Origin of the sequence: Streptomyces tailanensis, assembly GCF_008386495.1 — a bacterium.
Taxonomy (GTDB): Bacteria; Actinomycetota; Actinomycetes; order Streptomycetales; family Streptomycetaceae; genus Streptomyces; species Streptomyces tailanensis.
This window is the reverse complement of sequence record NZ_VTHJ01000021.1, coordinates 57,672-113,690: the sequence shown is the minus strand read 5'-3', so window position 1 is coordinate 113,690 and position 56,019 is coordinate 57,672. Positions and strand designations below refer to the sequence as shown.

Below are 56,019 nucleotides of genomic sequence, written 5' to 3'. Positions count from 1 at the left end.
GCATCCCAGCCGACATCGACGCGACCCTCGCCTACGTGGGCGCACCGGGTGAAGAGGAGAGCTTCGCCCATCCCACCGGCGGCGACGTCTGCACGTCCATCAGCGTGGCACCGAAGCTGTGGCGCTCCCTCGCCGGAGACGCCGAAGTACCGGCCGTCCAGGCCGTCTACGTCGATCCGCACCTCGACCTTGCCCACCGCCGCCTGCTCGCCGCCGCACGCTCCGGAGACGTCGACTACGCGCTCTCCGAGGAACTGCTGGCCCTCCTGTCGACCGCCATCGGCCGCACCGCGACCGGATCGACCCCGCTCGCTCCCACGCCCTCCGGGCGCGACCGGCCCCTCATCGCGGCCGCCCGCGAGGCGATCATCGAAGCCCACCCCTCGTCGGACACGCTGTTCTCGCTCGCCAAACTGCTCGGCGTCTCCCCCTACCGCCTGAGCCGGGCCTTCCCACGCGAACTCGGCGTGACAGTGACCCACTACCGCCAGCGCGTCCGCATCGGCAGGGCCCTCGACCGCCTGGAGGCCGGCGAGAACAGCCTCAGCACCCTCGCCGCCGACCTCGGCTACGCCGACCAGGCCCACCTCACCCGCACGATGCGCCAATACCTCGGCCGCACACCGACGGCCCTTCGCCGTCTGCTCACCCCTGCACAGTGACCCGCGTACCTGGAGCATGGTCCTTGCTGAAGGCCGAAGAGCTGGTGCAGGTCAGAGCAACGGCTTGTCCGGCGTCCCCCTCACCTGGCAGCAGGGGACGTTCACCCCGACCAGTACGACGGTCGCCAGCGTGTTCACCCAGTGGACCGACCCCAGCCCGGAACGCCAACTCGCCATCACGTTCCGCACGGTTCACGCCCCCGACGCCGACCTGATCCTCGGCCGCGGCCTGGAAGCCGCCCCCCGCGACCGTGCTCGCGCACCGACGCAGCTGATCGCGGTCGGTAGCCCGGACCACCCGGCCATCGCCACCCTCCGCGCGGCGCGTACGACGGCCGGTGTCGCGCAGGACGTCACCCTCAACACCGCCTTGGCGGAAGCCCTCACGTGGCACCGCGAGTACTGGACCGACAAGGACGCCCGCGCCCGAGGCAAGGCGTACGGGGGTCAGGACTGGGATGTCCGATGGAGCCGCACCTCGGAGTTCGAGGGTGTGTGGAGCGTGGACCTGACCGGCACCGCACGTGCCGAGGACAGGCCCGTCCGCCTCACCGAGACGATCACCTGGGAGGACGAGCACTGGGTGGTGGCCCCGCTGCCGGGTGTCGTACCGAAGCCGTCGAACGCGGCGGACACCGAACCACCCGGGTAGGCCTGGCGCCGGTGGATGACAGGAGGGTCGCGCGATCCCGGGAAGGGTTCACGCGGTGCTCCGCCACGTCGAGGCAGCGACAGCAGCACGAATCTCGCCCCAGGCCGCTCCGCGACGTCATCGCCTTCACCCCGAAGATGCCGGACACGCGCTCTCTGCTCGCTGGCCTCTTCGCCGGTGGGCCCGAGTTGGGGCTGACCGTCAGCGGCGAGGGTGCCGTCCTTCAGTTGTGCAGCCGCACCGGCCGCCCCCTGGTCTCCGTCGAGGCACCGGTCCTGGGTCCACACACCGTGCGTGTGGCCCTTCGCTTCGCCACCGCTGAAGCCCGCCGAATTTCCCGGCCGCCTTCGGAGTGTCAGTGGGGGTCCGTACGCTCGGGGGTGTGGAGGGGGACGAGCTGTACGAGGAACCGAGCGAAGGACTGCCTGATCGGGGGCGCGGTACCGAGGTCTGGCAGCGGCTGAGTGCGTACGCCTACCTCAGTGCGCCCGAGCGGCTGGAGTATGTGGCGGTGATGCGGGTGTTCTGCGGGACGCTGCTCGCGGATCTGGCCGTACCGGATGTGCTCGACAAGTTGGCGCGGAGGGGCGATCCGGGCAGCCCAGGGGCGGCGCTCGACGCTGAGACACTCACCGTGCGGCTCGAACAGCTTGTGCGGTGGGGCAATCTGCTGCGCAGCACGCACACCGTCACGGCGGCCAGCATCGCCGAGTACCAGCGTTCCCGGTCCCGTTACCAGCTGTCCAAGCTGGGGGAGCGGGTGCAGCGGGACGCGGACGAGGTGCTGGCCGGGGCGGACGCCGCGCGGGAGGTCAGCAGTGAGCTGCTCACTCTCGTCGACCGGGGGCTGAACGAGATCGCCGCCATGGTCGGCGCGCCCGGCGGGGCGGATCCTCAAGCGGCGCTGGAGCGGATCAGCACGCTCTTCGTGCAGTTCGCCGAATTCGCCGAGTCCGTACGGGACTTCTACGCGTACCTGGGCCAGGTGCTCGCGCGCTACGACCTCGACGGTGCCGAGTACCAGGGGTTCAAGGAACTGCTGCTCGACTATGTGGAGGCGATCACCGAGGACATCTCCTTCCGGGCCCCGCGTATCGCCGCGCACCTGGACGCCGTATGGCCGCACTTGCCCGCACTGCTCGCCCGGATCGACGCGCACACGGCGGGCATCGGGGTGCTCGCCGACGGACTGCCCGAGACACGGGTGCAGCGCAGCCGGGGGCGGGATCTCGCGGACTGGGAGGGGTTGCGCGACTGGTTCACCGACACCGGTGGACACCAGCACGGCAGCCAGGTGGACCAGCTCCGGGACGCCACCCTCCGCGCCCTGCAGTCGCTCCTCGCCAACGCCAAGCGGATGCTGCGCTCGGCCTCCGGGGAGATGTCCCGCCGCAAGGATCTGCTGCGGCTGGCGGCCTGGTTCGACGCGGCGGAACCGGAGGAGGCCCACGACATCGCGGTCGCCGCGTTCGGGCTCTACGGGGCACGGCACCTGGGCGTGGCACCGGATCCGGACCAGTCCGTACCGGCGTACGTGAGCTGGTGGAACGGACCTGTGGTGGATGTGCCGGTGGCGCTGCGCGAGCGCGGCAGCAGGGCTCCGCGCGGGCGCTCCGCGTCCGCCGAGGACCACTCCGAGCAGAAGCGCCGCCTCATGGAGCAGGCGCGGCGGCAGGCCGAGGCCCGGCAGGCGGCGGCCGACGAACTGCTCAGCGCATCGGGCAACTTCACGCAGGTGAGGCTCAGCGCTCCCGCGATGCGACTGCTGCTGGAACTCCTGACCACCGCCCTCGGCAACGCCCGGTTGCACAAGGACGCCGGCGACTTTCTGTTCGACGGCGCGCAGGTGAGTGACCCGGATCTGGGTGTGCGGCTGACGGCTCGGCGCACCCTCGGGCGTCACACAGTCCTGCGTTCCGAGGACGGGGACATGACGGTCGACGACCTTTCGTTCGAGGTGAAGAGCCTGGCCGGCCCGGTCGAGAGCCTGGCAGGTGAGAGCCTGGTCGGCCAGAACGCGTCCAGGCCGGTACCGGGGGAGGCGACCGCCTGATGGCCCTGCCCTCCGCGCACGACGTCGCGCTCGCGGCCGAGCGCCGCGCCGCCGCCCGGCTGCTGCTCGCCCACCCCCTGGTCACCAGCACCGGGCCGCACAGCGACACCTTCCCGCTGATCCGCCGCCACGCCGACTGGCTCGCCCCACGCTTCCAACAGGTGTTCGGCTACCGCCTCCTGGTGGAGGCCACATACGCCCGTCTGTTCAAGGCGGGCCTCGGCCCGGGTTCGGGACACCGCCTCGAACGGCCCTCCACCGGGACGCCGTTCACGCCACGTACGTACTCCTACCTCGCCCTCGCCCTCTCGGTCCTCGTCACCGCCCCGGAACAGCTCCTGCTCTCCCAGCTCGTCGCCGATCTGCGGGCCGCGGCCGTCGACGCCGGGATCGAGATCGCCGACACCGGGCGGCAGGCCGAGCGGCGCACGCTCGCCGCCGCGCTGCGGCAACTCGTCGACTGGGGCGTCCTGGTCGAGACCGAGGGCCAGGTCTCCGCCGTCGCCGAGGAGCGGGCCGGTGAGGCACTGCTGACCGTGGACCGCGAGATCGCGCGGGCCGTCGTCGCCGGCCCGCTCGCCCAGAGCCGCGACGGCGCCGACCTCGTACGCCGGGCCGCCGACCCCGGATTCGGCGGGCCACGTACGTACGTCCGCAGGCGCCTCGTCGAAACCCCCGTCGTCCACCTCGACGACCTCACGGACGCCGAACGCGAATGGCTGCGCACCCGGCAGCGGCGCGAGGCCCAGGCGTTCTCCGAACTGCTCGGTCTGGAGGCCGAGATCCGGGCCGAGGGCATCGCCCTCGTCGACCCGGACGGCGACCTCACCGACCTGCACCTGCCCGGCACCGGCACGGTCGCCCAGGCCGCGCTGCTCCTCGTGGAGCGGCTGGTCGTACGACTGCGCCCCGAGGACCCTGGCCATCCGGCGACCGGCGGGCGGCTCGTCATCGGCGTACCCGTCCCGGACGGGCTGCTGCCCGAACTGCTCGACGAACTCATCGAGGAGTACGGCAGGCGCAGCAACTGGCAGCGTGGCCATCTGGCGGACCGGGCCGGATTCCTCGCCGCCGTCCTCGACCTCCTCGTACGGATGCGTCTCGTGGCGCCGGCGGGAGGACCGGTACGCGCGGAGGGGTACGGGCTGCCGGAGGGGTACGAGGAGTCGACGGGCGACGGCCGCTCCGTCACCGATGTGTCGGGAGCGCGCGGTCAGGACCGTACGACCGGTGGGGCGCGCGGTCAGGACCGTACGACCGGAGCCGGCTGGGTTCTGCTTGCCGCGGCCGCCCGGTACGTCACCACCGTGGCGGTCAAGTCACGCCGTATCGACCAGTCCGCAGCGTCCCCAGCGTCCGTAGGGAACGACCTCTCCAAGGAGCCCCGGTGAACCGCCCGCCGTCCCCGCACCGCTACCGCCTGCACCGTGCCGGCATCCGCAATGTCTGGCAGTACGACGAGCAGGAGTTCGCCTTCGGCGACGGCCGGCTGCTGCTGCGAGGCAAGAACGGCGCGGGCAAGTCCAAGGCTCTGGAGATGCTGCTGCCCTACCTTCTCGACGGTGACGCCCGTGCGCTGGACGCCACGGGAACCGGGCGCACCACCCTCCTGTGGCTGATGCTCGACGGCTTCGAGCAGACCAACCGGCTGGGCTATCTGTGGGTGGAGTTCGCGCGCACCGACGAGGAGGGCACCGACCGGCACCTCACCCTCGGCGCGGCCATCCGCGCGTCCCAGTCGACCAAGACGGCCAAGCCGTTCTTCTTCACCACCCCGCTCCGGGTCGGCGAGGACCTGCACCTCGCCCCCGCCGGCCAGCCGCTCCCGGTCGACCAGCTCAAGTCGCTCGTCGGCCCGGAGAACGTCACCGACCGTGCCGTGGAACACCGGGCCCGGGTCGCCCGTGAACTGTTCGGCCTGACCGACCCCGCCCGCTACCGCAACCTGCTCCACCTCCTCCACCGGCTGCGCCGCCCCACGATCGGCGACCGCATCGACTCCGGCGGTCTGGTCTCGGTACTCGCCGAGACACTGCCCGCCCTCGATGACGAGATCGTCGACAAGGTGGCCCGTAACCTCGACGACCTCGACGCCGTACGGGCCGATCTCGGACGCCTGGAGCGGACGGACCAGGCGCTGCGCACCTTCCTCACCGGCTACCGCGGCTATCTGCACGGGGCGCTGCGTCACCGCGCGGCCGAGACGGGCGGTGAACTGGAGCAACTCGCGGAGTACCGCAGGTCCGCGGGTGACGCGGCACGGAGAGCGGAGGTACTTCGTGAGCGCGAGGCGGAACTCGACGGCCGTATCGAAGCACTTGAGGGCGAGAAGACCGCCGCCGAGACGGACCTGGCCGCACTGCACGCCAGCGCCGGATATCGCGGTCTGAAGGAGCTCGGCGAGAAACGCGCCACCGTCACCGCCCTGCACGGTGCGGCCACCACCGCCTTCAAGTCCCTGCGCCAGGCGCATACCCACCAGGAGGAGGCGGGACAGCGCCTCACCGCCGAGGCGGGGCGGCTCGGCGCTGAGCTGGTCGAACTGAGCACAGCGCACGGGGAGTTGGTACGGGAGGCGGAGCGCTCCCGGCTCGACCCCGTGCACCTGGGCGAGCCCGTGGCGACCCACGCCGGGCCGGTGGCGCCCGCGACGACGGCCGAACTGACCGCCCCGGAGGGCGACTTCCACCTCGTACGGCACAGCCAGGCGCTGGCGGTGGACACCGAGGCATGCGCGACCGCCCTGCACGCGTGGGACGCCCAGCTCGACGCCGCACAGCCGGTGATCAGGAACCGTTCCCGGTCCGTCACCGAACTCGGCGCGCTCATCGGCAAGTCCGACCGGGCCCAGCGGGAGGCGCGGGAGGCCGACGCCGCCCGTGAGCGGCTGGAGGAGCAGGCGGATCGGGCGCGTTCCCGGGTCGAGCGGCGACGGCAGGATGCCGCGCGCGAGGGGGTCGCATACGCCGACTCGGCCCGCGCCTGGACCGAGCGGCTGCGGAACCTCACCGGACTGCCCCTGGACGCCGTGGACGCCCTGGTCGCCCACGACCCCGCGGACGGTCCGCTACCCGCCCGTACCCCCGATGACGTGGCCGACGCGGCGCGGTCGGCCGTCGACCCGTGGCTCGCCGAGCTGGGCGAGCAACGCGACGCCCAGGCCGTGACCCTCCGCGAACTGAACGCCGAACGGGACCGCCTCCGGCGCGAGCGCGAGCAGTGGGAACGCCGTACCGACCCCGAACCGCCGCCCCCGCCCCACCGTGCGGCTCCCCGCACACCCGGCACCGGAGCACCCCTCTACCGCCTGGTGGACTTCGCCGATGGGCTTGAACCTGCGGTACGGGCCGGGCTGGAGGCCGCGCTGGAGGCGAGTGGTCTGCTCGACGCCTGGGTCCAGGCCGACGGCACGGTGCTGGACCCGGCCACCCTGGACACCCTCCTGGTCCCGGATCCGGGGGCATCAGCGGCCGAGCCGACGCTCGCGCGGGTGCTGCGGCCGGTTGACGCGCCGGACAGCGGGGTGGGGATCGAGCGGATCCAGCGCGTGCTGGAGGCGGTGGCTCTGGACGCGGTGGGGACGGCCGGTACGCCGGCGGCGGACGGACCGCACACCGCCATCGGCGCCGACGGCTCCTGGAAGCTCGGCATCGCGCGCGGGCGGCACACCAAGCCGGCCGCCGAGTACGTCGGCGCGGAGGTGCGCGCGGAGACCCGTCGCCGGATGCTGGCCGAACTGGACGGTCGACTGGCCGCGGTGGAGGACGAGTCGGCGCGGATCGGGCACAGTCTGCGGGTGCTGACCGAGCACCGGGACCAGGTCACCGACGCCCTGCGCCGACCGCCCACCGCACGGGGACTGACCGACGCGTGGGCCCGTACCGCCGAGGCGGAGCGCGCCGCCGAGTCCCTCGTCGGCCAGGCCGGGGCGGCTGCCCGGGACGCGGAACAGGCGCGAACCCGTGCCGTCGCCGCCAGACGGGAGACCGAGGCGACGGCCAGTGCTCACGGCCTTCCCGCCGACCCGACGGCGCTCGACACGGTCCGCCTCGCGCTCAGAGGGCTGGCCCAGGGCACGGAACAGCTGCGGCGACGGATCCGCGCGGTCGTGGCAGCCGCCGACGGCCACGGCGTCGGCCGTACGGACTACGAGCGTGCCGCGGCGGCCCGCCGGGACGCCGAGTCCGACTACGCCGAGGCACTCGACCGTCTGGACGCCGCCCGCCGTACCGTCCAGGCGTTGGAGGAGGCGCTGGGCGCCACGGAGCAGGAGATCCTCGCCCGCGAGGCCGAGGCGAAGCGCCGCCTGGACGCAGTGGGGCGCCAACTCCCGCGTATACGGCAGGACATGGCGGACCTGCACGACGAGCGGGTACGCGCGGAGGAGGACGAGAAGGGGCGGCGCGAGGCACTGGCCGTGCAGGAGGCGGAGGCGCTGGAGCGGGGCAGGCGCCTGCGTATGGCCTTGTCGCTGCCGGGGGTGTTGCAGGGAGCGGGCCTGGAGGCCGATGAGGACGATCACGATGCTCACGACGGAGAGGCGCCGATGTCCCCGGACCCGATCCACGGCGACGCCCGTGAGCGCATCCGGGCACTGCGCGTGCTGGTCGACGCCGTACGCCGCCGTCTGGACGCCGAACGCCGCGACATCTCGGACACCACCCTCCTCAACCGTCACACCGAGCTGCGCGACCAGCTTTCCGGCGGCTACGACGCGACGATCGAGGAACACGACGGCATCAAGCTCTGCCGACTCGTCGACGACCACGGCCCGCACGACATCGCCCAGGTCGGCATGCGCATCGCGGCCCAGGCGGCCGAGGCCCGGGACCGGCTGACGGAACGCGAGCGGGACGTCTTCCAGCGCTTCCTGACCGGAGAACTGGGCGACCACCTCTCCTCCCAGGTCCTGGCCGCGGGCGCCCTGGTGGCCGCCCTCAACGCCACGCTGTCCACGGTCCGTACGTCACACGGCCTGGGCGTCACCCTCGACTGGAAGCTGGCGGACGGCGTGGAGGCCGACGTCAAGGCGGCCGTGGACCTGCTGCGGAGCCCCTCCGGCCTGCGCACCCGTGAGCAGTCCGAACAGCTCCGCGACGTCCTCCAGCGCCGTATCGAGGACGCCCGCCGCGCCGACCCGGTCGCGGGCTACGCGTCCCACCTGCGTACGGCCCTCGACTACCGCGACTGGTTCACCTTCACGCCCTGGGTGGTCAGCGACGCGGCACCGGGAAGCCGCCGCAAACTCTCCGGCCGCACGGGAATGAGCCAGGGCGAGCAGCGCGTGCTCTCCTACCTGGTCCTCTTCGCCGCGTCGGCGGCCCACTTCACGAGCCTCGCCGAGTCCGCCCCGCACGCACCCCGCCTCATCCTCCTGGACGACGCCTTCGCCAAGGTCGACGAGCCCACCCACGCCCGCCTCGGCCGCATCCTGGTCGACCTGGACCTCGACTTCGTCCTCACCAGCGAACGCCTCATCGGCAACTGGCCCGACGTACCGTCCCTGCACATCTACGAGTGCCTGCGCGATCCCCACGTACGGGGTGTGGCGACGCTGCACTACACGTGGAACGGGCGGCAGCGGAGGCTGGTGTCGGTATGACGAGCGTGCGAGCGGGGGACGAGGGCGTGGGTGTGGCGAACGGGCGAGCGGCGTACGACCCGCCCGTCGACGCCGACCCGCCCGTCGACGCCGACCCGCCCCTCGACCCCGACCCGCCCCTCGACCCCGAGGCGTTGGCGTTCCTGTCCCGGCCCGGCCTGAGCCGTCTCTGGGCGGCGGCGCGCACCCGCCTCGAACGAAACGGCCTCCAACCCACCGGCACGATCCGCCTCCAGCACCTCGACCCACAGGAACGCGAAGCCCTGTCCCTCCTCCTGGCCAAGCCGGTCACCGGCCCCTCCACCACGATCCGCCTGCCCGACCTGGACACCCGCCTGCGCGCCAGCGCGGCCGACCGAGGGCTGGCCGCCACACTGACGGCACTGGGCCCACCCCTGACCGACCGGCGAGCGGCCCGCGACGCGGCGGCGGCCGAACGCACCCGTCTCTGGTCCACGGCGGAAGCGACCCTGACAGCCACGCCCCTGGCCGACCAGCCCTGGACCCACGACTGGCTGACGGACATACGACGGTCCGGCACACTCACCCGCCACCCACCCACCACCGCGCTCACCACCCTCACCCAGGCCATCCAGACCCTCGCGACCCTCCACCCCGGAACGGGCCCCACCCCCACCCCCTGGGGCCGAGGCGAACTGGCCACCCGCACCACGGGCTCGGCCCACGGCCTGGACGACGGCACCCTGCTGGCCCGCCTGGTCCTGAGGGGCATCGCGCTGGCCCAGGGCGTCGACTTCCCGACCGACGCACCGGCCCGCCGCGCCCTGTGGCGCCGGGCCTCGGTCACACCGGACGAGGTCTCCAGCACGGTCCTGACGTACGGCCTGCGCCCGACCGGCACCACCTGGCAGGAGACGGCCCTGCGCGAACGCGCGGACCACCACCAGGAGACCCACCTGACCCTGCGCGAACTGCGCACCCTCCACCTGAAGTTGCCCTCACACACCCGCATCCACGTCTGCGAGAACCCGCGCGTCGTGGAGGCCGCGGCGGACTCCGGCTGCACCACGCCGCTGATCTGCACCTCGGGCAGCGCGACGACGGTCGTCCTCACCCTCCTGGACACCCTGGCCGCGACCGACTGCACCTTCGCCTACCACGGCGACTTCGACTGGCCGGGCATCACCCTCGCCAACCGCGTCATGGGACGATACGCGGCGGAGCCGTGGCGCATGACTGCCCCGGACTACGAGTACCTGGCGGCACGCACCGAACTGCGAGGCATGCCACCGCTTCCACTCGTCGGCACACCGGTCGAGGCGACGTGGGACGCTGAACTGGCCCCGACCATGGAGGCGTTGGGGGTGGCGCTGCACGAGGAGGCGGCGCTGGACCTCCTCTTGGAAGACCTGGCGTGAGCCAGGGAGGAAGGACCATGGACAACCTCACCGAGGCGAACCTCAAGAAGCTGGCCGGCGCTCGCTCCTACGAACGTGCGCTCGGCTACCTCGATGCCGTATCCGGAGTCGAGGTCGGCGACGGTTGGGTGACCGCGAGCGTCCACGGCACGGAGCGATACGAGGTGGAGCTGACCCTGGACGGACCCGACGGGCCGGCCGGTGAGTGCGACTGCCCGTACGGAATGGAAGGCAACTTCTGCAAACACCTGGTGGCCCTCGGCCTGACCGTACTCGCCCAGCGGGAGAGCCTGCCGCGGCAGCGAAAGGCGGCCCGGGACCGAGCACAGGATCTCGACACATGGCTGTCGGCCCTGTCCAAGGACGAGTTGCTCGCCCTGCTGAGGGAACAGGTGGACGAGGACCGGCGGTTGAGGCGTCGCCTGGAGCTGCGGGCGGCGGGCGCCCGCGGAGACCTCTCCGGTGTCCGCGCGAGCGTCCGTGAGCTGCTCGACGTACGCCCGTTCGCGCGATACGGCTACGTCGAGTACGCCGACGCCCGCGCCTACGCCGACCAGGCCGGGCAGGCGGCGTCCGCGATCGGGGCGCTCACCGGCTCCGGTCGGCCCGCCGACGCGATCGAGCTGACACGCGAGGCCATGCGGTTGCTGGCCGAGGCCGTGGAGACCGTCGACGACTCCGACGGATGGCTCGGACAGGTGGGTGCCGATCTCGCCGCCGCCCACCTCGAAGCATGCCGTGCGGCACGTCCGGATCCGGAGGAGCTGGCGCGCTGGCTGATCGACCACGCGCTCGGCGATTACGACGACGGCCTCACCGACATCGACCCGCTCGACTACCAGGACGTCCTCGGCGATGCGGGCATGACCGCCCTGCGGAAGCTGGTGGTCGAGGCATGGCGGGGAAACCGCACAGGATGGGCCGAGAAGTACTTGATGGAACGCCTGGCCAAGACGGCAGGCGACATCGACACGGTGATCGCCGTGCACGCGGCCGACCTCACACCGAACGGCCACACACACCTGCTCATCGCCCGCGAACTGGACACCGCCCGACGCCCCGACGAGGCCCTGAGCTGGGCGGAGCGAGGCATCCGGGAAGCCGAGGACCTCTCCGCCGTAGACACCGCCCTCGTCGACCACCTCTGCGAACGCTACGCACAGGCGGCCAGACTCCCCGATGCCGTCGCCCTGCGCCGCGACCACTTCACCGCCCGCCGCTCCCTCCTCACATACCAGCAACTCCGCGCCGCCGCACGGGCCGCCGACTGCTGGCCGGCCGAGCGCGAGAGAGCGCTGACTCTGCTACGTGCCGACGCGGAGCGACGGCGACAGGACCGGTACGGGTACAGCGGCTGGGTCCTGGTCGACGCCTTGCTGGACGACAAGGACACAACAGCCGCCTGGCAGGCCGCCACCGAAACCGGCGCCCACGACAGCCAGTGGCTCACCCTCGCCGACCGGATCCGCGCCGACCGCCCCGCCGACGCACTCGACGTCTACCTTCGCCTGGCCGAGCCCCTCACCAAGGACACCGGAAACGAGATCTACGAGCAACTCGTCGCCCTCGTCCTGAGCATCCGCGACTGCCACCGCCGCCTGAACACCCCGGACGCGTTCACGGCGTACGTCACCACCCTGCGCACCTCCCAGAAACGCAAGCGGAACCTGATGCGCCTGATGGCCGAGCACGGTCTGTGAGCCGGGGCCGGGCGTGGTTCCGTCCATGAAGTCATCTCGGCTGTCATCTCGGCTGTCTGCTGCGGGCGTTCGCTTCGGCGACGAGGGCGCTGAGCAGCTCGGACGGGGTGAGGGGGCGGAGGCGTTTCGGGTCGGCGTCCCATTCGCGTCCGCCTGAGAGTGGACGGAGTTGGACGTACGGGCCTTCGTGTCCCATGACCTGCCCGATGCGGTCGCGGGCGGTGTCGTGGACGGTGTCGCCGACGGTGGGGGTGCCGTCGGCGTCGTCCGTCATCCGGCGGCTCCCTTCGTGATCACGTCCGCGAGCAGGAGGGCGACGGGGGCGGAGCAGACGCCGAGGTGGACGAGGGCGTACCGGGCTTCGCTGTTGTGGTCGTTCTCCTCGTGGTCGTCGGCCCAGGGAGTGCGGACGTCCATCGCGGGGAGTTGGATGCCGGCCCGGGAGAGGGCGGTGGCGAGGGCGTCCCGGGCGTCGAGGGCTTCCTGGATCTTGGGGGTGTGGGGGGCGTGGGAGGTGTGAGGCGTGGGGGTCATGTGGATCCTTGTCGGTGCGGTTTCGCTGATTCCATGACCCGGTTGCGCTGGCTGAATTACGCTGCGTAGTCCGGACGTTACCAGGATGCGTCCGGATATGGGCGACCTGGCTGTGGACGGGGCTGTGCTTCCCCGTCGCGCGGAGGTCGTTCCACACGTTCCACATCGGTCATGCGAACGTCCCGGAGGGAGCGGTATGCCGCAGCGACGCGTCATCACCGGCCGCAGCCAGGAACCCCGTCAGCGCTTTGCCGAGGAGCTGCGGACGTTGCGCGCCGCGAGCGGTACGAGCCTGCGGGCGCTCGGCGAACGGCTGGGCTGGGACTGGTCGTTGTTCGGAAAGATGGAGAAGGGCGAGACGCTGGGCAGCCCGGAGGTCGTCCAGGCCCTCGACCAGCACTACGGGACGCCGGGGCTGCTGCTGGCGTTGTGGGAGCTGGCCGCCGGGGACCATACGCAGTTCCGGGAGCGGTACCGGCGGTACATGGCGCTGGAGGCGGAGGCGGTGAGCCTGTGGCACTTCGCGGTGAGTGTGCTGCCGGGGTTGTTGCAGACGCCGGGGTATGCGCGGGAGGTGTTGGCGGCGGGAGGGCTCAAGGGGAAGGAACTTGAGCAGCAGGTCGAGGCTCGGATGGGGCGGCGGGAGTTGTTGGAGGGGGAGGATTCGCCCCGCTTCCGGACCATTGTTTCCGAGGCGGTCCTGCGTACGGCGCTGCTGAACACACGTGAGTGGCGGGGGCAGTTGGAGTATCTGTCCGATATGGCGGAGCGCCCCAACCTTGCCGTTCAGGTGCTGCCGTTCAGCGCTGGCCCGTATGGGCTTGATAGCACCGATGTGTGGTTCCTGCGTCTGCCGCAGGGACGTACGGTGGCATATACGGAGAACGCACACTGCGGCGACCTCATCGAAGACAGTGCGGCGGTTGAGAAGCTGCAAGGTGCTTACGATGCAGTTCGTGACCTGGCGCTGTCCCCGGCCGAGTCGCGGAAGTTCGTCCTGCGCATGTTGGAGGAAGTACCGTGCGATCCATCGACCTGAGCGTCGTGACGTGGCGCAAGAGTTCGTACAGCAACTCGGACGGTGGTGCCTGCGTCGAGGTCTCCGACGACTTCGCCGCCATCATCCCGGTACGCGACAGCAAGGTCCCGCACGGCCCGGTGCTCGTGTTCCCGACCACCGGCTGGGCCTCCTTCGTCTCGGCCGTCAGGGGCGGGCAGTTGGGCGACTGACCTCTACGTCCGCTCGGCGGCCTCGTGTTCGCCGGCGCTGACCAGCCCTGTCTCGTAGGCGACGATGACGGCCTGGACACGGTCACGGAGTCCGAGCTTGGCGAGGATGCGGGCGACGTGGGTCTTGACGGTCGCCTCGGCCAGGTGGAGTCGGGTGGCGAGTTCGGCGTTGCTCAGCCCTCGGGCCAGCAGGCCGAGGACCTCCAGTTCGCGCGGGGTGAGCGAGGCGAGGTCGCGGTGGAGGGCGGCGGTGTCGCTGCCGCGCTGGGTGAACCTCTGCACGAGGCGGCGGGTGATGGCGGGCGCGAGGAGAGCGTCGCCGGTACGGACCGTGCGGACGGCCGCGGTCAGTTGCTCGGGGGTGACGTCCTTGAGGAGGAAGCCACTGGCCCCGGCGGACAGCGCCGCGTAGACGTATCGGTCGAGGTCGAAGGTCGTCAGGATGATGACGCGGGGTTCGCCGGGGGCGCCGGCGAGGATGCGGCGGGTGGCCTCCAGGCCGTCCATCTCGGGCATCCGTACGTCCATCAGGACCACGTCGGGACGGGTGCGGCGGACCGCTTCGACCGCTTCGGTTCCGTTGGTCGCCTCGGCGACGACGTCGATGCCGTCCGCGCCGAGGATCAACCGGAATCCGGTGCGGACCAGGGTCTGGTCGTCGGCGAGGAGCACACGCAGCGGCTCGGTCACGGTGCCTCCAAGGGGATCAGGGCCTCCACACGGTAGCCGCCGGTCAGGCGTCGGCCGGTGTTCAGGGTTCCGTCGTAGACGGCGAGGCGCTCGCGCAGGCCGATCAGGCCCCGGCCGCTTCCGGCGGCCGCGCCCGGTTGCCCACCGGTGTCGGTGACCTCCACCCGGAGCCGTTCCGGGCCGTATTCGACGGTCACGGCGGCGGTGGCGCCGGACGCGTGCTTCACGGTGTTGGTCAGGGCTTCCTGGACCACGCGGTAGGCGGCGAGTTCCAGGCCGGGCGGGAGGGGACGCGGCGGGCCGGTCACGGTCAGGTCGACGGGCAGTCCGGTGTCCCGGACCCGTCCGACCAGCGTTTCCAGCTGGTCCAGGCCGGGCTGCGGGGCCAGCTCCGCCGCCGTATCGGCCAGGTCCGCACTCCCGTCCGTGCCCTCGCCCTCGTCGGACATGGTGAGCAGTCCCATGACGTGGCGCAGCTCGGTCATGGCCGCCCGCCCACCCGCCTCGACGGCGAGCAGCGCCTCGCCGGCCTGCTCGGGGGAGGTCTTCATGATCTTGCGGGCGGCACCCGCCTGGATGATCATCACGCTGACGTTGTGCGTGACGACGTCGTGCAGTTCGCGGGCGATCCTGGCCCGCTCGTGCTCGACGGCCCGGCGCAGCGCCTCGGCCTGTTCGCGTTCCAGGGCGGAGAGCCGGGCGCGGCCCTCGTCGGTCCGGAGTTTCCAGGTACGCAGGCCCACGGCGGCCACGGCCATCGGGACCAGGATCAGCAGGACGACGTATTCGTTGGGGATGATCGGTGTCACCGAGTTCCCCGAGGTGCCGACCAGGACGACCGACACCGGCAGCGCCGCCAGGGTCGCCACCCGGTACGGGCTGTACACGGCGGCGCTGTAGACGGCGATGACGAACGCGTAGAAGGTCAGCCGCAGGACGTTCTGCGGCGTCGCCAGTGTCGCGGCCGTCACGACGCACAGCACGGCGAGCGGGTAGCGGCGGCGCAGCGCCAGGGCACCCGAGGCGATGACCGCGAGGGTCACCATGAAGGCCAGGCCGCCGGGGCCGGACGGGCGTGGCATGACGTGCTGCACGCCGGGTGCGATCTCACGCACCACTACGACATCGACGTTGTCGATGCCGTAGTGGACGGTGGCGATTCCGAGCGCCAGTGCCACCAGCGCGTCGAACTGCCAGGCGCGCCGGGTGGGCCGCAGCGGTGGACCGCTCGGATGCCCGGCGTCGCGGAACGTCCGGCGGGCGGCTTCCCGCAGCCGCGCCGGCGTCGTACGTACGTCCGTCACCGGTTCATTGTCGCCGCCACGCGGGCCCACGGAGTCCGTCCCGGCGGTCATTCCCACCGCACCCCGTACATCCCCCGCCTACATCGCAGGGATGACGTTTCCGGGGCTCGTCCCAGCGCGGTACCGCAAGGGGTTCGGGCGGGCGACGCGTGCGGGACGGGCCCGCTCCTAGCGTTCACGCAGCCAACTGCCCGTAACCAAGGAGCTTTTCATGACCATGCCGGTGATCGAACTGCGCGACGTGAGCCGCCGATACGACGACGGCCCGCCCGCTCTGCACGAGGTGTCGCTGACCGTGCGGCCCGGCGAGGCCGTCGCGATCCTCGGCCCTTCCGGCAGCGGCAAGTCCACGCTGCTCAATCTGATCGCGGGCCTGGACCGGCCCGATACGGGGACCGTCACCGTGGACGGGGTACGGGTGGAGCGGCTGGGCGAAGCCGGATCGGCGCTCTACCGGCGGTCGAAGATCGGCATGGTGTTCCAGTTCTTCAACCTGCTCGACGATCTGACCGTCACCGACAATGTCGTCCTGCCCGCGCGCCTCGCGGGTATGGCACGCGGCGAGGCAGACCGCCGGACGGCCGAACTCCTGGAACTGCTGGGCATCGACCGGCACGCCCGCGCCTACCCGGGGCGGCTGTCCGGCGGCGAGCGGCAACGTGTCGCGGTGGCCCGGGCGTTGATGAACCGGCCGGCGCTGCTCCTGGCCGACGAGCCGACCGGGGCCCTGGACACGGCCGCCGGACAGGACGTCAGCAGGCTGCTCACCGGCCTCAATGCCGAAGGCCAGACCATCGTCGTGGTCACCCACGACCTGGCTTTGGCCCGGTCCTGCACGAACCGTACGGTGCGGATCGCCGACGGCCGGATCACCGAAGACGTCCGGTCGCAAGACGCCGGGTCGCAGGCCGCCTCGCAGGCCGCCGCCTCGCAGGCCGCCGCCTCGGAGGGCGTCGCCTCGGAGGGCGCCCGATGAGCGCGCTCGGCAAGGTGGTGCGCTCGGGGGTGGGACGACGCCGGGTGCAGACGCTGGTGATCGGGCTCGCCACGATGATGGCGGTGGCCGCCTCCGTCCTCGGCGGATCGCTGCTCGTGGTGTCCGGCGCGCCCTTCGACGACGCCTTCGCCAAGCAGCGCGGCGCGCATCTGTCCGTGCAGTTCGACGCGGGCAGGGTGAGTGCCGGGCAGCTGTCGAAGACCAAGGACGCCGAAGGGGTGAGCAGTGCGGCCGGGCCGTTCCGTACGGCGACGGTCACCCCGCGGTCGGACGGGGCGGGCCCCGGGTGGCCGGTGATCGTGGTCGGCCGGGGCGATCCCGGCCGTGACGTGGACGAGGTGGCACTGCTGGACGGGCGGTGGCCCACGCGCTCCGGCGAGATCGTGCTGTCCGCCGACTCCCCGCTCTTCCCGACCCTGGGCATGAAGATCACCTTCCCTGATCTGTCCGGCGGTCCGACGCTGACGGTGGTCGGTGTGGCCCGCTCGGTCACGCAGACCGCTGACGCCTGGGTGGTTCCGTCCCAGATGCCGACGCTCACCGCGCCCGGCAGCGGCGGCTACCAGATGCTCTACCGCTTCACCGACGCGGGCACCGCCGCGCAGATCACCGCGGGCGGCAAGGCCGTGACGGAATCCCTGCCGCCGGGAACGGCCGTCGGCGAACAGTCATGGCTCACCGTCAAGAAGACCGTCGAGCGTGACACCGCCCTCTACGTCCCGTTCCTCATCGCGTTCGGCTCCCTGGGCCTGGTCATGTCGGTGCTCATCGTCGGCAACGTCGTCGCGTCGGCCGTCGGCACGGGAACGCGCCGCATCGGCATCCTCAAGGCCGTCGGCTTCACCCCGGCCCAGGTCGTGCGGGCCTACGTGGGCCAGGCGCTGATCCCGGCCGCCGTCGGCACGGCCCTCGGTGTCCTCGCCGGCCACCTGCTCGCCGTCCCCGTACTGGCCGAGACCGAGGAGGTCTACGGCACCTCGTCCCTGGCCATCGCCCCCTGGGTCGACCTGGCGGTGATCGCCGGGGTGCTCGGCCTGGTGGCGGTGACCGCGTGGGCGAGTGCCTGGCGGGCCGGCCGGCTGCGTACGGTCGATGCGCTCGCCGTCGGGCGTACCGCCTCGGCGGGGCGCGGCCGGTGGGCGGCCCGCCTGGCCGGACGGCTGCCGTTGCCGCAGCCGGTCGCCCTGGGCCTGGCCCGGCCCTTCGCGCGGCCCGCCCGCGCGTTGGCCATGGGCACGGCGATCCTGTTCGGCGCCATCGCCGTCACGTTCACCGTGGGGATGGGCGCCTCGCTCGGCCAGGTGATGAAAGCCAGGGCCCACGACGCCGCCGATGCCGTCGTGCCCGCGCCCTTGCCGGACTTCGGACCCCAGGGCCCCGGCCCGGAGAACCCCGAGAGGCAGCCCAAGGCCGATCCCGCCGCGGTCACCGCGGCCATCGAGGCCGCCGCCGGAACCGGGAAGTACTACAGCGCCGCGACGGTACGGGCGACCGTGTCCGGCCTGACCGGCACCATCGACGTGATCGCCTTCACCGGTGACGCCTCCTGGGGCGGCTACACGATGGTCTCGGGCCGCTGGATCGACAAGCCCGGCGAGGCCGTGGTCCCGACCCCCTTCCTGGCCGCCACCGGCACCCGCACCGGCGACACCGTCACCCTGAACGGCCTGGCCGAGCCGGTCACGATCCGGATCGTCGGCGAGGTCCTCGACCCCCGCAACGACGGCATGCAGGTCTTCACCGACGCCTCGACCCTCACGGCCGCACATCCCGACCTGACGGAGACGAGCCATCACATCGCGGTCACGTCGGGCACCGACGTGACCAGCTACGTCGACGCGCTGAACAAGGACCTGGCCCCGCTGGGGGCCACTGCCCGGACCGGCGGACTCGACGGCGGCAGCGACATGGTCGTCACCCTCAACGCGCTGTCCGCGACCCTCACGCTGATGCTCGTCGCCGTGGCCGCGCTCGGCGTGCTGAACGGAGTGCTGCTCGACACCCGCGAGCGCGTCCGGGAGATCAGTGTCCACAAGGCGCTCGGCATGACGCCCCGGCAGACCGTCGCGATGGTCATCACCTCGGTCGTCGTGACCGGACTGGTCGCGGGCGCTCTGGGCGTGCCGCTCGGCGTGGCCCTGCACGGCTGGGTCATCCCCGCGATGGGCGACAGCGTGGGGCTCCGCCTCCCCGATTCCGTCATCGCCGTCTACCACGGGGCCGAACTGCTCCCGCTCGCACTCGGCGGCCTGCTCATCGCCACCCTGGGTGCGCTCCTGCCCGCCGGCTGGGCCGCCAGGGCCCGCACCGCCACCGCTCTGGGTACCGAATAGGAGGACGGTGAGGGGCGGTTGGCTGGTTCCCTCCAACCGCCCCTCACCCAACCACGCCCATCACCTCCGCCAAACGCCCCCACTCCCCCCGGGGCAGCACATCGCCCGCCCGGTCGTCGATGATCTGCAGGGCCACATGGTCCGCCCCCGCCGCGTGGAACTCGTCCACCCGCGAGCGGACGCGGTCGTCGGAGCCCCAGGCGTACACCGCGTCGATCAGGCGGTCGCTGCCGCCGTCCGTGAGGTCGGAGTCGGTGAAGCCGAGGCGGAGGAAGTTGTCGGTGTAGTTGGGGAGGCCGAGGTAGAAGGAGAGGTGGGCGCGGGCGAGGGAGCGGGCGCGGGCCGGGTCGGACTCCAGGATGACCGTCAGCTCCGGTGCCAGTAGCGGCCCTTCGCCCAGGAGCTCGCGGGCCTCGGCCGTGTGTTCCGGGGTCACGAGGTACGGGTGGGAGCCGGCCGCCCGGTCGCGGGACAGCCGGAGCATCTTCGGGCCGAGCGCGGCCAGGACCCGGCGGTCGGCGGGTACGCCGGCCGTGTCCAGGGCGTCCAGGTAGGCGACCATCGCCGAGTAGGGGCGCCGGTACTGATCCGCCAGCTTGGCGTGGCTCACGCCGAGACCGAGCAGGAAGCGGCCGGGGTGGGCGGCCTCCAACTCGGCGAAGCGTACGGCGGTGTCGGCCGCCTCGTGTTGCCAGATGCTCTGGATGCCCGTGGCCACGGTGATCCGTGCCGTCGCCTCGACGAGAGGGACGGCGTGGTGCACTCCGGTGCTACCGCCGAGCCAGATCGCTCCGAACCCCAGTTCCTCCAACTCGGCCGCCGCTTCGGCCAGTTCACCGGTCCGCGTCGGGTCTTCCGTACGCAGCCCGATGCTGAAGATGCCGTATCGTCCCAGGTTCTGTTTGCTCATGCAGGCGCCAACCCGGCGGCCCGCGCATGCTATTCCGCGGCCCTTCCGCGACATAAAACGTGTCGCATCCATTGACGTCCCTCCCGCCCCACGTTTACCTTCTGGCCGAAGTTACGCACAACGTTCGCAATTTCGAACATTGTCGTTTCGAGCCGCTCCCGGAAGGGACTATCCGTGTTCCCCACCCCCACTCGCGTCCGCCCGCGCGCCTGGTCGACGCCTCGCCAGCTGTTGACGCTGGGCGCAGCGCTGCTGGCCCTCTGCGCGTCGCTCCTGGTCGTTCAGCCCTCGCAGCCCGCCGCCGCTGCCGACGGCAAGCCGTACACCAACCCGGTCAAGTCCCAGAAGGGGGCCGACCCGTGGCTGGAGTACTACAACGGCAACTACTACCTGGTGACGACGTCGTTCACAGGTGAACTGACCATGCGGAAGTCGCCGACGCTGGCGGGGCTGAGCACCGCCCCCAGCGTGCAGGTGTGGTCGGACAGCACCAGCAGCCGCAACTGGAACATGTGGGCGCCGGAGATCCACTTCTTCGACGGCAAGTGGTACCTGTACTACTCCGCCGGGCCGCGCGGATCCGCCTGCTGTGACGACCAGCGCACCCATGTGCTGGAGAGCGCCGGGTCCGACCCCATGGGGCCGTACACCTACAAGAACATGCTCGCCGGGTCGAACCTGAACCCGGGCGGCTGGTTCATCGACGCCAGCGTGCTCAAGCACAACAACAAGCTGTACCTGGTGGGCAGCGGTTCCGCGAACGGCAGCAAGCAGAGCCTCGTCATCGCGCCGCTCAGCAACCCGTACACTCTGGCCTCCACCACCTTCACCGTGATCTCCAGCCCGACACTGAGCTGGGAGACCCAGAGCGGTGAGGTCAACGAAGGTCCCGAGCCGCTCTACCGCAACGGCCGTACGTTCCTCATCTACTCCGCCAGCGCCTGCTGGGGTCCGGACTACAAGCTCGGCCAGCTGGAACTGACCGGCTCCGACCCGCTCCTCGCCTCCTCCTGGACGAAGAAGCAGACCCCCGTGTTCCAGCGGAACGACGCCAACGGGGTCTACGCGCCCGGCCACAACGGGTTCTTCACCTCGCCGGATGGCACCGAGAACTGGATCGTCTACCACGCCAACGACGCGGCGAGCGACGGCTGTGACAACGGCCGTACGACCCGCGCCCAGAAGTTCACCTGGAACGCGGACGGCACCCCGAACTTCGGCACCCCGGTCGCCCTCGGTACGACACTGGCGGGTCCGTCGGGTGAGACCGCGACGACGCCCACCGCGTACACCATCGTCAACCGCAACAGCGGCAAGTGCCTCGACGTCAACGGCGGCAACACCGCCGACGGCACCAACATCTTCCAGTGGACCTGCAACGGCGGCGCCAACCAGAAGTGGCGCATCGAGGACCGGGCCGACGACACCAGCCGACTCGTCAACGTCGCCACCGGCAAGGTCGCCGACGTCGCCGAGTGCGCCACCGCCGACGGCACCGACATCCGGCAGTGGTCCTGGCTGAACAACAACTGCCAGAAGTTCCGCATGGTCTACCTCGGCGGCGACTACGTGCGGATCGTCAACGCCTCCACCGGCAAGGTCATGGACGTCGCCGACTGCGGCACGGCCGACGGCGCCGACGTACGCCAGTGGTCCTGGCTCAACAACAACTGCCAGCAGTGGCGCCTCGTCCCCACCACCGCCTGATCCCGAAGGACCGTAGAAGAACATGAGACGTCTCGTCAGACGTGCCCTGGTGGCAGCCGCGGCGGCGCTCGCCGTGCTCACCACCGTGACCACCCCCGCCCAGGCCGCCGCGCCCGCGTCCCCCGCCGTGACCTTCACCAACCCGATAGCCACCCAGCGGGCCGACCCGCACATCTTCAAGCACACCGACGGCTTCTACTACTTCACCGCCACCGTCCCCGCGTACGACAAGATCGTCATGCGCCGGGCCACCACCCTCCAGGGCCTCGCCACGGCCACGGAGACCACGATCTGGACCAAGCACGCCAGCGGTGACATGGGCGCCCACATCTGGGCCCCGGAGATCCACTTCATCGACGGCAAGTGGTACGTCTACTTCGCGGCCGGCGCCTCCAACGACATCTGGAAGATCCGCCCGTACGTCCTGGAGACCAGCGCGGCCAACCCGATCACCGGCACCTGGACCGAGAAGGGCCGGATAGCCCTGCCGCTGGACACCTTCTCGCTGGACGCCACCACCTTCACTCACAACGGCACCCGCTACCTGAGCTGGGCCCAGAACGACCCGGCGGTCGGCACCGGCACCAACCTCTACCTGGCGAAGATGTCCAACCCGTGGACCATCAGCGGCAGCCCGGTCATGATCTCCAAGCCCGAGTACTCCTGGGAGACCGTCGGCCACCGCGTCAACGAGGGCCCGGCCGTCATCCAGAAGAACGGCAAGGTCTTCATGGCCTACTCGGCCAGCGCCACCGACGCCAACTACTGCCTCGGCCTGCTGACCGCCTCCGCCACCGCGGACCTCATGAACCCGGCCTCGTGGGCGAAGACCTCGACGCCGGTCTTCAAGAGCAATGCCGCGACCGGCCAGTACGGCCCCGGCCACAACACCTTCACGGTCTCCGAGGACGGAAAGTCCGACATCCTCGTCTACCACGACCGCAACTACAAGGACATCAGCGGGGACCCGCTCAACGACCCCAACCGCCGCACCCGCTACCAGAAGCTGTACTGGAACGCCGACGGCACCCCCAACTTCGGCATCCCGGTGGCCGACGGCGTGACCCCGGTCCGTCTGTCCTCGTACAACTACCCGGGCAAGTTCATCCGGCACTGGGAGTACCGGGCGAAGCTGGAGGCCGACGTCACCAACCTCGCCGACTCGCAGTTCCGGATCGTCACCGGTCTCGCGGGCAGCGGCACGGTCTCGCTGGAGTCGGCGAACTTCCCCGGCTACTACCTCCGTCACAAGAACAACGAGCTGTGGGTGGAGAAGGACGACGGCACGGCACTGTTCGACGCCGACGCCTCGTTCCACCAGCGGGCCGGCCTCGCCGACTCCGCCGCCGGATTCTCGTACGAGTCGTACAACTTCCCCGGCCGCTACATCCGCCACTTCAACAACCTGCTCTACACCCAGCCGGTCAGCACGACCCTCGACCGGCAGGACGCGACCTTCTACAAGGAGTAAAGGAGCAGGGTCAGCGAAAACCGAGCAACGCCAGTGCACCGTGCCCTCGCAGGGCACGGTGCACTGCTCTCAGAGTCTCGGATACCCGGTCGGTCGTTCCGGATACCCGCCCAGGCTTCCGTTCCGGCCCCCGTCCCGTCGTCGTGCGGCTGCCGACAATCCCCGGTACTCAGAACGCAGTACGAGGCGACCTCGGGGTCACCCCGGGGTATGACCGGGGCCCGGCCTACATGGTGTGCAGGGTGTCGCGGGAGGCCTTGATGAAGTTCTGCAGCGCCTGCCAGAAGGGCTCGTAGCAGGCGTCGAAGCGGGCGACGGCGCCGGTGTCGTTGTCGATCATCGCCTCGATCGCCTTGTGGAACGGGCTCGTCGACCGCCGGGCGGTGTTGGCGAGTTCGGCGACCTCGTCGGGCCCCTCCAGCGAGACGATCCACGTACGGTGCCGCAGGGTGCTGTACTCGTCCCGCTGCCGGTCGCGCAACCGCCGCAACTCCTCGATGTGCTCAGGCCCGAGCCCGCCCTCGGCGCCCCGGACCACGTCGGACACCTTCCAGTGCACATCGTTCAGCCGCTGCGCCTGCTCGATGAACTCCGCGTACGCCGTGCGCCGCGCCTCCCGGAGCCGCTCCACCCTCTGGGCGCTGGTCGTGGTGTCCGCCTGTATTCGCGCCGCCCGCGCCGTCCCCCGACTGGTCACCCAGCTGGCGAGCACGGCGGTGCCGGCGGTCAGCGAGGCGATCCAGAACGCGTTGTCAGCCACGGCGGGACCCCAGCGAGCGTTCGGTCACCCCGGCCAGGTGGGTCGTGAAGACCGCGTGGGCGTCCGGGGTGAGGGTGCGCAGCGCCACGAGCGCCGTGATGACCACGTCGCACAGCTCCGACTGGACGTCGTCCCACGTGTGGGTCGTCCCCTTGCGCGGGTTCTGCCCGGTCGCGCCGATCACCGCCTGGGCGACTTCGCCGACCTCCTCCTGGAGCTTCAACGTCCGCAGGAGCAGGCCCTCTTGGCCGCCGTGCGGTTGGTCGGCCTCCAGCCAGGCGTGGAGAAGGGTGATGGACTGCCAGAGGTCGTCGGGGTCGGGGGAGTCGGAGGCGGCGGGTGCTGTGGGTTCGGCGAGTTCGGCGTGCTGATCACTCATGAGGCGCAGCCTGCCACGCCCCTATGACAATAGGCGATCACTCCTTGAAGCCCGTACGACAATGGGCACTTACTCCTCGAACAACGGGTCCTGCTCCCCCTCCTTCTCCTTCCGCATCCGCTTGATCCGCGCCCCCACGACCAGCGACGTGACCGCGGCCGTACCGGCGAGCGCCACGGGGACCATCCAGCCCCGGTCGACGACGTGGTGGAGCGCGTGGTCTAGGGAGAGCCGGCCGGGCCCGGCGATCGCGAGGCCGGCGGCGGCGAGGCCGAGGGTCGCGGCGTACTCGTAGCCGCCGCTCGCGTTGAAGAAGCCGTTGGGGGTGTGCACCGCGGCCGCGCCGGCCATGGCGCCCGCCGCGGCGGCACCGGCCCCGGGCGTCGCGAGCCCGAGGGCGAGCAGGGTGCCGCCGCCCGTCTCGGCCAGCCCGGCCGCGGTGGCGCTCGCCTTGCCGGGGGAGTACCCGACGGACTCCATGAAGGCGCCGGTCCCCTCGATCCCGCCCCCGCCGAACCAGCCGAACAGCTTCTGCGTCCCGTGCGCGGCGAGTACACCGCCCGCGCCCAGCCGGAGCAGCAGCAGTCCCAGATCGCGTCGATCGAATGAGGTCATGACCACTCCACTCCCGAACAGCCCGTGTGAATGTCCTCTCCCGCGTATCCACCGTCGCACCGATCACACCTGCCCGACCTGCCCGCGCGGCCGTTCGGGTGGCCGTGCGGTGGCGTACACCCGTGAACGGTGTGAGGCTGACCGGCATGACGATCGCACCAGCCAAACTCAGTGACCCGACCGTCCGGGCCTTCGTCAACGCCGTGAACGCCCACGACCGCGACGCCTTCATGGCTCTCCTCGCCGACGACGCGACCATGTCGGACGACGGCTCCGACCGCGACCTCGACGACTGGACCGACCGGGAGATCTTCTCCTCCCACGGCCACATGGAGGTCGAGAACGAGTCCAAGGGCGGCCGCGCCCTCATCGCCCGCTACAGCAACGACACCTGGGGCGAGATGCGCACCGCCTGGCGCTTCACGGTGTCGGAGGACGGCAGGATCAGCCGCTTCGAGACGGGCCAGGCCTGACCCTCGTCCCCGAGCTTGCTTTCGTGTGTACTCCAACCCTTAACGTCCAGGCATGGAGACGAACACATACACGAGGCCCCTCGGCCGCAGCGACATCCAGGTCAGCGCCCTCGGCTTCGGCTGCTGGGCGATCGGCGGCGAGTGGTGGTGGGTCGACGGGCAGCCCCTCGGGTGGGGCAAGGTCGACGACGACGAGTCCGTGCGCGCGATCCACCGCGCACTCGACCTCGGCGTCACGTTCTTCGACACCGCCGACGCCTACGGAACCGGCCACAGCGAGCGCGTGCTCGGCCGCGCCCTCGGCAAGCGTCGCGCTGATGTCGTCGTGGCCACCAAGTGGGGCAACCTCTTCGACGAGGCCACCCGCACCGCCCACGGCCACGACGACTCCCCGGCCCATGCCCGGCGTGCCCTCACCGCGTCCCTGGACCGCCTGGGCACGGACTACGTGGACCTCTACCAGCTGCACCTCTCCGACGCCGACCCCGAGCGCGCCGCCCAACTCCGCGACGTCTGCGAGGAGTTCGTACGGGAGGGCCTGATCCGGGCGTACGCGTGGAGCACCGACGACCCGGACCGCGCCGCCGTGTTCGCCGAGGGGCCGCACTGCACGGCCGTACAACACCGGCTGAACATCCTCCAGGACGCGCCCGAACTTCTCGCCCTCTGCGCGGAGTCGGACCTGGCCAGCATCAACCGCAGCCCCCTCGCCATGGGCCTGCTCACCGGCAGGCACTCCGCCGGACGCGCCCTGGAGACCGGCGACATCCGCAACGCTCCGCCCGCCTGGCTGCCGGGCTTCACCGCGGACGCCGGCGCCGACCCGGAGTGGCTCGGCCGGGTCGAGGCGCTGCGCGAGATCCTCACCAGCGACGGCCGTACGCTCGCGCAGGGCGCCCTCTCCTGGATCTGGGCCCGCAGCCCGCACACCGTCCCCATCCCCGGCTTCCGCTCGGTCGCCCAGGCCGAGGAGAACGCGGGCGCCCTCGCGAAGGGGCCGCTCACCGGGGACCAGATGGCCGAGGTCGACCGGATCCTGGGGCGGTGAACGGCCCTCGCTGAACCTGGGCCAGGAGGCGTACTCCTCCTGTTCCTGCTCCGTGAGCGTCAACTGCCCCGCCTTGATCGTGGCGAGCCGGGGCGCGCGCCTCGACCGTCTCCTTGCCCCGCTTGTAGCGCTTGGTGACGCCGGTGCTTGTACATGGGTTCGTCCTTAAGGAGGTTGGAGGTCCGGCGGGGCTACGACACACTGCGCAGCGCGTCCGCGGGCCGCATCCGGGAGTCCCGCCGGCCGCCCATGGCCCCGGCGATCAGACCGCCGGCGATGGCGAGGCCCGCCGCGAGCGCGATGGCGGACGGGGAGACGGGCGCGGACAGCGTGATCTCCAGGGCGTCGGAGCCTGATGACCGGGGGCGCCACCGCCCATACCCCCCGCCGGTGTTGCCCAGCTCAGCCTTGAGGGTCGGGCTGATCGCGGTCACGGTGTACGCGGCGGCGAGGCCCAGCGCGATACCGAGGGCACCGCCGATCAGACCGTTCACGATCGACTCGCCCACGACCTGCCGGGTGACCTTGCGGCTCGGCCGGCCCAGCGCCTTCAGCGTGCCGAACTCACGCACCCGGCGGCCAGGAAGTCCCGCTTGGATACCGTCCGGAGAAGAAGCAGTACGGCGGGCAGCCGTCCCGCGCCCGGTGCTTACCTCGCGGTCCCACGCGAGGTCCGCCCCCATCCGGATCGCGGAACGGCTGCCACCTCCCCCCTCGGGTTGGCCGCGGAAGCCGCCGCCTCCAAGTGTGAAGCTCTCGTGGAGGCGAGTCATGAGCATATGCCTGCCACGTGCTCGAATGGCCCGGAGCGACGACCTCCGTTTGTGCAAGTTGAGTAGCTGCCCCGCCGGACCGAGGCCACGGCGGCTGCCCAGTAACTGATGTGAGCGATTGGCGGATTCGTCCCACCGATACGCCGTGAACGCGCCGTAATGGGACGTCATGGTGAGACTCAGCTGCCAATTGATGCGCCCGCGACGGCCCGCACGTGTATCGCGCCCGCGACGGCCCGCCCTGAGCGACTCCCGCAGCCGCTCGGACTCGGGTCTCGGCATCACCGAGCGAAGACCGCCCGCGCGATCTCATCGGGGGCGGCGCTCGCCTCGGCGATCAGCTCCCCGTCGGCGGACCAGATCCCCGAACGGCCGGACGTGCGGTCGAAGCCGCCGCCGGTCGGACCCGCGAAAGCCGCCGTGGCGACCCACACGCCGTGGTCGGCGGCGACCCGGCGGGCGCGCTCACCGTGAAGCTCAGCCTCGTGATCGGCGTGGACAACGCCGGCCACGTAGCCGTCGATGCCCAGCGCGGCCGTCTTCGCGGCGTGCTCGGGGATACCTGTGTCGCGGCAGACGGCAAGCCCCAGCCGCCACCCGTCCACCTCGATCACGGCGGGCTCGCCGGGCACGAAGCGGGCGGCCTCGCTGCCGTGCAGGTAGACCTTTCCGTAGGCCACGCGCGCGCCGTCTCCGTCCACAGCCAGGACGCCGATGCGCGGACCCGGCACAGGTGCGCCGACCAGGGCCAGCGTCCCGGTCTCGGCGCATGCGGCGACGATCGGAGCCAGCCGCGCATCGTCCGGGGAGACCGGCGCCGCGTCCAGCTCGTATCCCGTCAGCGACATCTCGGGGAACACCACCACCCGCGCATCCGCCACCCGAACCGCCTCCGCGTGCGCCACCGCATTGGCCGTCACGTCGTATGCCGCGCACCTCGGCTGCGCCACCGCGATGCTCAACGGCTGCCCCACCCTGGACTCCCCTCACCGAATCGCACGATCACCCTATACAGCGGCCGCACGGCCGAGCCGTTGCGCCCACACGGTCTTGCCGGAGGACCAAGGACTCGGCCCGCCCCGCGCTGACCGTGAAACCCGGCGCCTGGGCCACGTTCCTCGCGTTCGCGGCGCTCTGACTCACCGGCCGTTCCGGTGCGTGCTGTCCCCTGGGTGTTCGCCGAGGGGAAGCCTGTAGGCCCGGTTCTTGGGGCAGCGCCAGGCAGGCCACGGCCGCCTGGTCGTGTACTTCTTGGACTCCTGGAGAGTGACCGTGCCGGCCACATGGCGGAACGTGCCGAGGCACTTGGGCAGCTTCGCCTTCGCCGTGGCCGCCGGGCCGGGCGCCGATGCCTGACGGGCGAGGTCGTCGATGGTGCGGGCCCCCTGCGCGATTCCCCGATCGACCAGGGAAGCCAGGATCGTGGCGATGTCCGAGGAAGGGCGGGGACTCGAAACGGAGCGTCAGCTACCGTGCTGGTCCTCGACCCCACTCAAGCGCCGATCACCGGGCTCCGGGGCCGTGCCTCAGCCCCGCCCCACGTACGGCATCGTCGTCGCCATGAGCGTCGCGAACTGCACGTTCGCCTCCAATGGCAGCTCCGCCATGTGCCGCACCGTACGGGCCACATCGGCGACGTCCATCACGGGCTCGGGCATCAGCTGCCCGTTCGCCTGGAGCACTCCCTTCCGCATCCGCTCGGTCATGTCGGTCGCCGCATTGCCGATGTCGATCTGGCCGACCGCGATGTTGTACGGCCGGCCGTCCAGGGAGAGTGACTTGGTCAGGCCCGTGAGGGCGTGCTTGGTGGCGGTGTAGGCGACGGAGTGCGGGCGGGGCGTGTGGGCGGAGATGGAGCCGTTGTTGATGATCCGGCCGCCCTGCGGGTCCTGCTCCTTCATCTGCCGGTACGCCGCCTGCGCGCACAGGAACGCTCCGTTGAGGTTGGTGTCCACGACATGACGCCAGGCGTCGTACGGCAACTCCTCGACCGGTACCCCGCCCGGGCCGAACGTGCCCGCGTTGTTGAACAGCAGGTCGAGCCGCCCGAACCGGTCCCGTACGGCGGCGAAGAGCGCCGCCACGTCGTCGGGCTGTGAGACGTCCGTACGGACGCACGGCGCCTCCGCCGCCCCGGTCCCCGCCTCGGCCACGGTCTCGGCGAGCTTGTCCTCCCGGCGTCCCGCCAACGCCACCGCCCAGCCGCTGCGCAGCAGCTCCACGGCCACGGCACGCCCGATACCGGAGCCCGCACCTGTCACGATCGCGATCTTCGTTCGCATGGTCGTCATGGGCTCGCAGCGTAGGGGAGGGGCTGCATCGGGCCGGGCAGACGAGGCCCGCCATCCGGAACTCATCCGACCGACACCCTGCTGTTGTGTACGCGACAGAAGATCGTCGACCCTGGCCACTCCAATGCAGGGGGCGTCTTGAAAGTCCTGTGCGGTGCCCGCGGTGTTCGGTGCGTGCCCTCGGCGTGCCGAGGGTGCGTGCCGGGCGCCGTGGCTGCTGTGCAGGACTTTCAAGACGCCCCCTACAACAACCGTAAGGGGAGGGCCAGATGACACCCGCAGCCCAGCACTCGCCCGAACTCCGCGCCGCAGCCCGGCACTTCGACCGCCGCCGCTTCCTCACCGTCACCGGTGCCGCGGCCGCGCTCGCGTTCGCCACGAACCTTCCGGCGGCGGGCGCCGCGGCCGCCGCTCCACTGGACGCCGCGCGGATCACCGAGAATCCCTTTACCCTCGGCGTGGCCTCCGGCGACCCGCTGCCCGCCTCCGTACTCCTGTGGACCCGGCTCGCGCCGAAACCGTACGAGCCCGACAGCGGCCTGCCCGCCGAACGCGTCGCCGTCCACTGGGAGCTCGCCCACGACGAGAGCTTCCGACGGATCGTCAGACGCGGCACCGCCACCGCCCACCCCGAGTTCCACCACACCGTCCACGTCGAGGTCGGCTATCTGGACCCCGGCCGCGTGTACTACTACCGCTTCCGCACCGGCACCTGGATCAGCGAGACGGGCCGTACGCGCACCGCCCCCGGACGCGGCGACAAGGGCGGGACGGCCTCCGGGCTCAGCTTCGCCGCCGTCTCCTGCCAGGCGTACTCCGACGGCTACTACACCCCGTACCGGCACCTCGCGCAGGACGACGTCGACATCGTTTTCCACCTCGGGGACTACCTCTACGAGTACGCGGTGAACTCGGTCGGCGGCAACCGCAAGTACACCGACCGCACCCTCCCCGACGTCTTCAACCGCGAGACGGTCACCCTGGAGGACTACCGCCTGCGGTACGCCCTCTTCAAGAGCGACCCCGACCTGCGGGCCGCCCACGCCGCGCACCCCTTCGTCGTCACCTGGGACGACCACGAGACCGAGAACAACTACGCGGACGACATCCCCGAGAACAGCGTCCCGCCGGAGGAGTTCCTGCTGCGCCGCGCCGCCGCCTACCGCGCGTACTGGGAGAACCAGCCGCTGCGCACCCCGCAGAAGCCGTCCGGCCCCGACATGAGGCTCTACCGCCGCTTCCACTGGGGCCGCCTCGCCCAGTTCGACATACTCGACACCCGCCAGTACCGCTCCAACCAGGCGTACGGCGACGGCTGGCAGGTCCCCGGCCCCGAGTCGGCGGACCCGTCGCGCACGATGACCGGCACCACGCAGGAGCGCTGGCTGCTGAACGGCTGGGCCAAGTCCGACGCCGTCTGGAACGTCGTCCCGCAGCAGGTCACCTTCTCCCAGCGCCGCAACTCCACCAGCGACACGTACAAGGTGTCGATGGACTCCTGGGACGGCTACTCGGCCTCCCGCGAACGCCTCCTCGCCGGCGCGGACGCCGCCGGTATCGAGAACCTGATGGTCCTCACGGGCGACGTCCACAACGGCTACGCGTACGACCTCAAGCGCGACTTCGACGACCGCTCGTCCCGGACGGTCGGCACGGAGCTCGTCGCCACCTCCGTCAGCAGCGGCGGCAACGGCTCCGACAAGCCCGCCAACTGGGACACCTACATGACCGCCAACCCGCACATGCGCTTCTACAACGGACGTCGGGGGTACGTCACGGTCGCCCTCGGCCGCACGTCCGCCCGGGTCGACTTCAAGACGGTCCCGTACGTGACGACCACGGGGGCCGGCATCTCCACGGCGGCGTCGTTCGCGGTGGAGGCGGGCAGGCCGGGGCTCACACCGGCGTAGTCATGTAGTCACAGTCATCAGGTCGTCGCCCCGACGGTCGTCCTCGTCGGGACGCTCGCCCGGATATTCGCCGGGGTAGCGGACGCCGATGCGGTCCCGGATCGCGTCGAGCGTCCGCATCACGGCGAGGGTGCCGTCGAGGGGGACGAGGGGGGACTCGGTCTCGCCGGCGCGCAGGGCCCGCATGACCTCGCCGGCCTCGTGGCGGAAGCTGTTGCGGGGACCGTCCGCCGGGTCCGCCGTGACGGTCTGCGGCTCGCGGCCGTCGCGGTGCAGGACGAACCGGTCCGGGAAGAAGAAGCCGTTCGGGATGTCGATACGGCCCTGGGAGCCGGTGACCGACGCGGAGGTCGCCGTACCGCCGACGATGGAGCAGTGCACCGAAGCGATGGCACCGCTCTCCCAAGAGAGCAGTGCTCCTGTCTGGAGATCAACGCCCTCGTCGGAGAGCACCGCTCTCCCCGTGACATCCGACGGCTCCCCGAGCAGCAACTGTGCGAACGAGACCGGGTACACACCAAGGTCCAGCAGCGCGCCCCCGCCCTGCGCCGGATCCCGCAGCCGGTGCGACGGCGGGAAGGGGCCGGCGAGCCCGAAGTCGGCCTGCACCGTCCGCACTTCACCGATCGCGCCGTCCCGCACCACCTCGACCAGCCGCCGGACCAGCGGATTGCAGTACATCCACATGGCCTCCATCAGGAACCGCCCACGCTCCCGCGCCAGCCCGACGAGTTCCTCCGCCTCCCGCACGTTCAGCGTGAACGGCTTCTCGCACAGCACACCCCGCCCCGCCTCCAGACACATCCCGGCGGCGGCCCGATGCGCCGAGTGCGGCGTGGCGACGTACACCACATCCACGTCCTCGTCCTCGGCGAGCGCCCGCCAGTCCCCGTACGCCCGGGGTATCCCGAACCGCTCCGCGAACGCCTTCGCCGACTCCTCGCTCCGCGAGGCCACGGCCACGACCTCGGCGTCCGGCAGATCGACGAGATCGGCCGTGAAGGCCGCGGCGATGCCCCCGGTCGCCAGAATCCCCCACCGCACACGCCCGTCGTTCGACATCGCCACCCCTGTACCCCTGCTCTCGGCCCACGGGGCGGAAGTGTGACCCCGCCCACGTCGTACGAGCTGAGAGCATAGGTGGCGGACCGAACTGAGAGGGAGGGGCACATGCCCGAGGGGCACATACCGGGCTCGGCGCCGGTCGAACCACAGCCGAAGGCCGCGCCCAACACCGAGACAACCGACCGTGGACACGTGCAACCGCCGTACGGGAAGCAGACCTCCACCCCCGAACCCCCCACCTCCGCCCGCCGTACCGGTCTCCTCGTCACCCTCATCCTCGGCGGGCTCACCGCCACCCCGCCCCTGGCGATGGACATGTACCTCCCGGCGCTGCCGGAGGTCACCGACGCGCTGCACGCCCCCGCCACCACGGTTCAGCTCACCCTCACCGCCTGCCTCGCCGGCATGGCGCTCGGCCAGCTGCTGATCGGCCCGATGAGCGACCGCTGGGGCCGCCGACGCCCCCTCCTCCTCGGCCTCGCCGTCTACATCCTGGCCACCGTGCTGTGCGCCCTCGCCCCGAACGCCGAGACCCTCATCGCCTTCCGCCTGGTTCAGGGCCTCGCCGGCTCGGCAGGCATCGTGATCGCGCGGGCCGTGGTCCGCGACCTGTACGACGGCGACGAGATGGCCCGCTTCTTCTCGACCCTGATGCTGATCTCCGGGGTGGCCCCGATCCTGGCGCCGCTGATCGGCGGTCAGATCCTCCGGGTCACCGACTGGCGGGGCGTGTTCGTCGTCCTGACCGTCATCGGCGTCGCGCTGATGGCGATCGTGTGGGTGCGGCTGCCCGAGACGCTCAGCCCCGCCGACCGGCACGGCGGCGGCATCCGCGAGACCCTGGGCGCGATGCGCGGCCTGCTCACCGACCGGGTCTTCATGGGGTACGTCCTCGCCGGCGGCTTCGCCTTCGCCGCCCTCTTCGCCTACATCAGCGCCTCCCCGTTCGTGATCCAGGAGATCTACGGCGCCTCCCCGCAGACGTTCAGCCTGCTCTTCGGCGTCAACTCCGTCGGCCTCGTCATCGCCGGCCAGATCAACGGCAAGGTCCTGGTCGGCCGGGTCAGCCTCGACAAGGTGTTCGCGGTGGGCCTCGCGATCGTCACCCTCTCCGCGACCGCCCTGCTGCTGATGTCCACGGGCGTCTTCGGCGAGGTGGGCCTGGTCCCGGTGTCGGTGGCCCTCTTCGTCCTGATGTCCGCGATGGGCATCGCCCTGCCCAACTCCCAGACGCTCGCCCTGATGCGGGTACGCCGCGCGGCGGGTTCCGCGTCGGCCCTGATGGGTACGTCGTCCTTCCTGATCGGAGCGATAGCGTCCCCCCTGGTCGGCATCGCGGGCGAGGACACAGCCGTCCCCATGGCCATCGTCCAACTGACCGCGACACTGGTGGCCGCGACCTGCTTCGTGGCACTGTGCCGTCCGTGGAACAGGCGTACGACGCTGGAGGGAGCGGAGAGCTGAGCGCGCCGAGACTGCGCACGGACACCCCGGAACGGGCCGGACTCGACCCCGAGGAACTGCGCCATCTCGTACGAGAGGTGCGCGCGCTGACGGAAGGCGAGTGCCCGCGCGCCCCCGCCGCCGTCGTACTCGCCGGCCGCGGCCCCTTCGTAGCCGTAGAGGAGGCGGCGGGCTGGGCCGTCCGCTACGAGTCCTACGACGAGCGCACGGACAAGGGCGTGGAGCTGCCGCCCGGGTCCTGGACCCCTGCGACGCCGGCCACGCCCTTCGACCTGGCCTCCCTCACCAAGCTCTTCACGGCGGTCGCGGCGGTTCAGCAATTGGAACGCGGCACGCTAGGCATCGACGCCAGGGTGGCGGCATACCTCCCCGACTTCACCGGCGCCGCCGCGTACGGCCTCACCATCCGCAACCTCCTCACCCATACCTCCGGGCTACGCCCCGAACTCCCGCTGTACGACTGCCCGACGCCGGACGCCCGCCTGGCGGTGCTGCGCGCGGAGACCCCGGTGGCGGCCCCGGGAACGGCGTACGCCTACTCCGACCTGAACCTCCTGCTCCTCCAGCACGTCCTGGAACGCCTGACGGGCCGGGGCCTGGACGTCCTCATCCGCGACGGCATCACCCATCCCCTGGGCATGACGGCCACGGGCTTCGGCCCCTACCCGGCCGCGGCGGCCACGGAGGACCAACGCCACCCCTGGGCCAAGGCCGACCGCGGCATGCTCCGGGGCGAGGTCCACGACGAGAACGCCTGGTCCCTCGGCGGCGTCGCCGGCCACGCGGGCCTCTTCTCCACGGCCCACGACCTGGCCGTCTTCTGCCGCGCCCTCCTGGCGGGCGGCTCCTACGGCCCCGCCCGCATCCTCGCCCCCGACTACGTCGACCTCCTCCTGACCCCACCGGCCCTAGGCTTCACCCTCGACCAGCCTTGGTTCATGGGCGAGTTGGCGGGAAGGGGCGCGGCGGGCCACACAGGCTTCACAGGCACATCCCTGGTCCTGGACCGCGCGACGGAAACCTTCCTGATCCTCCTGACGAACGCGGTCCACCCACGCCGCCGGGACCCGATCAACGCGGCCCGGGCGGCGGCGGGGACGCGGGTGGCTCGGGCAGTGCGGGGGACATGAAGGCGGGCCGGGCGGTTATGGCATTTTCGATGCCATACTGGGTTCATGGCTGACGACAGTGTCGACTTCCTTCCGGGTGAAGGCCCCACCAGCGGTGTCTCCGTCACCCTCACCGCCGGCACTCTTCAGGCGATCCGTGAGCGGGTCGGCAAGCGGGGTGTGTCCGCCTATCTGGAGCGGGCGGCGCAGCGGCAGATAGAGCGTGACAACCTGGATGAGCTGATCGCGGACTTCGACAAAGTGCACGGGCCGGCCGACCCGGAGGCCGTGGCGGCCAAGCGGGCCCGGCTCACGGGCGGTACGGCTCACGCGGGGGAGGCCGCGTGAGCGGCGCGTTGGTACTCGACAGCGAGGGACTCGCGAAAGCCGTACAAAGGGACCGCGAGGTGCACGAGTGGCTGACGGCGGCCCGTGCGGCGGACCTGCCCGTGCTCACCTCCGCCGCGGTGCTGGTCGAGGTCATCCATCCCCGGATCAATGACGCCGCGCTGAGGTGGACGCTGTCGAGGCTCCGGGTGGAGCCGGTCTCGCAGGCCGTCGCACAGTCCGCGGCCGCCCTTCTGCGAGGCGCGGGACTGCATGGCCACAAGTACGCCATCGACGCCATGCTGTGCGCGACCGCGGTGCAGCAACCGGGCCGGGTGACCATCCTGACCTCCGACGCGGAGGACATCGACATGCTCCTCGTCGACCATCCGCGCGTGGTGGCGGAGAAGGTCTGATTCCGGCGTCGCGGGTCGCCCATACAATCACCACGTGAACGCCCCCCTTCCCGCCGCCGACACCCTCCGTGCCGCCCTCGCCGCCCTCCTCGACGGGCTGCCGCCGAAGGCGGCCGTGCAGGCGGTGGAGCGGCTGATTGTGAACTATCGGGGGCGGACGCCGACGGATGCGCCGGTGTTGCGGGACCGGTCGGACGTGGTGGCGTACGCGGCGTATCGGATGCCGGCGACGTTCGGGGCGGTGTGCTCGGCGTTGGAGGCGTTCGCGGCGGCGGTGCCCGGGTGGGTGCCCAGTAGTCATGTGGATGTCGGGGGCGGTACGGGCGCGGCGACCTGGGCGGTGAACGCGACCTGGGCGGGCGGGCGGCCGGTGACGGTGCTCGACTGGGCGGAGCCGGCGCTGGCGCTGGGGCGGGAGATCGCCGCCGCGAACCCGGAGCTGAAGGCCGCCGAGTGGCAGCGCTCTCGTATCGGATCGGCGCTCACGATCGAGAGCACTGATCTCATCACCGTCTCGTACGTTCTCGGCGAGCTGACCGACGCCGACCGCGCCGCCGTGGTCGACGCCGCCGCGACCGCCGCCCAGGCCGTCGTGATCATCGAGCCCGGCACCCCCGACGGCTACACCCGCGTCATCGAGGCCCGCGACCGCCTCATCGCCGCCGGTTTCCACATCGCCGCCCCCTGCCCGCACAGCGCCGCCTGCCCCATAGTCCCCGGCGAGGACTGGTGCCACTTCTCCGCCCGGGTCAGCCGTTCCTCCCTGCACCGCCAGATCAAGGGCGGCTCCCTGGCGTACGAGGACGAGAAGTTCAGCTACGTCGCCGCCACCCGCTTCCCACCGACCCCGGCCCCCTCCCGCGTCGTACGCAAACCGCAGATCCGCAAGGGCCAGGTCCTGCTCGACCTCTGCGAGGGCATCGACGACACCGTGGGACCCGCGCTCGCCCGTACCACGGTCACCAAGCGTCATGGCCTCCTCTACAAGGCGGCCCGGGACGCGGACTGGGGCGATGCCTGGCCGCCGGCCGAGCACGCCTGAAAACCGGTTGCGCAGACCACCCCGGCACCCGATATGTGATCAGGTATGTCCACCACGCCGTACCTCGAAGAGATAACCCCCGCCAACCTCGACACCGCGCTCGACGTCCGCATCCGCCCCGACCAGGAACATCTGGTCGAACCGGTCGCGCAGTCCCTCGCCGAGGCGTACGTCCGCCCCGGCGTCGCCTGGCCCCGCCTCATCCGGGACGGCGACCGCGCCGTCGGCTTCCTCATGGCCTTCCTCGACATCGACTGGAAGGGCGACGGCAGCGGCACCGACATCCGTTCCGGGCTGTGGCGGCTCAGCATCGCCGCCGACGAACAGGGCCGGGGGTACGGCCGTTTCGCCGTGGAATCCGTCGCCGCCGAGATCCGCCGCCGCGGCGGCAACCGACTCTTCGTCACCTGGCACCCCGGCCCCGACGGCCCGGAACGCTTCTACCTCGGCCTCGGCTTCCGCCTGACGGGCGAGACCAGCGGCGGCCAGACGGTGGGCGTACTGGAACTGGACGAGTAGACCGGCAGGTCCGTTCAAGACGTCTCGCCGGTCGTGCCTCCCGTGGTCGTACGCCCTTGCTGTCGTTTCTCCTGGAGTTTGCGCAGTAGTTCGCGCTTCTGAGCCTGGGGGTCGAGGCCGCCGCCGACGCGGCCGTTCGGGTCGCCGCCGCGCAGGGCCTTGCGGCCGAGGTTCTTGCGGGCGCCGCCCACTCCCAGCATGTTTCCGGCTCCACCTCGGGACATGGGAAGTCTCCTCCCGTGACGATACGGTTCGTCTCGTAATTCGGCCTCCCCACTGTCAGGCGAGACGGACCGTCTTGTCAACTGATAAATTCGGGGCATGGCCAAAAAGACCGCCCCCGACTCCACCCGCCGCAGCGAGAAGTCCCGCCGCGCCATCTACGACGCCGCCCTCTCCCTCGTCAGCGAGGCCGGCTACCAGAAGGCGACCATCGAGGGCATCGCGGCCCGCGCGGGCGTCGGCAAGCAGACGATCTACCGGTGGTGGTCGTCCAAGGCGGACGTGCTGTTGGAGGCGTTCCTCGATCTGCAGGAGCAGGCGGCGGAGGCGGTCGCCGTACCGGGGCAGGAGCCCGAGGAGTACGCGATCCCGGACACCGGCGACCTCGCGGCCGACCTCAAGAACGTCCTGCGTGCCACCGTCGACGAGCTCCTCGATCCGAAGTTCGAGGCCCCCTCCCGCGCCCTCGCCGCCGCCGGCGTCGTCGACGCGCGGCTCACCGAGGAGTTCGTCGCCAAGCTCCTTGAACCCCAACTCCAGCTCTACGTCCAGCGGTTGAAGTCCGCGCAGGAAACGGGCGCCGTACGCCCGGACATCGACCCCCGCATCGCCCTCGAACTCTTCGTCTCACCCCTGGCCCAGCGCTGGCTCCAGCGGACCGGCCCCATCTCGTACGACTACACGGACACCCTCGTCGACTACGCCCTGCACGGCCTCGCGCCCCGATGAGCCCCGGAGTCGGTCCCAGCGGGCCCGCGCAAGTGTGACCAAAGCGACCAGAGGGTACTCGGCGGTGGACGGAAAATCCCGCCAAAGCATGCAATAGCCCACCATCCCTGTCCCGCTCCGGCATGGCCCCACCTACCCCGGATGGGCGCTCCGGCCACCCGGAGCGCAGGATGGTGGGACCATGAGGCATGCTGTCCGCACCACAGCGAGGCGAGGGGACAGATGAGCGCGACGTTCGGCGGCCGGACCGGTCGGCAGGGCAGGATCTCCGAATGGCTGCGTGCCCGCCGCACAGGCCGCCCGCTCCCGGAGACCGCCGACGACGCCGGCCGTGAGACGCTGCTGCTCGCCGCCGCCGCTGCCGGACTCCCGCTCGCGCCCGCCGCGTACCCCTCGGGCTACCGGTGTTCCTGTGACCGCGTCGGCTGTCCCACCCCCGCCCGGCACCCGGTGTCATTCGCGTGGCAGACCCAGTCCACCACCGACCGCGCCCAGATCGAGCGCTGGGCCCGGCATCAGCCGCAGGCCAACTTCATCACCGCGACCGGCATGGTCCACGACGTACTCGACGTTCCGCTCAGCGCGGGACGTCAGGCCCTGGAGCGGCTGCTCGCCTCCGGCATCGAGGTGGGCCCCGTAGCCGAGTCGGAGTCCGAGTCCGACGACGGACGGCTCCTCTTCTTCACCCTCACCCGCGGTACGCCCGAGGACGAGGACGAGTGGTGGCCCTGCGAGCTGGACTGCCACCCAGAGACCATGGACGAGCATCCGGGCCTGCGTTGGCACTGCCGCGGTTCGTACGTCCTCGTACCGCCGGCCCGGCTCCCCGGTGACCTCGCCGTCCACTGGGTACGGGGCCCCGAGCACCCGCTGCCGGACCCGCTGACCCTCCTGGAGATCCTCACCGACGAATGCGCCCGGCACGCGGGCGAGGAGCGGGACCGGGACCACACGAACACGGCCTGGCCCCTGCACGGTTGAGAGCTCCCTCCCAGGAGCTATTCGCCCTTCGCGCCCGTCAGCCCGCCCACCTGGCTCAGGAACTTCACCTGCTGGTCCGCCGCCGTACTCGCCGGATCGAGCACCGCCTGGTTGGAGACGAACTCCAGCGTCAGCGACTCCTTGGGCTCGCCCGCCATCAGCGCCTTGACGGCCACGTCGTTGACGGGGATGTCGACGCCCTGTGCGGCTGTCTGCTTCTGGTAGTGGCGGGTGGTGAAGAAGACCAGCGCCCCGCCGTCCTTGGTGCGCAGCCCGACCGGCGCGTAGTCGCCGTTGGTCAGGGGCTCGTCGATGTACTGGCGTACGATGCCCGGCCGTTCCGCGTTCTGCCGGCGCTCCGCGCGCTCCTCGGAGGTGTACGGCCCGTCCGCGAAGACGGCGCTGTCCTCCTTCAGATACGTCGCGTACCGGTCGGGCAGCTGAGCGGGCGCGACGGCGAGAGCGGGGTCGTCGGGTGCGACCACCTGGGCGAAGCCGTCCTCGTCCTTCTGGAACTCGGGCATCTGGTCCGCGGCGACGATCGTGAGGAACGACACCTCCCACAGATCGTCCAGCCCGTCCCGGGTGAACACGAACACCCAACGGTCCCCGGAATTGCCCTTGTTGGCGGCGGCGTCGGCCACGAACCAGCGCGGCCACGCCGCCTTCTCCGGGATCGTGTACTTGACGTCCGTCAACTCCAGCGGCACATGGTCGGGGTTGCCGCTCGGGTTGATCTTCGCGCCGGAGCGGAGCTTGCCGCCGTCGATGTCGGCGAGGGCACCGGTCACCCGGTCGGCGTCCAGGGACTGGTCGTACGCCTTGTCCGCCGCGTTGTACGCGGTGGTGAAGTCCTTCAGCGCACCGGCGGCCTCCGACTGCGTCGCCGTGGCGACGATCTCCAGGTCGCCACGGACCACCACGCACCCGCTCGCCGTCAACGACAGCGCCGTCACCGCCGTGACCAACAGCGCGCCACGGCCGTACGAACGCAGTCCGAGGAACCTCCCGCGCGTACGAACCGGCCGAACCTCACGAAGCCTTCGTGGGCTCCGAACCCCGCGAACCCTGCTCATCAGGAATCTTCACCTTCCCCTTCCCGGAGGCGAACCCTACCGGGGCGAGGAGCAGCGCGAGCGTCGGGATCAGATACAGGAGCCAGACCGTGACTTGGAGGACGGTCGGGTCGGGCAGGAAGTCGGCCCCAGTCAACCCCGCTTCGGTGTAATCAGGACATCGCCCGTCCTCGGATGCGGGAACACCTCGACCGGCTGCCGGTACACCTCTGACAGCAGCCCGCCCTCGAACACCTCGGCCGGCGGCCCGTCCGCCGCGATCAGCCCGTCGCGCAGGATCGCCACCCGGTCCGCGTACGCCGCCGCGAGTCCGAGGTCGTGCAGGACGACCACCACGGCGTCCCCGGCCCGCGCCCGCTCCCGGCACACCCGCAGTACCAGCTCCTGATGGCGCAGGTCCAGCGCGGCGGTCGGCTCGTCGAGCATCAGCAGCGGCGCCCGCTGGGCGAGCACCCGCGCCAGCGCCACCCGGGCGCGCTCGCCGCCGCTGAGCGCGGAGAAGGGCCGGGCGGCGAATCCGGTGACCTCCGTGACGGCCATCGCCTCCGCCACCGCGGCGTCGTCCGTGTCGCCGGGGTCCTCCGCCTCGTACGCCCCCGGCTGCCGCGCCCAGGGCGCCCGCCCCATCCGTACGACCTCCTCGACCGTGAACGGGAACGACAGGGCCGTCGACTGGGGCAACACCGCCCGCCGCAGGGCGAGTTCGGGAGCGGACCACTCGTCCACCGGGCGCCCGTGGACGCGTACGACCCCGCCGTCGGCCGGCAGATCGGCGGCCAGGGCGCCCAACAGGGTCGACTTTCCCGCCCCGTTGGGACCGACCAGGGCGAGCACCTCACCCGCACGGGCGACGACGTCGACACCGCGCAGGACCTCACGGGACCCGAGCCGGACCCGTAGCCCCTCCGCCTCGGCCAGTACGTCGCCGGGGGCGGACGGGGGCGGGGGAGTGGGCCCGGCCGCCCCGAACCGCCACCCTGTCAGTACATCCCTCAGACCAGTCTTCATGCCCAACCCCCTTGCTTGCGGCGGGTCCTGCGGAGCAGCCAGAAGAAGAACGGGCTGCCGATGAGCGCGGTGAGCACCCCGAGCGGCAACTCGGCCGGCTCGACGATCGTCCGGGCCGCGAGGTCCGCCGCCAGCAGCACCACCGCACCGCCGAGCGCGCTGCCCGGGATCAGGAACCGGTGCCCCGGCCCGGCCGCCATGCGCAACAGATGCGGAATGACGAGACCGATGAAGCCGATGACCCCCGACACGCTCACCGCGGCGGCGGTCAGCAGCGCGACGACCAGGATCAGCACGACCCGCAGCCGCTCCACGTCCACACCGAGATGCCGCGCCGGACGCTCACCCAGGGCCAGGAGGTCCAGTTTGCGGGCGTAGAAGGGTGCGATGGCCAGCCCCAGCAGGGCGCACGGCAGCACGGCCAGCACCTTCGGCCAGGTCGACTGGGCGAGCGAGCCCAACTGCCAGAAGGTGATCTGGTTGACGGCCGCGGTGTCCTCCGCCAGGAAGATGAACAGCCCGATCGTGGCACCCGCGAACGCGTTCACCGCGATACCGGTGAGGATCAGCGTCACGACCTCCGTACGGCCGCCCGACCGCGACATCCCGTACACGACGAACACGGTGATGAGACCCGCGACGAACGCGAACACCGAGACCGTCCAGTTCCCGAGGAACGTGAGCCCGAACGCGATCGCCGCGACCGCGCCCACCGCCGCGCCCAGCGAGACGCCGATGACGCTCGGCTCGGCCAGCGGGTTCCCGAAGATCCCCTGCATCAGCGCGCCCGCGCACCCGAGCGAGGCGCCGATCAGCAGCGCCAGCACGATCCGCGGGAACCGCACGTTCCACAACACCGACTCGGGAACGCGTTCGAGTTCCGCCCCGCCGAGCCCGATTCGGTGGGCGACGGAGGAGATCACGTCACCGGTGGGGATGGGGTAAGCCCCGAGTCCCCCGGCTACGGGGATCAGGAGGAGGAGGGCGACGACGAGACCGGTGGTGAGGAGGTAGGGGGCGCGGCGGCGTCGGGGGGTGGTGGGACGAGGGGCGTCGGCTCTCTCCGGCTCCATCGGCTCGGCCGACTTCTCCAGTACCGTCACGTCGTTCCTCTCCGGGGCGGGCACTCGCAAATGCTTAGGTTAGCCTTACTTGGGTGCGGCACTCCCGAGGGGAGCGGGGCTGTGCTGACGCCGTCGGCGTGATGCTTCAATGCGTGAGTGACTGACTTCGACGTGCTGCGGGTGTTCTGCGGGCCCGGTGGCGGATACGGCAACGAACTGGGCGTCGTACGCGAGGGATCCGTACTGCCCGACCGCGAGGACCGCCAGGCCTTCGCCGCCGAACTCGGCTTCAGCGAGACCGTGTTCGTGGACGACCCCGAGCGCGGTGTCATCGACATCTACACCCCCACCCTGCGCCTGCCCTTCGCCGGCCACCCCTGCGTCGGCGCCGCCTGGCTGCTCGACGTGCCCGAACTGGTCACCGAGGCCGGTGTGGCCGGGGCCCGGCTGGACGGGGAGTTCAGCTGGATCGAGGCCCTGCCGGAGTGGGCCCCGCCGCGCACGTTCCGCCAGTACGCCTCCTCCGCCGAGGTCGACGACCTGGAGGTGCCGCCGCCCGGCGAGCGAAGCGAGATGGGGGTGCCCCCGGACGGAGTCTGGGGGGGGATCTATGCCTGGGCCTGGGAGGACGAGGCGGCGGGTCGTATCCGCGCGCGGGCCTTTCCCGGCCGCGACGACGGCATCGACGAGGACGAGGCCACCGGCGCGGCCGCGCTGCAGCTGACCGCGCGACTGGGCCGTGCCCTGAACATCGTCCAGGGCACGGGCTCACAGATCCTCACGGCTCCGCAACCGCACGGGTGGGTGGAGGTCGGCGGCCGGGTGTTCCTGGAGCGCCAGCCGGAGCCCGGCCATGGGCTCATGCGGGAGCCCGGCCATGGGCTCACGGGACTCACGGGGCTCACGCGCTGAGGGGGAATTCCTCGCCCAGCGCCCGGAACACGGCCGTGTTCAGCGTGAACGCCCGCTTGCACTCGCTCACGATGCGCTGCTTCTCCAGGTCGTCGGCCCGCACCCGGTCCAGCAGTTCGCGGTAACCCCGCTTGAACGCGGCCGGGTTGGCGATGTCCTCGAAGACGTAGAAGCGGACCCCGTCGCCCTTCCTGGTGAAGCCCCAGGTCTTCTCGGCCCGGTCGCGGATGATCTGGCCGCCCGAGAGGTCGCCGAGGTAGCGCGTGTAGTGGTGGGCCACATAGCCGCCGGGCCAGGTGCGCGCGCACTCGGCGACCCGCGCCGCGTACGCCTCGGTCGCCGGCAGCGCGGAGAGCGTCGACCGCCAGTCCGGGCCGCGCAGATGCCTCAGGTCCCGCTCCAGCGCTGCCAGCCGCATCAGCTCGGGCTGGATGAACGGCCCGGCGACCGGGTCGTCGGCCAGCGCCCGCGCGCCGCTCTCCAGTGCCTCGTACACGAACCACAGCTGCTCGGTGTAGCGCGCGTAGGCGTCGACGCCGAGTTTGCCGCCCAGCATGTCGCCCATGAACGTCGTGGTCTCCGCCTCCGTGTGCTGCTCGTGGGACGCGGTGCGGATGATCGTGGAGAACGCCGTGACTGCCGTGTCTGACGTGCCCGACGCGTTCATGAAGGCCTCCGGTGCCGAAGAGGAATGACGAGAACCTGCCCATATTTTCTATGGTTAGGCTTACCTAAGTCGACAGGTTCCCGACCCCCTGTCGGTAAAACGGTACCCCGGACCCCGATCAAGCTCACCTGGAACGGCATGAAAAGGCCCGCCGTCCGGAGGGAACCGGAGGGCGGGCAAAGGGGGCAGGTGAGGCGGGGCTACGGCAGCGTGAGGATTTCCGTGCCCGTCTCCGTCACGACCAGCGTGTGCTCGAACTGGGCGGTGCGCTTGCGGTCCTTGGTCACGACCGTCCAGCCGTCGTCCCACATGTCGTAGTCGTGCGTCCCGAGCGTGAGCATCGGCTCGATCGTGAACGTCATCCCCGGCTGGATCACGGTCGTCGCGTGCGGGGAGTCGTAGTGCGGGATGATCAGCCCCGAGTGGAACGACGAGTTGATCCCGTGCCCCGTGAAGTCGCGCACGACCCCGTAGCCGAACCGTTTCGCGTACGACTCGATGACCCGCCCGATGATGTTGATCTGCCGACCGGGCTTGACGGCCTTGATGGCGCGGGCGAGGGACTCCCGGGTCCGTTCGACGAGAAGCGACGACTCCTCATCCACGTCCCCGACGAGGTAGGTGGCGTTGTTGTCGCCGTGGACGCCACCGATGTAAGCGGTGACATCCAGATTGACGATGTCGCCGTCGCGCAGCACGGTCGAGTCCGGGATGCCGTGGCAGATGACCTCGTTGATCGACGTGCACAGCGACTTGGGGAACCCGCGGTAGCCGAGGGTCGACGGATAGGCGCCGTGGTCGCACATGTATTCGTGGGCGACCCGGTCCAGCTCGTCCGTGGTGACCCCGGGCGCGATGTGCTTCGCGGCCTCGGCCATCGCCCGCGCCGCGATCCGGCCGGCGATCCGCATCGCCTCGATCGTTTCGGGCGTCTGCACCTCCGGTCCGGTGTACGGAGTCGGGGCGGGCTTGCCCACGTACTCGGGTCGGCGGATGTTTCCGGGGACGAAGCGGGTGGGGGAGAGCTTCCCCGGTGCGAGCAGTGACTGGCCAGACATGCCAGCGAGTTTAACCAGCGGCTGTGGGGGACCATGTCGGTGGCGATCGGATGCGAATCGGATGCGATCGGTCGGTGAGAGGAGCTCGAGTCATGCCCCTGTTCAAGCGGCGCACGGTCGGCAATCCCGGCGAGTGGTTCTACTGCCTGGAACACAAGAAGGTCGAGGAGGGCCCCGACTGTCCCGGCAAGGACCGCATGGGCCCCTATGCCACCCATGAGGAGGCCACCCACGCGATGGAAACGGCCCGCGAACGGAACGCCGAGTGGGAGACGGACCCCCGCTGGCACGACGCCCCGGCCGGAGGCCCGGACGACGCCTGACCGCGGCCCCGCCCCGGCCCACCCCCTCCATCGCTCCGCGGCGGAGATCCCCCGCGCCCGCCCTTCCGGGCGGGCGCCACCTCTCGGGCCGCTCAGTTCTCCGAGCGCAGATCCAGCACCATGGCGCACAGCTCCGGGGCACCGTCGAACGGCACAGTCTCACCGACTGCCCGGTACCCCCACCCCTCATACAGGGCACGCACCTTGCCGTGCTCCTTGTGCACCAGCAGCGTCACCCTCTGCTCCGGCCTGCCTTCCAGCAGCGCATCATGGATCTGGCGGGAGGCTCCCGTGCCGCGCCACGGAACCCGCACCATCAGCTCCGACAAGGCGAAGGTCCGCGCCCCGGTCTCGGCGGTGAACGCCTCCGGCAGGCTTGGGGACACCTTGGCCCACCAGGTCGTGCTCGGGCCCAGGGGTGCCCCGTACGCGTACCCGACGGGTTGACCCTCGTCGTACGCGACGACACAGGCGAAGCCGGGGTGCGCGGACCAGTGGTTGACGAACTTGGCGAAGGCGTCCCGCCCGGCGAGCGGGTCGTCCACACCCTCGTACACCTCGTCATGAACGTCGAGGAGGAGTTCCCGGATGCCGGGGGCGTCCGTGTGTCCGTAGGGCCGGAGGTCGAGTCGGGCGGGCGTGGTCACTGGCTTCCTTCCTGCTGTCGGGCCGCCTTGGCCACGTGGTCGAGTCGGGCGGTGATACGGCTGCTCACCACTCCGGTCACAGGCACCTCCGCGACGGTCGCCGCCGCCCGTTCCGCGTTGCCTTGCGCGAGCTGGAGTTCGGCGAGCAGCACCGTGTAGTAGGCCCGGTTCCGGGTGAAGCGGTTGTCGAGGAGTTCGAGGGCCTGCGCCGTCTGCTGCTCGCCGCGCGCGTACTGTCCCGCGCTTTGATGAGCGATGGCCCCGAGCCCGGACTTGCAGCGCCTCGTTGCGTAACTGCGCCGCCCTGGCGTAGTCCCCGCAGTCGTGGGCTGACCATCCGGCGCAGGCCGCCACGTCGGCCACGGCCCGCATCAGGGCGCGCTCGACGCGTGCCAGCTCCCCGTCATCACCGAGGTGTTCACCCCGACGCATGAGGAAGTCGCCGCCGCCCGTGCCATCGTGGCCGCCGCCGATGAAGCCGGGGGCCGCATCGTCCGCGTGGCTGAGCAGATGGTCGGCCCGCCCATGGTCCAAGCCGCCCGAGCCCTGCTGTCCCGCGTGGACGGCCGCACGCCACGCGGGGCGACCGCGTGACCGTCGACATGCCCATGCCCATGGGGTACCGGCGGATCACCGAAGGCCGCTACCGGGAAGTGGTCGGGCTCGGCTACCACGAGCTGCCGGAGGGCATGGTCATTGAGCACCGACCCGGGCGCACCGTCACCGAGGCCGACAACGTCCTGATGACCACGCTCGGCGGCAACGACGCCCCGATCCATACCGACGCCCAGTACAGCAGCCTGACCGAGTGGGGCCGCCCTCTGGTGTGCAGCAGCATCACCCTCCACATCGTCGGTGGGATGACCGTACGCAGCACCAGCGGCCTCACCATTGACAACCTCTGATTCGAGGAGATCCGGTTCACCGCCCCGGTCTTCGTGGGCGACACGCTCTACGCGGAGACGGAGATCACCGGCCACCGCCTGTCCCAGAGCCGCCCGGGTACCGGCATAGTCACTTGCCGCACGACCGGCCACAACCAGGACGGCAACGCCGTCGTGACCTCCACCCGCAGCTTCTTCGTCCCAGTCGACGCCGACGCCGTCCGCGACCACACCAGCTACTAGAACGGGGGACACCATGCCTGATCCGATCCAGATCATGAAGGCCGACGACGAGCTCTGGCAGCAGTACGACGCCCTCGCCACCCGCAGCTACGGCCATCCCGTGGGAGACATCACGCGCCTGCGCCCGCACGCGGACATCCGCGTGGCGGTCCGGGACGGGAAGGTCATCGCCGGTGGACTCGGCCTCCTCGTGGACCAGAGTTTCGGCGGGGCCCCCGTACCCTCCGCGGCTCTCAGCGCCGGGTGCGTCGCCCCTGAGGAACGCGGCGCCCGCCTCTCCGTCAACATGCTCGCCGACCGGCTCCGTCACCTGCGCGACCAAGGCGCGGTGATCTCCACGCTCTGGACGACATCGGGCGGGTACGTCCGCCGCCTCGGCTGGGAGGCACCGGTCCCCGTATTCGCGTGGTCCATCGCCACCGACGACCTCAAACGGGGCTTCACCCGCTCGGGGCTGCGTATCGAGCACGGCCGGACGAAGGAAGCCGATGAGCTGCAACGCCGTCTGGCCCGGCAGTGGAACGGGCCCGTGATACGCCCGGACTGGTGGTCGGCCTGGATGGACGACAAGCGGCAGTTGACCACCTACGAGTTCGGATCGGCGCAGACCACCGGCGTGCTGTCTTTCTCCACGACGCGGAGCGAGCGGCACGGGATGGACCTGACCGTGCACGACTTCTGGGCCGGGGACGAGGAGACCGTCGGCGAGATGATGGCGTTCCTCGCCGACCATCACACCCGTGCCGCGGTCATCCACTTCCGGCGGTCCGTCCTTCCCCCGTACCCCGCACTGCTGCACAACCTCCACCGGTACCGGCTGACGGCGCAGGCGTGGCACCCGTGGATGCTCCGCGTCCTCGACCTCCGGGAAGCGGTGCGGCTGCGTGGCTGGCCCGCCGACGTCGACCTCACCGTGCCCGTGGAAATCGAAAGCGAGAACGGCGAGAACTGGGACCAGCATCTGCTGGAGGTGAAGGACGGCGTCGGACAGATCACCACGACGCACACCGCCGGCGGCGTGCGACTCACCCGGCGGCAACTGGCCGTCTGGTACGCAGGCGGCTACCGGACAGCGGCCGCAGCACGCCTCGCGGGAGTCGCAGCCAGGTCCGACGAAACCCTCACCAGGCTGGTACGTAGCACCGCGGACCTCGAACCCTGGTTGCCCGAACACTTCTAACCGCCACCCGCGGCTGCTGTATCCGCCAGCACCAGCTCACCGTCCTGCATTTCCTGCCCGGGGCCAACCTGACGGATCGCCAGCGGCACCACTGCGGCGAGGATGGAAGGCATTTTCCTCCACAGCGGCGGCGAGCGATGACGAGGGCGGGAGCAGCCGAGCCGACCGGGAGGCCACGCGGATGGCAGCAGTGTGGGGCGGGACGACGACCGTCCCCCACCGCTGTACCCCGCAGGCGCCAACGGCGATCAGCCCCCACAGGAGACCGTCACTCATCACTCGGCAGTGACGGGCGGTGCGGGTGGGAAGGGCTGTGACCCGCAGGCGCCGACGGTGAGCGGCCCCCACAGGAGGCCCGGACTTGTCAGCCGGGAGTCACGGGCGGGCGGGTGGGCGAGGACCGGCTTTCGCGGAGCCGGACCGCATGCTCGTTCGTCCGCACGTCGTACGTCATCAACTTCGGCAGACACACCGCCAGCAACCCCACCGCCCCCACACACAACACCCCACCCGCCCACACAGACGCCCGCACGGACGTCCACGCCGCCATGCCCCCCGCCCGCACCTGCCCCAACTGCGGCCCTACGGAATACGACAGCAATTCGATCCCCGCAAGCCGCCCCCGCAACTCATCGGGAATGGTCTGATTCCACATCGCCGCCCGAAAGATCCCGCTGATCATGTCGAACGCACCGCCCAGCACCAGGAAGCCCAGCACCAGCCACACATCCCGCACCAGCCCCGCCGCCACCACGGAGAGCCCCCACAACGCCGCCGCCAGCACCACCATCCGCCCATGCCGATGCACCCGTGACGTCCACCCACTCGTCAACGTCACCAGCAACGACCCGGCCGGCAACGCCGCGTACTCCCCCACTGCCTTAAGGGCGTGGGGGGACCCCCATGCCCCAGCGACCACTCCGCGTCCAACTCGTCCGCGAGGAACGGCAGTACGGCCAACGGCATCGCCAGAAACATCGCGGCGAGATCGACGGCGTACGTACCGAGAAGCTCCTTACGGCTCCACGCGTACCGCGCACCCTCCGCGATGGACCGCAACGAGGGTTTCGCGGCCTCGTGGGACGCGGGGGAGGGCGCCAGCCCCACCGCCAGCGCGACGGACACGACAAACGTCGCCAGATCCGCCGCGTACGCCCAGCCGAGCCCGGCGTACGCCACGACGACCCCGGCCAGCGCCGGCGCCGCTACCCCGCCCACCGTCCAGCGCAGCGAGTTCAGCGAGGCGGCGGCCGGCAGGTGCTCGTGCGGGACGATACGGGGAACGATGGAGTCCAGAGCGGGCCGCTGCACCGCGACGAGCGCGGAAGACAACGCGGCGACCACGTACAACGGCCAGACCATCGGCTCCGGCAGCAACGCGTTCACGAGCAGCCCCGCGCACAACACCCCCAGCCCGACCTCGCTCCGCAGGATCAGCGCCCGCTTGTCCAGGGCATCCGCGAGCGCCCCGCCGTACAGCCCGAACACGACCAGCGGCACGAGTTCGACGGCCCCGATGGCCCCGACCGCCACCACCGACCCCGTCAACTCCTTCATCTGCACCGGCAGCGCGACAAAGGTCAGAAAACTCCCGAAGTTCGTGATCAGCCCCGCCACCCACAGCCGCCGGAAGTCCACGGACACCCGCCACGGCCCAAGGTCGGGCAACAGCGCCGACAGCCGGGAAGCCGAGGGGGACGGGGAGGGCGCGGCAGAGTCCGGTGGGCAGGACGGAGCGGCATCGTCGGAAGCGGTCACGACGGGCCATGCTCAGCCGTGGCCACCCCCGGAGCAACCGGTTTTCCCCGCCCCGGGTGCTCACCAGCCCGCCGGCGGCGGCGCCGTCAGCTGCTCGGCCAGCCGGGAGAGACGGTCCCGTAGCCGCCGGCGGCCCCTCCGCCGCGGCAGCCCCGGCTCCCCCGCCGCCGCGCTCACCAGATGCTGGACCGTGTCGAGGTCGACGTCCGGTTCGGGCGGCGCCGTCAGGGACTCGTGGGCGAGGACGGCCAGGTCCCGGTCCCCGGTGTCCAGTGCGAGCACCCTCGCCCCGGCGCGGCGCGCGTCGTGCACCCGTTCCAACAGGACGGCACCCGGCGCGGCCGGGGCCACGACCAGCAGGGTCTCGCCGCGTCGGGCCGCCGAGACCCGGCCCAGCCCGACCGCCAGATGCGAAGGGTCCGAGGGGCGCGAGGCATGGCGTACGAGCGTGGGGGAGAGTTCCGGCGTGCCGGACCACGCGGCCTCGTCCACCAGGTGCGCCGCGAAATGCCACGGCTCGTACTCGGCGGTGCCCACGAGCAGCAGCCCACCGCCGTACGACACCACGGACCCCCGCAGCGCCCCCGCGAACCGCCGGGTGGCCCCCAGCCACTCGGTCCCGGCGAGCATCTCCCGCAACAACGCGACTCGTACGGTGTCCATGCGCCCGCATCCTGCCGCAACCGGCCACTCGTGACCCGGAGTTCACCGCGAATTCGCCCGAGCGGGGCACGCACGGCCCACCGGGACGACCCGCAACCACCGAAGGAGCCCCTCGTGCCCCCCACCCACGAGCCCGCCACCCCCACGCAAACGCCCGCCCCCGACACCAGCATCCCCTTCCGCGCAGGCACCGACGGCTACGCCAGCTTCCGTATCCCGGCCGTCGTCGCCGCCCCCTCCGGCACCCTGCTCGCCTTCTGCGAGGGCCGGGTCGGCGGCCGGGAGGACTTCGGGAACATCGACATCGTGGTGAAGCGGTCGACGGACGGCGGCCGGACCTGGGGCCCGCTCCAGGTCGCGGCCAAGAACGGCGACGCCCTCGCCGGCAACCCGGCTCCGGTCGTCCTCGACACCGGCCGGATCCTCCTCGTACACGTCCGCAATGCGGCCCTGGCCACCGAGGACGCCATCCGCCGAGGCGTGGTGAGCGCGGCCGACGGCCGACGGGTCTGGGTGCAGCACAGCGACGACGAGGGCGCGACCTGGTCGAGTCCCAAGGAGATCAGCGAGCAGACGAAGAAGGCCGAGTGGCGGTGGTACGCCACCACCCCGGGCCACGCCCTCCAGCTCTCCACCGGCCGCGTCGTCGTCCCCGCCAACCACTCCCTCCCACCAGCCGGGAAGGACAACGGCACGGAGGGCAAGTACAACGGCGGTCACTGCCTGCTCAGCGACGACCGGGGCGCCACCTGGCGCATCGGCTACGTCGACGACAACACCGACGGCTACATCAACGTCAACGAGACCACCGCCACCGAACTCCCCGACGGACGCGTCTACTTCAACACCCGTAACGACTCCCCGGCCCCCGGCACCCGCGCCGACGCGTACTCGCGGGACGGCGGTGAGAGCCTGGCCAAACCGTTCCGGCCGCAGGCGGGCATCACCGGCCCGGTCGTCGAGGGCAGCGTCCTCCAGCTCCGCGACCCCGACCTGCTCCTCCACTCCGGCCCCGCCGACCCCGGCTTCCGCGCCCTGATGACCGTCCGCGCCAGCACGGACCACGGCGTCACCTGGCGCCCCGCCCACACCGTCGACGGCCTGCCCGCCGCGTACTCCGATCTCGTACGCGTCGACGAGGACACCGTCGGACTGCTCTACGAGACGGGCGACTTCAGCGCGTACGAGACGATCACCTTCCGCCGGATTCCCGTGACCTCCCTCACCTGATCCGGCCGCTCCCGGCCTCCGTCCGCGCACGTAAAGTCAGCCCATGACCTCTACTGACAGTCCACAGACGACCGACGGTGCACAGACGGCCGTCCCCGCCAAGACTCCGGCCAAGGACCCCTTCGACCTGCCCGACGTCTCCGGGCTGGTCGTCGGCGTGCTCGGCGGCACCGGGCCGCAGGGCAAGGGGCTCGCCTTCCGTCTCGCCAAGGCCGGGCAGAAGGTGATCATCGGCTCGCGGGCCGCCGACCGCGCGCAGGCCGCCGCCGAGGAACTCGGGCACGGGGTCGAGGGCGCCGACAACGCCGAGACCGCGCGCCGCAGCGACATCGTGATCGTCGCGGTGCCGTGGGACGGCCACGGCAAGACCCTCGAATCCCTGCGCGAGGAACTGGCCGGCAAGCTCGTCGTCGACTGCGTCAACCCGCTCGGCTTCGACAAGAAGGGCGCCTACGCGCTGAAGCCGGAGGAGGGCAGCGCCGCCGAGCAGGCCGCCGCCCTGCTGCCGGACTCCCGGGTCACCGCCGCCTTTCACCACCTGTCGGCGGTGCTGTTGCAGGACCCGGAGATCGAGGAGATCGACACGGACGTGATGGTCCTCGGCGAGGAGCGCGCCGACGTCGAGATCGTGCAGGCGCTGGCCAACCGCATCCCCGGCATGCGCGGCATCTTCTCCGGCCGGCTCCGCAACGCCCACCAGGTCGAGTCCCTGGTCGCCAACCTGATCTCCGTGAACCGCCGCTACAAGGCCCACGCGGGGCTCCGCCTGACCGACGTGTAGCCGATACACGTACGCGTACGGGCATGGGGGACACTGGGCGGCGTACAACCTTGTACCACCCCGTCCGACTGTCCTGTCAGGAGCCGACCCCCATGCCCCGCCTCGCCGTGTACGCCCTCGCCGTCTGTCTGCTCGCGGTCGCCGCCGCCGTGGTCTCCTTCGCCCGGGGCAGCTGGCTGGGTGTGGTGTGGGTGCTGATGGCCGGACTGTCGTCCAACATGACCTGGTACTACGTCCGGCGGGCGAGGCTGGAGCGCGAGGCCGCCTCCGCCGCCTCCGCCCCCTCGGTCACAGACTGAGGCGTCACAGACTGAGGCACACGTCGCTGCCCTCGGTCCAGAAGCGGTACAGCCGGAAGCCGCAGTCGGCCAGCACGTCCTGCACACCCAGCGCGCGCATGAACGCGTCGATCGCGTCCCAGAACGCCTCGTTCACGGTGGGAATGAACAGCACCGCGAACACCAGCAGCAGCCCGAACGGCGCCAGCGGCTCCACCTGGCGACGGATCTTGTACGACAGCCAGGGCTCGATCACCCCGTAGCCGTCCAGGCCGGGCACCGGCAGGAAGTTCAGGATCGCCGCCGTGACCTGGAGCAGCGCCAGGAAGGCGAGGGCGAACTGAAACGCCGCCGGCACCCCGTCCGTCACGCCCAGCCAGAACGGGGCCGTGCAGACCGCCGCGAACAGGACGTTCGTCAGCGGGCCCGCCGCCGAGATCAGGCTGTGCTTCCAGCGGCCCTGGATCCGGCCCCGCTCGATGAAGACCGCGCCACCCGGCAGACCGATACCGCCCATGATCACGAAGACGACCGGCAGCACGATGCTGAGCAGGGCGTGGGTATAAGCGAGAGGATTGAGCGTGAGATAGCCCTTCGCGCCGATGGAGATGTCGCCGCTGTGCAGGGCGGTACGGGCGTGTGCGTACTCGTGCAGACACAGCGAGACGATCCACGCCGACGTCACGAACAGGAAGACGGCCAGCCCGGGTTGCTCGGCGAACCCGGTCCAGGTGGCCCATCCGGTGACCGCCATGACGGCCACGATCCCCACGAAGACGGGACTGATCCTCCGGTCGCTCCGGCGGGACACGGCGGTGGTCATGGGGCTCCTAGGACTCTGGATCAGGCTGCTGGACGGACTGGACTGCCCGACGGTACCGGGCGCAAGCCGAAAACGTCTCGCGGGTATCTCCGAGTTCCTAGCAAGGTGGGCATACGAACTCGATGTACCGGACATCGGCACCCGACCCCGACAGAGACAATGGACCCCGTGCGCTATCGCATCCTCGGCACCACCCAGGCCCTGTACGCCGACGGCACTCCTGTCCCGGTCGGCGGCGCCCGGCTGCGCGCCCTGCTGACCGTGCTCGCGCTGCGGCCCGGGCGTACGGTGCCCGTGGCCGCGCTGGTCGAGGAGGTGTGGGCGGCCGGTGACCCACCCGCCGACGCGAGCGGCGCGTTGCAGGCGCTGGTCGGGCGGTTGCGCAGGGCGCTCGGTCCGGACGCGGTGGAGTCGGTGAACGGCGGCTACCGCCTGGCGGCCCGCCCCGACGACGTAGACCTGCACCGTTTCGAACGCCTGGCGTCGGAGGGCGCCCTCGCCCTGGCCGACGGCGACGCCGCCCACGCCGCGGTCGTCCTCGACGACGCCCTCGCCCTGTGGCAGGACCCGCCCCTCGCCGACCTCCCCGACCGCACCGCCGAAGCAGCCCGCTGGGAAACCCGCCGCCTGGACGTCCACCGCACCCGCCTCACCGCCGCCCTGGCCCTCGGCCAAGCCGAGACCGCCCTCCCCGAACTGACCGCCCTCTGCGACACCCACCCCTTGGACGAGCCCCTCCACTCCCTCCGCCTACAAGCCCTACACGCCACAGGCCGCACCGCAGAGGCCCTGGCCGCATACGCCCGAATACGCCAAGTCCTGGCAGACACCCTGGGCACAGACCCGGGCCCGGACCTACGAGCCCTCCACGCCGAGCTCCTGACACCCGGGCCAGGGGCAGCGCCCCGTAAGGGGCGCGGGGAACCGCGCGATCAACCCCCACAAACCCGCACCCGCCACACAACCCCGCCCCCCGAGCCAATGGGCGGCGGGGTCAAAGGGGCGGCAGCCCCTGGATGGGGGTCCCCCCGCTCGAGCGGAGCCGAGAGTGGGGGAGGGACGGGCAGGGGCGGCGGGGGCGAAAAACCCCGCCCAGGAAACCTCCGCGCCCGCCTGACCTCCTTCGTAGGCCGAGACACCGACATCCACACCATCCGACACGACCTCACCACCACCCGCCTGGTAACCCTCCTGGGCCCAGGCGGCGCCGGGAAAACCCGCCTTTCCCAGGAGGCCGGGGAAACCGTCGCCCACTCCATGCCGGACGGCATCTGGCTGGCAGAACTCGCCCCGGTGGACGACCCGGCCACCGTCCCCGAGGCCGTCCTCACAGCCCTGGGCGCCCGCGAGACAGTCCTCCGCGGCGCCGGCGCCGAGGAGATGCGCGTCGTCGCCGACCGCCACGACGACCCCCTCGCCCGCCTCACCGAACACTGCGCCAGACGCCGCATGCTGATCGTCCTGGACAACTGTGAACACGTAGTGGAAGCCGCCGCCCACCTGGTCGAGCACCTGCTTCAACACTGCCCGGCCCTGACCGTACTCGCCACCAGCCGCGAACCCCTCGGCGTACCGGGCGAGTTGGTACGCCCGGTGGAACCCCTGACGGAACCCCACGCGCTACGCCTGCTCGCCGACCGGGGCGCCGCCGCCCACCCCGGATTCACCGTCGCCGACGACCCAGAGGCCGCCGCCGAGATCTGCCGCCGCCTCGACGGCCTCCCGCTCGCGATCGAACTGGCGGCGGCCCGCCTGCGCATGCTGACGACCCGACAGATCGCCGACCGCCTCGACGACCGCTTCCGGCTCCTCACCTCCGGCAGCCGGACCGTCCTCCCCAGGCAGCAGACACTGCGTGCCGTCGTCGACTGGTCCTGGGAGCTGCTCGACGAGGACGAACGGGACGTCCTGCGGCGGCTGTCGGTCTTCGCCGGCGGCTGCGACCTCCCCGCCGCCGAGGCCGTCTGCGGCCCCGCCGCACTGGACGCGCTCGGCTCGCTCGTCGACAAGTCCCTCGTCGTCGCGGCCCCTTCCCCGGTCTCCTCCCCGATCTCCTCCCCTGTCTCCTCCCCTGTCT

Annotated in this window: 54 protein-coding genes and 5 pseudogenes (2 of these 59 running past the window's edge); 35 read left to right on the top strand and 24 right to left on the bottom strand. The window is 71.2% G+C overall.

The window, feature by feature from the left end; genetic code table 11:
- From F3T56_RS19315 to F3T56_RS19280, 8 genes and pseudogenes are all read left to right on the top strand, one after another.
- Positions 1-662: the 3' portion of a helix-turn-helix domain-containing protein gene (locus F3T56_RS19315; RefSeq protein ID WP_246203699.1), read on the top strand. The gene continues 103 nt to the left of window position 1, outside the view; only the last 662 of its 765 coding nucleotides appear in the window; its start codon lies off the left edge, out of view; its stop codon occupies positions 660-662.
- 16 nt (positions 663-678) lie between these two features.
- Positions 679-1,314, top strand: coding sequence for a DUF6177 family protein (locus tag F3T56_RS19310; RefSeq protein ID WP_425473590.1), 636 nt, complete (start codon positions 679-681; stop codon positions 1,312-1,314).
- 137 nt (positions 1,315-1,451) lie between these two features.
- Positions 1,452-1,592: pseudogene (locus F3T56_RS50105) on the top strand (DUF6177 family protein); the annotation flags it as partial.
- A gap of 104 nt (positions 1,593-1,696) precedes the next feature.
- Entirely contained in the window at positions 1,697-3,367 is a 1,671-nt protein-coding gene (locus F3T56_RS19300) for a TIGR02677 family protein (RefSeq protein WP_246203698.1), read from the top strand.
- Positions 3,367-4,758, top strand: coding sequence for a TIGR02678 family protein (locus F3T56_RS19295; protein WP_149826420.1), 1,392 nt, complete (start codon positions 3,367-3,369; stop codon positions 4,756-4,758). The genes F3T56_RS19300 and F3T56_RS19295 overlap by 1 nt, the downstream gene beginning before the upstream one ends.
- Positions 4,755-8,969, top strand: a complete 4,215-nt coding sequence (locus F3T56_RS19290) for a TIGR02680 family protein (protein WP_149826419.1) — start codon at positions 4,755-4,757, stop codon at positions 8,967-8,969. The genes F3T56_RS19295 and F3T56_RS19290 overlap by 4 nt, the downstream gene beginning before the upstream one ends.
- The gene (locus F3T56_RS19285; RefSeq protein WP_149826418.1) at positions 8,966-10,348 is read left to right on the top strand and encodes a TIGR02679 family protein; all 1,383 of its coding nucleotides are present in this window, start codon (positions 8,966-8,968) and stop codon (positions 10,346-10,348) included. Before F3T56_RS19290 ends, F3T56_RS19285 begins: the two co-directional genes overlap by 4 nt.
- A gap of 17 nt (positions 10,349-10,365) precedes the next feature.
- Entirely contained in the window at positions 10,366-12,048 is a 1,683-nt protein-coding gene (locus F3T56_RS19280; protein WP_149826417.1) for an SWIM zinc finger family protein, read from the top strand.
- Positions 12,049-12,091: 43 nt separating this feature from the next.
- Here F3T56_RS19280 and F3T56_RS19275 read toward each other — a convergent pair whose 3' ends face one another.
- Together F3T56_RS19275 and F3T56_RS19270 are read right to left on the bottom strand one after the other, a co-directional pair.
- Positions 12,092-12,322: a hypothetical protein gene (locus F3T56_RS19275; RefSeq protein WP_149826416.1), complete on the bottom strand. Its 231-nt coding sequence runs from the start codon at positions 12,320-12,322 to the stop codon at positions 12,092-12,094.
- Positions 12,319-12,582 carry a hypothetical protein gene (locus F3T56_RS19270; protein WP_149826415.1) on the bottom strand — a complete coding sequence of 88 codons (264 nt, stop codon included), beginning with the start codon at positions 12,580-12,582 and terminating at the stop codon, positions 12,319-12,321. The genes F3T56_RS19275 and F3T56_RS19270 overlap by 4 nt, the downstream gene beginning before the upstream one ends.
- A gap of 196 nt (positions 12,583-12,778) precedes the next feature.
- Between F3T56_RS19270 and F3T56_RS19265 the strand changes: the two genes are divergently transcribed.
- Positions 12,779-13,621 (top strand): helix-turn-helix domain-containing protein, encoded by an 843-nt coding sequence (locus F3T56_RS19265; RefSeq protein WP_149826414.1) that lies wholly within the window; start codon positions 12,779-12,781, stop codon positions 13,619-13,621.
- The gene (locus F3T56_RS19260) at positions 13,603-13,812 is read left to right on the top strand and encodes a DUF397 domain-containing protein (protein WP_149826413.1); all 210 of its coding nucleotides are present in this window, start codon (positions 13,603-13,605) and stop codon (positions 13,810-13,812) included. The genes F3T56_RS19265 and F3T56_RS19260 overlap by 19 nt, the downstream gene beginning before the upstream one ends.
- Positions 13,813-13,815: 3 nt before the next feature.
- On the opposite strand, the gene F3T56_RS19255 is transcribed toward F3T56_RS19260, so the two are convergent.
- The gene (locus tag F3T56_RS19255; protein ID WP_149826412.1) at positions 13,816-14,502 is read right to left on the bottom strand and encodes a response regulator; all 687 of its coding nucleotides are present in this window, start codon (positions 14,500-14,502) and stop codon (positions 13,816-13,818) included.
- Entirely contained in the window at positions 14,499-15,857 is a 1,359-nt protein-coding gene (locus F3T56_RS19250; RefSeq protein WP_149826411.1) for a sensor histidine kinase, read from the bottom strand. The genes F3T56_RS19255 and F3T56_RS19250 overlap by 4 nt, the downstream gene beginning before the upstream one ends.
- A 160-nt stretch (positions 15,858-16,017) precedes the next feature.
- Here F3T56_RS19250 and F3T56_RS19245 point away from each other — a divergent pair, with 160 nt between their 5' ends.
- A complete protein-coding gene (locus F3T56_RS19245) occupies positions 16,018-16,782 on the top strand; it encodes an ABC transporter ATP-binding protein (protein ID WP_149826410.1) in 765 nt (254 codons plus the stop codon).
- Positions 16,779-19,136, top strand: a complete 2,358-nt coding sequence (locus F3T56_RS19240; RefSeq protein WP_149826409.1) for an ABC transporter permease — start codon at positions 16,779-16,781, stop codon at positions 19,134-19,136. Before F3T56_RS19245 ends, F3T56_RS19240 begins: the two co-directional genes overlap by 4 nt.
- 43 nt (positions 19,137-19,179) lie before the next feature.
- Here the strand turns inward: F3T56_RS19240 and F3T56_RS19235 are convergent, their stop codons facing one another.
- Entirely contained in the window at positions 19,180-20,046 is an 867-nt protein-coding gene (locus F3T56_RS19235; protein WP_149826408.1) for an LLM class F420-dependent oxidoreductase, read from the bottom strand.
- 174 nt (positions 20,047-20,220) lie between these two features.
- Here F3T56_RS19235 and F3T56_RS19230 point away from each other — a divergent pair, with 174 nt between their 5' ends.
- A complete protein-coding gene (locus tag F3T56_RS19230; RefSeq protein ID WP_246203697.1) occupies positions 20,221-21,753 on the top strand; it encodes a family 43 glycosylhydrolase in 1,533 nt (510 codons plus the stop codon).
- A gap of 22 nt (positions 21,754-21,775) precedes the next feature.
- Positions 21,776-23,224: a family 43 glycosylhydrolase gene (locus F3T56_RS19225; RefSeq protein WP_172639020.1), complete on the top strand. Its 1,449-nt coding sequence runs from the start codon at positions 21,776-21,778 to the stop codon at positions 23,222-23,224.
- A gap of 226 nt (positions 23,225-23,450) precedes the next feature.
- Here F3T56_RS19225 and F3T56_RS19220 read toward each other — a convergent pair whose 3' ends face one another.
- The 3 genes from F3T56_RS19220 to F3T56_RS19210 all read right to left on the bottom strand — a co-directional run bounded on the left by F3T56_RS19220 (position 23,451) and on the right by F3T56_RS19210 (position 24,978).
- Entirely contained in the window at positions 23,451-23,984 is a 534-nt protein-coding gene (locus tag F3T56_RS19220; RefSeq protein WP_149826407.1) for a hypothetical protein, read from the bottom strand.
- Positions 23,977-24,363, bottom strand: a complete 387-nt coding sequence (locus F3T56_RS19215; protein WP_149826406.1) for a MazG-like family protein — start codon at positions 24,361-24,363, stop codon at positions 23,977-23,979. The genes F3T56_RS19220 and F3T56_RS19215 overlap by 8 nt, the downstream gene beginning before the upstream one ends.
- Before the next feature lie 69 nt (positions 24,364-24,432).
- The gene (locus F3T56_RS19210; RefSeq protein WP_149826405.1) at positions 24,433-24,978 is read right to left on the bottom strand and encodes a DoxX family membrane protein; all 546 of its coding nucleotides are present in this window, start codon (positions 24,976-24,978) and stop codon (positions 24,433-24,435) included.
- 146 nt (positions 24,979-25,124) lie between these two features.
- Between F3T56_RS19210 and F3T56_RS19205 the strand changes: the two genes are divergently transcribed.
- Positions 25,125-25,451 (top strand): nuclear transport factor 2 family protein, encoded by a 327-nt coding sequence (locus tag F3T56_RS19205; protein ID WP_149826404.1) that lies wholly within the window; start codon positions 25,125-25,127, stop codon positions 25,449-25,451.
- Between the two features lie 52 nt (positions 25,452-25,503).
- Positions 25,504-26,499 (top strand): aldo/keto reductase, encoded by a 996-nt coding sequence (locus tag F3T56_RS19200; protein ID WP_149826403.1) that lies wholly within the window; start codon positions 25,504-25,506, stop codon positions 26,497-26,499.
- A gap of 191 nt (positions 26,500-26,690) precedes the next feature.
- Here F3T56_RS19200 and F3T56_RS19195 read toward each other — a convergent pair.
- The 3 genes and pseudogenes from F3T56_RS19195 to F3T56_RS19185 form a co-directional block, all read right to left on the bottom strand.
- Positions 26,691-27,077: pseudogene (locus F3T56_RS19195) on the bottom strand (FtsX-like permease family protein); the annotation flags it as partial.
- Between the two features lie 476 nt (positions 27,078-27,553).
- A complete protein-coding gene (locus F3T56_RS19190; RefSeq protein WP_149826402.1) occupies positions 27,554-28,246 on the bottom strand; it encodes a carbon-nitrogen hydrolase family protein in 693 nt (230 codons plus the stop codon).
- 552 nt (positions 28,247-28,798) lie between these two features.
- Positions 28,799-29,563 carry an SDR family oxidoreductase gene (locus tag F3T56_RS19185; RefSeq protein WP_149826401.1) on the bottom strand — a complete coding sequence of 255 codons (765 nt, stop codon included), beginning with the start codon at positions 29,561-29,563 and terminating at the stop codon, positions 28,799-28,801.
- Between the two features lie 269 nt (positions 29,564-29,832).
- On the opposite strand from F3T56_RS19185, the gene F3T56_RS19180 reads away from it, so the two are divergent.
- Positions 29,833-31,473 (top strand): alkaline phosphatase D family protein, encoded by a 1,641-nt coding sequence (locus F3T56_RS19180; RefSeq protein ID WP_149826400.1) that lies wholly within the window; start codon positions 29,833-29,835, stop codon positions 31,471-31,473.
- Here the strand turns inward: F3T56_RS19180 and F3T56_RS19175 are convergent, their stop codons facing one another.
- Positions 31,474-32,535, bottom strand: a complete 1,062-nt coding sequence (locus tag F3T56_RS19175) for a Gfo/Idh/MocA family protein (RefSeq protein WP_149826399.1) — start codon at positions 32,533-32,535, stop codon at positions 31,474-31,476. It lies immediately after the preceding gene.
- Between the two features lie 108 nt (positions 32,536-32,643).
- Here F3T56_RS19175 and F3T56_RS19170 point away from each other — a divergent pair, with 108 nt between their 5' ends.
- The 6 genes from F3T56_RS19170 to F3T56_RS19145 are packed head-to-tail and all read left to right on the top strand — an operon-like array spanning position 32,644 to position 37,415.
- Positions 32,644-34,002, top strand: coding sequence for a multidrug effflux MFS transporter (locus F3T56_RS19170; protein WP_149826398.1), 1,359 nt, complete (start codon positions 32,644-32,646; stop codon positions 34,000-34,002).
- A complete protein-coding gene (locus tag F3T56_RS19165; protein WP_172639019.1) occupies positions 33,954-35,132 on the top strand; it encodes a serine hydrolase domain-containing protein in 1,179 nt (392 codons plus the stop codon). Before F3T56_RS19170 ends, F3T56_RS19165 begins: the two co-directional genes overlap by 49 nt.
- Before the next feature lie 45 nt (positions 35,133-35,177).
- Positions 35,178-35,459 carry a hypothetical protein gene (locus F3T56_RS19160; protein WP_149826396.1) on the top strand — a complete coding sequence of 94 codons (282 nt, stop codon included), beginning with the start codon at positions 35,178-35,180 and terminating at the stop codon, positions 35,457-35,459.
- A complete protein-coding gene (locus F3T56_RS19155; protein ID WP_149826395.1) occupies positions 35,456-35,854 on the top strand; it encodes a PIN domain-containing protein in 399 nt (132 codons plus the stop codon). Before F3T56_RS19160 ends, F3T56_RS19155 begins: the two co-directional genes overlap by 4 nt.
- A gap of 34 nt (positions 35,855-35,888) precedes the next feature.
- Positions 35,889-36,896 (top strand): small ribosomal subunit Rsm22 family protein, encoded by a 1,008-nt coding sequence (locus F3T56_RS19150; protein ID WP_149826394.1) that lies wholly within the window; start codon positions 35,889-35,891, stop codon positions 36,894-36,896.
- A gap of 45 nt (positions 36,897-36,941) precedes the next feature.
- Entirely contained in the window at positions 36,942-37,415 is a 474-nt protein-coding gene (locus F3T56_RS19145; RefSeq protein ID WP_149826393.1) for a GNAT family N-acetyltransferase, read from the top strand.
- Between the two features lie 14 nt (positions 37,416-37,429).
- Here the strand turns inward: F3T56_RS19145 and F3T56_RS19140 are convergent, their stop codons facing one another.
- Complete coding sequence (locus F3T56_RS19140) at positions 37,430-37,639, bottom strand: DUF6243 family protein (protein WP_172639018.1); 210 nt, start codon at positions 37,637-37,639, stop codon at positions 37,430-37,432.
- Between the two features lie 97 nt (positions 37,640-37,736).
- On the opposite strand from F3T56_RS19140, the gene F3T56_RS19135 reads away from it, so the two are divergent.
- The gene (locus tag F3T56_RS19135; protein ID WP_149826392.1) at positions 37,737-38,366 is read left to right on the top strand and encodes a TetR/AcrR family transcriptional regulator; all 630 of its coding nucleotides are present in this window, start codon (positions 37,737-37,739) and stop codon (positions 38,364-38,366) included.
- A gap of 222 nt (positions 38,367-38,588) precedes the next feature.
- Positions 38,589-39,347 carry a bifunctional DNA primase/polymerase gene (locus tag F3T56_RS19130; RefSeq protein ID WP_149826391.1) on the top strand — a complete coding sequence of 253 codons (759 nt, stop codon included), beginning with the start codon at positions 38,589-38,591 and terminating at the stop codon, positions 39,345-39,347.
- Positions 39,348-39,364: 17 nt separating this feature from the next.
- Here the strand turns inward: F3T56_RS19130 and F3T56_RS19125 are convergent, their stop codons facing one another.
- The 4 genes and pseudogenes from F3T56_RS19125 to F3T56_RS19110 form a co-directional block, all read right to left on the bottom strand.
- The gene (locus tag F3T56_RS19125; RefSeq protein WP_149826390.1) at positions 39,365-40,423 is read right to left on the bottom strand and encodes an SCO2278 family lipoprotein; all 1,059 of its coding nucleotides are present in this window, start codon (positions 40,421-40,423) and stop codon (positions 39,365-39,367) included.
- Positions 40,380-40,547, bottom strand: a pseudogene (locus F3T56_RS19120) (iron transporter); the annotation flags it as partial. The pseudogene F3T56_RS19120 and the gene F3T56_RS19125, both read right to left, overlap by 44 nt.
- An 8-nt stretch (positions 40,548-40,555) precedes the next feature.
- Entirely contained in the window at positions 40,556-41,431 is an 876-nt protein-coding gene (locus tag F3T56_RS19115; protein ID WP_149826389.1) for a heme ABC transporter ATP-binding protein, read from the bottom strand.
- On the bottom strand, positions 41,428-42,504 hold the full coding sequence (locus tag F3T56_RS19110; RefSeq protein WP_149826450.1) for a FecCD family ABC transporter permease: 1,077 nt from the start codon (positions 42,502-42,504) through the stop codon (positions 41,428-41,430). Before F3T56_RS19110 ends, F3T56_RS19115 begins: the two co-directional genes overlap by 4 nt.
- 147 nt (positions 42,505-42,651) lie before the next feature.
- On the opposite strand from F3T56_RS19110, the pseudogene F3T56_RS19105 reads away from it, so the two are divergent.
- Positions 42,652-43,332 (top strand): annotated as a pseudogene (locus F3T56_RS19105) (PhzF family phenazine biosynthesis protein); the annotation flags it as partial.
- Between the two features lie 64 nt (positions 43,333-43,396).
- Here F3T56_RS19105 and F3T56_RS19100 read toward each other — a convergent pair.
- Positions 43,397-44,074, bottom strand: a complete 678-nt coding sequence (locus F3T56_RS19100) for a biliverdin-producing heme oxygenase (protein WP_149826388.1) — start codon at positions 44,072-44,074, stop codon at positions 43,397-43,399.
- Positions 44,075-44,274: 200 nt separating this feature from the next.
- Positions 44,275-45,132 (bottom strand): type I methionyl aminopeptidase, encoded by an 858-nt coding sequence (gene map / locus F3T56_RS19095; protein ID WP_149826387.1) that lies wholly within the window; start codon positions 45,130-45,132, stop codon positions 44,275-44,277.
- Between the two features lie 92 nt (positions 45,133-45,224).
- On the opposite strand from map, the gene F3T56_RS19090 reads away from it, so the two are divergent.
- Positions 45,225-45,455 carry a hypothetical protein gene (locus tag F3T56_RS19090; RefSeq protein ID WP_149826386.1) on the top strand — a complete coding sequence of 77 codons (231 nt, stop codon included), beginning with the start codon at positions 45,225-45,227 and terminating at the stop codon, positions 45,453-45,455.
- Between the two features lie 92 nt (positions 45,456-45,547).
- Here F3T56_RS19090 and F3T56_RS19085 read toward each other — a convergent pair whose 3' ends face one another.
- Positions 45,548-46,102 carry a GNAT family N-acetyltransferase gene (locus tag F3T56_RS19085; RefSeq protein ID WP_172639017.1) on the bottom strand — a complete coding sequence of 185 codons (555 nt, stop codon included), beginning with the start codon at positions 46,100-46,102 and terminating at the stop codon, positions 45,548-45,550.
- A complete protein-coding gene (locus tag F3T56_RS46240) occupies positions 46,099-46,254 on the bottom strand; it encodes a hypothetical protein (protein ID WP_172639016.1) in 156 nt (51 codons plus the stop codon). The genes F3T56_RS19085 and F3T56_RS46240 overlap by 4 nt, the downstream gene beginning before the upstream one ends.
- 262 nt (positions 46,255-46,516) lie before the next feature.
- On the opposite strand from F3T56_RS46240, the gene F3T56_RS19080 reads away from it, so the two are divergent.
- Genes F3T56_RS19080 through F3T56_RS19070 form a run of 4 tightly spaced genes read left to right on the top strand, consistent with a single transcriptional unit; the run spans position 46,517 to position 48,409 of the window.
- Positions 46,517-46,696 carry a hypothetical protein gene (locus F3T56_RS19080; RefSeq protein ID WP_246203696.1) on the top strand — a complete coding sequence of 60 codons (180 nt, stop codon included), beginning with the start codon at positions 46,517-46,519 and terminating at the stop codon, positions 46,694-46,696.
- Positions 46,693-47,007 (top strand): MaoC/PaaZ C-terminal domain-containing protein, encoded by a 315-nt coding sequence (locus F3T56_RS49750; protein WP_342786954.1) that lies wholly within the window; start codon positions 46,693-46,695, stop codon positions 47,005-47,007. The genes F3T56_RS19080 and F3T56_RS49750 overlap by 4 nt, the downstream gene beginning before the upstream one ends.
- Before the next feature lie 9 nt (positions 47,008-47,016).
- Entirely contained in the window at positions 47,017-47,229 is a 213-nt protein-coding gene (locus F3T56_RS49745; RefSeq protein WP_342786956.1) for an FAS1-like dehydratase domain-containing protein, read from the top strand.
- 13 nt (positions 47,230-47,242) lie between these two features.
- On the top strand, positions 47,243-48,409 hold the full coding sequence (locus F3T56_RS19070) for a GNAT family N-acetyltransferase (protein ID WP_149826385.1): 1,167 nt from the start codon (positions 47,243-47,245) through the stop codon (positions 48,407-48,409).
- A 364-nt stretch (positions 48,410-48,773) separates the two neighbouring features.
- Here the strand turns inward: F3T56_RS19070 and F3T56_RS19065 are convergent.
- A pseudogene (locus F3T56_RS19065) lies at positions 48,774-50,089 on the bottom strand (MFS transporter).
- Positions 50,090-50,227: 138 nt separating this feature from the next.
- A complete protein-coding gene (locus tag F3T56_RS19060) occupies positions 50,228-50,830 on the bottom strand; it encodes a hypothetical protein (protein WP_149826384.1) in 603 nt (200 codons plus the stop codon).
- 114 nt (positions 50,831-50,944) lie between these two features.
- Here F3T56_RS19060 and F3T56_RS19055 point away from each other — a divergent pair, with 114 nt between their 5' ends.
- Genes F3T56_RS19055 through F3T56_RS19045 form a run of 3 tightly spaced genes read left to right on the top strand, consistent with a single transcriptional unit; the run spans position 50,945 to position 53,140 of the window.
- On the top strand, positions 50,945-52,060 hold the full coding sequence (locus tag F3T56_RS19055) for a sialidase family protein (RefSeq protein ID WP_149826383.1): 1,116 nt from the start codon (positions 50,945-50,947) through the stop codon (positions 52,058-52,060).
- 43 nt (positions 52,061-52,103) lie between these two features.
- Positions 52,104-52,841 carry an NADPH-dependent F420 reductase gene (gene npdG / locus F3T56_RS19050; protein WP_149826382.1) on the top strand — a complete coding sequence of 246 codons (738 nt, stop codon included), beginning with the start codon at positions 52,104-52,106 and terminating at the stop codon, positions 52,839-52,841.
- Positions 52,842-52,864: 23 nt separating this feature from the next.
- Positions 52,865-53,140, top strand: coding sequence for a hypothetical protein (locus F3T56_RS19045; RefSeq protein ID WP_172639015.1), 276 nt, complete (start codon positions 52,865-52,867; stop codon positions 53,138-53,140).
- Positions 53,141-53,144: 4 nt separating this feature from the next.
- On the opposite strand, the gene F3T56_RS19040 is transcribed toward F3T56_RS19045, so the two are convergent.
- Positions 53,145-53,942, bottom strand: a complete 798-nt coding sequence (locus F3T56_RS19040) for a site-2 protease family protein (protein WP_149826380.1) — start codon at positions 53,940-53,942, stop codon at positions 53,145-53,147.
- A 159-nt stretch (positions 53,943-54,101) separates the two neighbouring features.
- Here F3T56_RS19040 and F3T56_RS19035 point away from each other — a divergent pair, with 159 nt between their 5' ends.
- Positions 54,102-56,019 carry the 5' portion of an AfsR/SARP family transcriptional regulator gene (locus tag F3T56_RS19035; protein WP_149826379.1) on the top strand. It continues 1,610 nt past the right edge of the window, so 1,918 of the gene's 3,528 nt are visible here — the first part of the coding sequence; it begins with the start codon at positions 54,102-54,104; its stop codon lies off the right edge, out of view.

Coding starts and splice junctions, on each gene's coding strand:
- F3T56_RS19045 (WP_172639015.1), top strand. CDS start 52,865: ATGGGGGACACTGGGCGGCGTACAACCTTGTACCACCCCGTCCGACTG.
- F3T56_RS19115 (WP_149826389.1), bottom strand. CDS start 41,431: ATGAAGACTGGTCTGAGGGATGTACTGACAGGGTGGCGGTTCGGGGCG.
- F3T56_RS19100 (WP_149826388.1), bottom strand. CDS start 44,074: ATGAACGCGTCGGGCACGTCAGACACGGCAGTCACGGCGTTCTCCACG.
- F3T56_RS19270 (WP_149826415.1), bottom strand. CDS start 12,582: ATGACCCCCACGCCTCACACCTCCCACGCCCCCCACACCCCCAAGATC.
- F3T56_RS19245 (WP_149826410.1), top strand. CDS start 16,018: ATGACCATGCCGGTGATCGAACTGCGCGACGTGAGCCGCCGATACGAC.
- F3T56_RS19090 (WP_149826386.1), top strand. CDS start 45,225: ATGCCCCTGTTCAAGCGGCGCACGGTCGGCAATCCCGGCGAGTGGTTC.
- F3T56_RS19180 (WP_149826400.1), top strand. CDS start 29,833: ATGACACCCGCAGCCCAGCACTCGCCCGAACTCCGCGCCGCAGCCCGG.
- F3T56_RS19250 (WP_149826411.1), bottom strand. CDS start 15,857: ATGACCGCCGGGACGGACTCCGTGGGCCCGCGTGGCGGCGACAATGAA.
- map (WP_149826387.1), bottom strand. CDS start 45,132: ATGTCTGGCCAGTCACTGCTCGCACCGGGGAAGCTCTCCCCCACCCGC.
- F3T56_RS19280 (WP_149826417.1), top strand. CDS start 10,366: ATGGACAACCTCACCGAGGCGAACCTCAAGAAGCTGGCCGGCGCTCGC.
- F3T56_RS19185 (WP_149826401.1), bottom strand. CDS start 29,563: ATGACGACCATGCGAACGAAGATCGCGATCGTGACAGGTGCGGGCTCC.
- F3T56_RS19170 (WP_149826398.1), top strand. CDS start 32,644: ATGCCCGAGGGGCACATACCGGGCTCGGCGCCGGTCGAACCACAGCCG.
- F3T56_RS19175 (WP_149826399.1), bottom strand. CDS start 32,535: ATGTCGAACGACGGGCGTGTGCGGTGGGGGATTCTGGCGACCGGGGGC.
- F3T56_RS19205 (WP_149826404.1), top strand. CDS start 25,125: ATGACGATCGCACCAGCCAAACTCAGTGACCCGACCGTCCGGGCCTTC.
- F3T56_RS19210 (WP_149826405.1), bottom strand. CDS start 24,978: ATGACCTCATTCGATCGACGCGATCTGGGACTGCTGCTGCTCCGGCTG.
- F3T56_RS19040 (WP_149826380.1), bottom strand. CDS start 53,942: ATGACCACCGCCGTGTCCCGCCGGAGCGACCGGAGGATCAGTCCCGTC.
- F3T56_RS19060 (WP_149826384.1), bottom strand. CDS start 50,830: ATGGACACCGTACGAGTCGCGTTGTTGCGGGAGATGCTCGCCGGGACC.
- F3T56_RS19145 (WP_149826393.1), top strand. CDS start 36,942: ATGTCCACCACGCCGTACCTCGAAGAGATAACCCCCGCCAACCTCGAC.
- F3T56_RS19295 (WP_149826420.1), top strand. CDS start 3,367: ATGGCCCTGCCCTCCGCGCACGACGTCGCGCTCGCGGCCGAGCGCCGC.
- F3T56_RS19130 (WP_149826391.1), top strand. CDS start 38,589: ATGAGCGCGACGTTCGGCGGCCGGACCGGTCGGCAGGGCAGGATCTCC.
- npdG (WP_149826382.1), top strand. CDS start 52,104: ATGACCTCTACTGACAGTCCACAGACGACCGACGGTGCACAGACGGCC.
- F3T56_RS19285 (WP_149826418.1), top strand. CDS start 8,966: ATGACGAGCGTGCGAGCGGGGGACGAGGGCGTGGGTGTGGCGAACGGG.
- F3T56_RS19070 (WP_149826385.1), top strand. CDS start 47,243: ATGCCTGATCCGATCCAGATCATGAAGGCCGACGACGAGCTCTGGCAG.
- F3T56_RS19225 (WP_172639020.1), top strand. CDS start 21,776: ATGAGACGTCTCGTCAGACGTGCCCTGGTGGCAGCCGCGGCGGCGCTC.
- F3T56_RS19110 (WP_149826450.1), bottom strand. CDS start 42,504: ATGGAGCCGGAGAGAGCCGACGCCCCTCGTCCCACCACCCCCCGACGC.
- F3T56_RS19310 (WP_425473590.1), top strand. CDS start 679: ATGGTCCTTGCTGAAGGCCGAAGAGCTGGTGCAGGTCAGAGCAACGGC.
- F3T56_RS19265 (WP_149826414.1), top strand. CDS start 12,779: ATGCCGCAGCGACGCGTCATCACCGGCCGCAGCCAGGAACCCCGTCAG.
- F3T56_RS19135 (WP_149826392.1), top strand. CDS start 37,737: ATGGCCAAAAAGACCGCCCCCGACTCCACCCGCCGCAGCGAGAAGTCC.
- F3T56_RS19275 (WP_149826416.1), bottom strand. CDS start 12,322: ATGACGGACGACGCCGACGGCACCCCCACCGTCGGCGACACCGTCCAC.
- F3T56_RS19235 (WP_149826408.1), bottom strand. CDS start 20,046: ATGAGCAAACAGAACCTGGGACGATACGGCATCTTCAGCATCGGGCTG.
- F3T56_RS19200 (WP_149826403.1), top strand. CDS start 25,504: ATGGAGACGAACACATACACGAGGCCCCTCGGCCGCAGCGACATCCAG.
- F3T56_RS19215 (WP_149826406.1), bottom strand. CDS start 24,363: ATGAGTGATCAGCACGCCGAACTCGCCGAACCCACAGCACCCGCCGCC.
- F3T56_RS19160 (WP_149826396.1), top strand. CDS start 35,178: ATGGCTGACGACAGTGTCGACTTCCTTCCGGGTGAAGGCCCCACCAGC.
- F3T56_RS19125 (WP_149826390.1), bottom strand. CDS start 40,423: ATGAGCAGGGTTCGCGGGGTTCGGAGCCCACGAAGGCTTCGTGAGGTT.
- F3T56_RS19140 (WP_172639018.1), bottom strand. CDS start 37,639: ATGTCCCGAGGTGGAGCCGGAAACATGCTGGGAGTGGGCGGCGCCCGC.
- F3T56_RS19240 (WP_149826409.1), top strand. CDS start 16,779: ATGAGCGCGCTCGGCAAGGTGGTGCGCTCGGGGGTGGGACGACGCCGG.